General features: G+C 41.6%; 46 protein-coding genes (1 of these 46 running past the window's edge). 37 read left to right on the top strand and 9 right to left on the bottom strand.

The window, feature by feature from the left end; all coding sequences use genetic code 11:
* Together gnpA and G631_RS0114000 are read right to left on the bottom strand one after the other, a co-directional pair.
* Positions 1–2,041: the 5' portion of a 1,3-beta-galactosyl-N-acetylhexosamine phosphorylase gene (gene gnpA / locus G631_RS0114005; protein ID WP_026489988.1), read on the bottom strand. It extends 122 nt beyond the left edge of the window; only the first 2,041 of its 2,163 coding nucleotides appear in the window; its start codon is at positions 2,039–2,041; its stop codon lies beyond the left edge, outside the window.
* Between the two features lie 27 nt (positions 2,042–2,068).
* Entirely contained in the window at positions 2,069–3,118 is a 1,050-nt protein-coding gene (locus G631_RS0114000) for a glycoside hydrolase family 88/105 protein (protein ID WP_026489987.1), read from the bottom strand.
* A 177-nt stretch (positions 3,119–3,295) separates the two neighbouring features.
* On the opposite strand from G631_RS0114000, the gene G631_RS0113995 reads away from it, so the two are divergent.
* From G631_RS0113995 to dnaB, 20 genes are all read left to right on the top strand, one after another.
* Positions 3,296–4,258, top strand: coding sequence for an AraC family transcriptional regulator (locus G631_RS0113995; RefSeq protein ID WP_026489986.1), 963 nt, complete (start codon positions 3,296–3,298; stop codon positions 4,256–4,258).
* Positions 4,259–4,517: 259 nt separating this feature from the next.
* Positions 4,518–5,465, top strand: coding sequence for an ABC transporter permease (locus G631_RS0113990; protein WP_026489985.1), 948 nt, complete (start codon positions 4,518–4,520; stop codon positions 5,463–5,465).
* Between the two features lie 15 nt (positions 5,466–5,480).
* A complete protein-coding gene (locus G631_RS0113985) occupies positions 5,481–6,410 on the top strand; it encodes a carbohydrate ABC transporter permease (protein ID WP_081671368.1) in 930 nt (309 codons plus the stop codon).
* A 103-nt stretch (positions 6,411–6,513) separates the two neighbouring features.
* Positions 6,514–8,256, top strand: coding sequence for an extracellular solute-binding protein (locus tag G631_RS0113980; RefSeq protein ID WP_026489983.1), 1,743 nt, complete (start codon positions 6,514–6,516; stop codon positions 8,254–8,256).
* Between the two features lie 189 nt (positions 8,257–8,445).
* A complete protein-coding gene (locus G631_RS0113975) occupies positions 8,446–9,204 on the top strand; it encodes an NAD-dependent protein deacylase (protein WP_035789864.1) in 759 nt (252 codons plus the stop codon).
* Between the two features lie 48 nt (positions 9,205–9,252).
* Positions 9,253–9,426, top strand: coding sequence for a DUF951 domain-containing protein (locus tag G631_RS20760; RefSeq protein WP_081441732.1), 174 nt, complete (start codon positions 9,253–9,255; stop codon positions 9,424–9,426).
* Between the two features lie 159 nt (positions 9,427–9,585).
* Positions 9,586–9,873, top strand: a complete 288-nt coding sequence (rpsF, locus tag G631_RS0113965) for a 30S ribosomal protein S6 (protein ID WP_026489981.1) — start codon at positions 9,586–9,588, stop codon at positions 9,871–9,873.
* An 18-nt stretch (positions 9,874–9,891) separates the two neighbouring features.
* The gene (locus G631_RS0113960; protein WP_026489980.1) at positions 9,892–10,347 is read left to right on the top strand and encodes a single-stranded DNA-binding protein; all 456 of its coding nucleotides are present in this window, start codon (positions 9,892–9,894) and stop codon (positions 10,345–10,347) included.
* Positions 10,348–10,365: 18 nt separating this feature from the next.
* Positions 10,366–10,629, top strand: a complete 264-nt coding sequence (gene rpsR / locus G631_RS0113955; RefSeq protein WP_026489979.1) for a 30S ribosomal protein S18 — start codon at positions 10,366–10,368, stop codon at positions 10,627–10,629.
* A gap of 155 nt (positions 10,630–10,784) precedes the next feature.
* Positions 10,785–11,417, top strand: coding sequence for an acetyltransferase (locus tag G631_RS0113950; RefSeq protein WP_026489978.1), 633 nt, complete (start codon positions 10,785–10,787; stop codon positions 11,415–11,417).
* A gap of 89 nt (positions 11,418–11,506) precedes the next feature.
* Positions 11,507–11,866 carry a heavy-metal-associated domain-containing protein gene (locus G631_RS0113945; RefSeq protein ID WP_026489977.1) on the top strand — a complete coding sequence of 120 codons (360 nt, stop codon included), beginning with the start codon at positions 11,507–11,509 and terminating at the stop codon, positions 11,864–11,866.
* 125 nt (positions 11,867–11,991) lie between these two features.
* Positions 11,992–12,225: a Fur family transcriptional regulator gene (locus tag G631_RS0113940; RefSeq protein WP_026489976.1), complete on the top strand. Its 234-nt coding sequence runs from the start codon at positions 11,992–11,994 to the stop codon at positions 12,223–12,225.
* 134 nt (positions 12,226–12,359) lie between these two features.
* Positions 12,360–12,842 carry a zinc ribbon domain-containing protein gene (locus G631_RS20390; RefSeq protein WP_051197279.1) on the top strand — a complete coding sequence of 161 codons (483 nt, stop codon included), beginning with the start codon at positions 12,360–12,362 and terminating at the stop codon, positions 12,840–12,842.
* Positions 12,842–13,255 (top strand): hypothetical protein, encoded by a 414-nt coding sequence (locus tag G631_RS0113930; protein WP_026489975.1) that lies wholly within the window; start codon positions 12,842–12,844, stop codon positions 13,253–13,255. The genes G631_RS20390 and G631_RS0113930 overlap by 1 nt, the downstream gene beginning before the upstream one ends.
* A gap of 58 nt (positions 13,256–13,313) precedes the next feature.
* On the top strand, positions 13,314–13,799 hold the full coding sequence (locus G631_RS0113925) for a hypothetical protein (RefSeq protein ID WP_026489974.1): 486 nt from the start codon (positions 13,314–13,316) through the stop codon (positions 13,797–13,799).
* A gap of 215 nt (positions 13,800–14,014) precedes the next feature.
* On the top strand, positions 14,015–15,091 hold the full coding sequence (locus tag G631_RS0113920; RefSeq protein ID WP_196803880.1) for a YibE/F family protein: 1,077 nt from the start codon (positions 14,015–14,017) through the stop codon (positions 15,089–15,091).
* A gap of 28 nt (positions 15,092–15,119) precedes the next feature.
* Entirely contained in the window at positions 15,120–20,342 is a 5,223-nt protein-coding gene (locus G631_RS20385) for a CehA/McbA family metallohydrolase (protein ID WP_051197275.1), read from the top strand.
* Positions 20,343–20,471: 129 nt separating this feature from the next.
* Positions 20,472–22,523, top strand: a complete 2,052-nt coding sequence (locus G631_RS0113910) for a DHH family phosphoesterase (protein WP_035789863.1) — start codon at positions 20,472–20,474, stop codon at positions 22,521–22,523.
* Positions 22,524–22,526: 3 nt separating this feature from the next.
* Entirely contained in the window at positions 22,527–22,973 is a 447-nt protein-coding gene (rplI, locus tag G631_RS0113905; protein WP_026489971.1) for a 50S ribosomal protein L9, read from the top strand.
* A gap of 1 nt (position 22,974) precedes the next feature.
* Positions 22,975–24,318: a replicative DNA helicase gene (gene dnaB / locus G631_RS0113900; protein ID WP_026489970.1), complete on the top strand. Its 1,344-nt coding sequence runs from the start codon at positions 22,975–22,977 to the stop codon at positions 24,316–24,318.
* Positions 24,319–24,504: 186 nt separating this feature from the next.
* On the opposite strand, the gene G631_RS0113895 is transcribed toward dnaB, so the two are convergent.
* Positions 24,505–24,675, bottom strand: a complete 171-nt coding sequence (locus tag G631_RS0113895) for a DUF362 domain-containing protein (RefSeq protein WP_026489969.1) — start codon at positions 24,673–24,675, stop codon at positions 24,505–24,507.
* A 422-nt stretch (positions 24,676–25,097) separates the two neighbouring features.
* Between G631_RS0113895 and nifJ the strand changes: the two genes are divergently transcribed.
* Positions 25,098–28,628 carry a pyruvate:ferredoxin (flavodoxin) oxidoreductase gene (nifJ, locus tag G631_RS0113890; protein WP_026489968.1) on the top strand — a complete coding sequence of 1,177 codons (3,531 nt, stop codon included), beginning with the start codon at positions 25,098–25,100 and terminating at the stop codon, positions 28,626–28,628.
* A 127-nt stretch (positions 28,629–28,755) separates the two neighbouring features.
* On the opposite strand, the gene G631_RS0113885 is transcribed toward nifJ, so the two are convergent.
* Positions 28,756–29,553, bottom strand: coding sequence for an adaptor protein MecA (locus G631_RS0113885; protein WP_026489967.1), 798 nt, complete (start codon positions 29,551–29,553; stop codon positions 28,756–28,758).
* 754 nt (positions 29,554–30,307) lie between these two features.
* On the opposite strand from G631_RS0113885, the gene G631_RS0113880 reads away from it, so the two are divergent.
* The 6 genes from G631_RS0113880 (at position 30,308) to G631_RS0113855 (ending at position 36,198) form a co-directional block, all read left to right on the top strand.
* Positions 30,308–32,023 carry a glycosyl hydrolase family 18 protein gene (locus tag G631_RS0113880; protein ID WP_026489966.1) on the top strand — a complete coding sequence of 572 codons (1,716 nt, stop codon included), beginning with the start codon at positions 30,308–30,310 and terminating at the stop codon, positions 32,021–32,023.
* A gap of 3 nt (positions 32,024–32,026) precedes the next feature.
* Positions 32,027–33,085 (top strand): L-threonylcarbamoyladenylate synthase, encoded by a 1,059-nt coding sequence (locus G631_RS0113875; protein WP_026489965.1) that lies wholly within the window; start codon positions 32,027–32,029, stop codon positions 33,083–33,085.
* A gap of 43 nt (positions 33,086–33,128) precedes the next feature.
* Positions 33,129–33,566, top strand: coding sequence for a ribose 5-phosphate isomerase B (gene rpiB / locus G631_RS0113870; protein ID WP_026489964.1), 438 nt, complete (start codon positions 33,129–33,131; stop codon positions 33,564–33,566).
* A 62-nt stretch (positions 33,567–33,628) separates the two neighbouring features.
* Positions 33,629–34,258, top strand: a complete 630-nt coding sequence (gene upp, locus G631_RS0113865; protein WP_026489963.1) for a uracil phosphoribosyltransferase — start codon at positions 33,629–33,631, stop codon at positions 34,256–34,258.
* A gap of 250 nt (positions 34,259–34,508) precedes the next feature.
* Positions 34,509–34,991, top strand: coding sequence for a deoxycytidylate deaminase (locus G631_RS0113860; RefSeq protein ID WP_026489962.1), 483 nt, complete (start codon positions 34,509–34,511; stop codon positions 34,989–34,991).
* Positions 34,992–34,998: 7 nt separating this feature from the next.
* Positions 34,999–36,198, top strand: a complete 1,200-nt coding sequence (locus G631_RS0113855; protein WP_051197273.1) for a cell wall hydrolase — start codon at positions 34,999–35,001, stop codon at positions 36,196–36,198.
* 1 nt (position 36,199) lies between these two features.
* On the opposite strand, the gene G631_RS0113850 is transcribed toward G631_RS0113855, so the two are convergent.
* Complete coding sequence (locus G631_RS0113850) at positions 36,200–36,688, bottom strand: DUF402 domain-containing protein (RefSeq protein ID WP_026489960.1); 489 nt, start codon at positions 36,686–36,688, stop codon at positions 36,200–36,202.
* 81 nt (positions 36,689–36,769) lie between these two features.
* Between G631_RS0113850 and G631_RS0113845 the strand changes: the two genes are divergently transcribed.
* From G631_RS0113845 to G631_RS0113825, 5 genes are all read left to right on the top strand, one after another.
* The gene (locus G631_RS0113845) at positions 36,770–39,334 is read left to right on the top strand and encodes a hypothetical protein (RefSeq protein ID WP_035789862.1); all 2,565 of its coding nucleotides are present in this window, start codon (positions 36,770–36,772) and stop codon (positions 39,332–39,334) included.
* Positions 39,335–42,469 (top strand): glycoside hydrolase family 2 TIM barrel-domain containing protein, encoded by a 3,135-nt coding sequence (locus G631_RS0113840; protein WP_026489958.1) that lies wholly within the window; start codon positions 39,335–39,337, stop codon positions 42,467–42,469.
* Between the two features lie 32 nt (positions 42,470–42,501).
* A complete protein-coding gene (locus G631_RS0113835) occupies positions 42,502–43,140 on the top strand; it encodes a lactate utilization protein (RefSeq protein WP_026489957.1) in 639 nt (212 codons plus the stop codon).
* A gap of 63 nt (positions 43,141–43,203) precedes the next feature.
* Complete coding sequence (locus G631_RS0113830; RefSeq protein WP_026489956.1) at positions 43,204–44,145, top strand: CPBP family intramembrane glutamic endopeptidase; 942 nt, start codon at positions 43,204–43,206, stop codon at positions 44,143–44,145.
* A gap of 2 nt (positions 44,146–44,147) precedes the next feature.
* A complete protein-coding gene (locus G631_RS0113825; protein ID WP_026489955.1) occupies positions 44,148–44,798 on the top strand; it encodes an HAD family hydrolase in 651 nt (216 codons plus the stop codon).
* A 115-nt stretch (positions 44,799–44,913) separates the two neighbouring features.
* On the opposite strand, the gene G631_RS0113820 is transcribed toward G631_RS0113825, so the two are convergent.
* The 4 genes from G631_RS0113820 to murC all read right to left on the bottom strand — a co-directional run bounded on the left by G631_RS0113820 (position 44,914) and on the right by murC (position 50,113).
* A complete protein-coding gene (locus G631_RS0113820; RefSeq protein ID WP_026489954.1) occupies positions 44,914–46,131 on the bottom strand; it encodes a ribose-phosphate pyrophosphokinase in 1,218 nt (405 codons plus the stop codon).
* Complete coding sequence (locus G631_RS0113815; protein WP_026489953.1) at positions 46,131–47,114, bottom strand: ATP-binding protein; 984 nt, start codon at positions 47,112–47,114, stop codon at positions 46,131–46,133. The genes G631_RS0113820 and G631_RS0113815 overlap by 1 nt, the downstream gene beginning before the upstream one ends.
* A 135-nt stretch (positions 47,115–47,249) precedes the next feature.
* A complete protein-coding gene (locus tag G631_RS0113810) occupies positions 47,250–48,356 on the bottom strand; it encodes a DnaD domain protein (protein ID WP_051197271.1) in 1,107 nt (368 codons plus the stop codon).
* Positions 48,357–48,718: 362 nt separating this feature from the next.
* Positions 48,719–50,113 carry a UDP-N-acetylmuramate--L-alanine ligase gene (gene murC, locus G631_RS0113805; protein WP_026489951.1) on the bottom strand — a complete coding sequence of 465 codons (1,395 nt, stop codon included), beginning with the start codon at positions 50,111–50,113 and terminating at the stop codon, positions 48,719–48,721.
* 209 nt (positions 50,114–50,322) lie between these two features.
* Here murC and G631_RS0113800 point away from each other — a divergent pair, with 209 nt between their 5' ends.
* The 5 genes from G631_RS0113800 (at position 50,323) to mfd (ending at position 57,608) form a co-directional block, all read left to right on the top strand.
* Complete coding sequence (locus G631_RS0113800) at positions 50,323–51,591, top strand: glucose-1-phosphate adenylyltransferase (RefSeq protein WP_026489950.1); 1,269 nt, start codon at positions 50,323–50,325, stop codon at positions 51,589–51,591.
* Between the two features lies 1 nt (position 51,592).
* Positions 51,593–52,711, top strand: a complete 1,119-nt coding sequence (gene glgD, locus G631_RS0113795) for a glucose-1-phosphate adenylyltransferase subunit GlgD (RefSeq protein WP_026489949.1) — start codon at positions 51,593–51,595, stop codon at positions 52,709–52,711.
* Between the two features lie 226 nt (positions 52,712–52,937).
* Positions 52,938–53,228 carry a septation regulator SpoVG gene (spoVG, locus tag G631_RS0113790; protein WP_026489948.1) on the top strand — a complete coding sequence of 97 codons (291 nt, stop codon included), beginning with the start codon at positions 52,938–52,940 and terminating at the stop codon, positions 53,226–53,228.
* A 213-nt stretch (positions 53,229–53,441) separates the two neighbouring features.
* Entirely contained in the window at positions 53,442–54,017 is a 576-nt protein-coding gene (pth, locus tag G631_RS0113785; protein ID WP_026489947.1) for an aminoacyl-tRNA hydrolase, read from the top strand.
* Positions 54,018–54,023: 6 nt separating this feature from the next.
* On the top strand, positions 54,024–57,608 hold the full coding sequence (gene mfd, locus G631_RS0113780) for a transcription-repair coupling factor (protein ID WP_026489946.1): 3,585 nt from the start codon (positions 54,024–54,026) through the stop codon (positions 57,606–57,608).
* Positions 57,609–57,671: the final 63 nt, after the last annotated feature.

Below are 57,671 nucleotides of genomic sequence, written 5' to 3'. Positions count from 1 at the left end.
AACTAGCAAAATAAGCGCATTCAGTATTAGCATTATCTGTTATATAAAGCTCATCTAATGGTAGACCTGCTGCATAGAGAATAATATTGAGCAAAAGTCTATTATTTATAGGTGTTGTTTCAAAAGTTGATAAATATATTCCCTTACCTTTTCCGAAGTCATTTATTGTAAATACAGGTTCGCCGTCCTGCTCAAGTATCACATGAGCCTTTCCATCAGTTAAATGAACAGAGCATCTCTTTGGAATATAAGCGCCTTCTGGTACAAGACCGTTAACAGATGTCAGATCATAAGTCCATTTACCGTGACATACCTTTGCAGGGATGTTTTTATCCACACCGAGAACAGAAGCAAGTCTAAATGTAGTGTCGTAGCCATCAATTGCTGAAGGCTCGTTAACACCAATAAATACACCGCCTTCAAATACCCATTTTGTGATAATTTCCTCAAGTACTGGATTATTCCAGTTATCACCACCACTCCAGGCAGTGCCCTGAGCTCCTGCGTTGATAATGACTTTATACTTTGAAAGGTCAATATTTTCCACATCATCAAAGCTGATAAAGTCAACGTCAACTGGAAGTCCTGACAAGGCCTCATTAATGTGGATAAGGTCGTTCATATATGTCTCATGGAAATGTCCACTTAAAGTCCAGCTTCTAAGGCTTCCCCAGCTATGCAAAACAGCGACTTTTACGCCTATAGTGGAAGGAGTACCTTCTGTGTGCAGGTCTCTTATTGTTCTGAATTCGTCAGATATTTTTGCAATGTATTCTACAAAGTCAGGGTAGTTTTCCACAAGATGGAGATATCCACCAAGGCCAATTCTGTCTATCTTTGTTCTAAGGAGTGCACGTCTAGTGTGATTCCAATATTCTTTAGCATCTCTTGTAGGATTTCCGCCTTCAGCAAAGGTAGGAAGTCCGCCAAGGCCAACTGGGAACAGATAAGGATGCAATCTAATCTCGTGAGTCTCAATATCAGCACCGCCACATAATCTAACTTCATATCCAGAAAATACGCATTTGATAAGTCCATCGAAGTCGAAGTCCTTGAAGCGTTTGCTATATGGTTCTACACCAACCCAGCTATCATCGTAAAATACGTAAGCTTTTTTGCCATAGCTATGAACAATATCAACTAGCTTGCGGCCAAAAGATACTACGAAGGAATTTACAAAATTCATATAGTCGCGCTGTGTCTTTACAGGAGGCATATGAGTTACATGAAGAGCACCTTTGTTGATGAAATCCTCGGCTGTAAGTTTGTAGCCATATTTTTCTGCAAAATCATCCAGCATTTTTGGACTTACAGTAAAGTCGTATGAGCCCCAGTCAGTAAAGAGGTTTCTGTTTCTGTTGCTACTTCCCCAGATCCAGACAAAGTTGTAGAACATGGAAGTGAATCTGACAACAGTAGTAGCAGGATGAGACTCACACCAGTTTGTGAGCCAATTGATCATATATTCCTGGGTTTCTTTATGGACAGGATCAATCTGCATGAGATGTTCCTTGGTCCAGTTGTTTGTTGTGTGGTTGTACATGGAAATTTCTTCCCAGATACGGTAGGCCAGGAAACTTACAGTATATCTGTGCCATGGAATGACATTGTTAACGATTACATTTCCAGCTTCTTTTTCATATGTCCAGAAATTACTGCTGATCTCTCGACCTGTGGTACGATCGAAAACCTGCCAGTATTTCATAGAATCAGGACTATCGTTTACTTTAAACTGCTGATCAAAAAAGTCATCTAAAAGATGAAATGTCAAAAATCCGTCATCAGCTACTTTGGGATGAGTCATCAAAAAAGTCTGCTGAAGCTTGTCTGGGTTTTTCTTTGCCCATTCATTGTGGTCTCTGATTATGCAGATTGTAGAGTAAATACCGTAACCTGAATTAAGAATCTCATCAGAAAGTACAGTTCCATCGCTGTCTCTTATGACATCGGCACCCCATTTTTCTGCAAGATCAAGTGTTAATTTTTCATATCCTGATTCACCGGGTAAAGTGAATCCGCCTTTCGTAGATATTGATTCCATAAAAACCCCCAAGTAGTTAGTTAAGTATCAGAGTGCACCATCACTCCTGATTTTGTCGTAGTTAAGTATGCCTGCGAGATATGCAAGTGCTAGTCCCTGGCCCCATCCCTGGATCCAATCTCTAGAAATGCCTCTATAGCCATCTCTGTCCTTCATAACAGCGGTACCGCCAGAAACATTAAGAACACGGCCATCAGCTGATACATTAGCAAGAATGCCCTGTGTAGCCTTGTTGATGTACTTAATATGAAGTGGATTGCCCTTATTTATCATTGCGGCAGCAATTCCACATGAGGCAGATATCTCTTCATAAGAGTCCTCATCATCTAAAATTGTGCGGAAAAGACCATTCTCAGTCTGGAGAAGCTTGATAGACGCAAGTTGCTCATTGAGAGAGCCAACGATATCCAAAAACTTAGGATATAGGTAGCATTCTGGAAGGACTCTTCCTACTTCTGACATAGTATATGCTGCCCATGCGTTAGCACGACCCCAGAAAAAGCCTGACATGTGGTCTTTTGTAATGTTGTTGTAACCATGGTAAAAGAGACCTGTTGCAGGATCCTGAAGATACTTTATATGCCAGTAGTACTGATTAAGAGCATCATCGATAAGCTTCTCATCTTTGAGAAGTACACCGGCTCTGAGAAGGAAGAATGCTGCCATGAAAAGAGTATCAGCCCAACACTGCTCAGGGAAATCATTGTTTACAGATACAGTGTGCTGTAGTACGTTGTCTCCAAATCTTAGAGCTTCATTTTCGAGATAATCAATTTTGCTCTTTGCTATATCAAGATATTTTTCATCTTTGGTATATTCATAAAGAGTGAGCATTGCATGGCCCATGGCACATGTATTAACAGTCCATGAAGGAAGCCCAAGCTCAATATATTCGTCGATTCGATCTTTTAAGAGTTCAATATATTCTTTGTTGCCAGTTGCAAGGTAAGCCTCACAAACACCATAATAAGCAACGCCACCTGGCCAGTCCCAGGTCAGATCCATACGCATTGTACGTTTAACTATAGAATCAATAGTTTTTTCAATTTCTTTTTTGTCATAAATAAGGTTTGCCATACCCAGTTCGCTCCTTATAACACGCTAATGTATCATTTTGAGGAAATTATATTAGTGGATGGTCGAAATGTCTATTCAAGTTAAATAAAATCCTTTGCAATTTCAACTATTTGACTTAATATTTTTCATTGGGTACAATAAACGCATTCACGTTTTCTTATTCAAGGGGTTAAATCTATGGCAAAACCAAAAAAGACTGTAATAGAATATAGAAATTATGAGCTTCCCATGAATTTTCCTGTATTATTGCTTACTGGAGACAGATGGCATATTTCTGATGTGAAATCCGGGAAGCTTCATTTTCACAACTGTCTGGAAATTGGAATATGCCATTCTGATAGTGGAATAATAGAATTCGACAATACTCCTTATCCTTTCAAGGCTGGGGATGTGACATTTATTTCCAGAAATGTTCCTCATACTACATATAGTAATAAGGGAGAAGCGAGTCTTTGGACATACATATTCATACAGCCCGATGAGCTCTTGAAGGGGATGTATTCTGATTCTTCTCCTTATGCGGAAATCTTTACCGATATGATGCAGAATTTCCAAATGATTCTCAACAAAGAGGATTACCCTGATGTTTACTACATTATCAGAACAGTAATGGAGGAACTTCAGCATAAGGGCATGAATTATCAGCTATCTGTAAAGGGACTCATGCTATCTCTTTTTATGAAGGTCATGAGAATCTATTCTGATAATAAAGGGAAAAAGCTTGAAACCAAGGATACACACGAAAATGCTATTGTCATTTCACCGGCACTGGACTTCATAAAAGAGAATTACATGATGAATTTTCCTATGGAAGAGCTGGCAGATATGTGTCACCTTAGTCAGACCCACTTTAGAAGAGTGTTCCATGAGATCATGAATACGAGCCCTTTGAACTATCTCAACACTACAAGGATACTTCAGTCCTGCATACTGCTTAGAACTACAGAAGAGTCCATTCTTTCTATATCTGAACAGGTTGGATTTAGATCGGTATCAAGTTATAACAGACATTTTTCAGAAATAATGGGAACTCAGCCCAGCGAGTGGAGACATAAGATGGCGAGAGTTGATAATGCATCAATACTGGAGTATACAGGCTGGATGCAAGCTCAGAACCTGTCTGATAATAAGGAAAAATAAAAGAATGCAATACTTAAGTCCTACCTCAAAGTTATGCGGTGGGACTTTTTGATTGCCATTATGTAGACGTTTTAGCGAAAACGTTTGAGTATAAAACATGCACAAAAATTGTCATTTACTTTTAGCCAAAAGGGACATATGGCACTAAAACTAATCGTTTAAATGGTTGTTTATGCAAAGTTTTTTTGACTAAGTGATTAGATATACCAGTTAAATTATTTTAGGATTTATTTATACAAGGGGAAAGGGCAATAATGGTATGAAAAAGCAAAGTAAAAAAGGGGGAGTGGTAACTACCACATCTTGGAAAAGTGCCTTGAAGCGAGACTGGCAGCTTTATCTACTTCTCTTAATTCCACTGGTTCTAGTAATTGTATTTAGTTATGGTGCATATCCTGGCCTTAGAATGGCATTTATGGACTACAAACCGGCCAAGGGCTATGCAGGCAGTAAATGGGTTGGCTGGGCTACATTCCAGAAAGTATTTAAGGATGCAGACTTTGGCAGAGCACTCAGAAACTCAATTGTATTTAACATTGCAGATCTTCTCGTGGGCTTCCCTATGCCAATTATTCTGGCTCTTATTCTTAATGAGCTCAGATACAAGAGATTTAAGAAAGTGTCTCAGACAATTCTTTATCTGCCTCACTTCTTATCTTGGGCTATCATCGGTAGCGTAGCGCTGACAATGTTTAAGCCTTCAAGCGGACTTGTTAACGTAGCTATGATGCAGGCTGGATTTATTGAACAGGGTATTCCATTCCTTAATGAGAAATGGCACTGGGCAATAACTTATCTGCTAATCGGAGTTTGGCAGGGAATGGGTTGGGGCACGATCCTTTACCTTGCAGCTATTACCGGTATTAGCGGAGAACTATATGAAGCAGCAATGATCGACGGCGCAAACCGTTGGCAGAGAATGATCCATATTACACTTCCAGGTATCAGAAGCACGATCGTAACACTTCTTATCATGAACCTTGGACGTGTCATGGGAAGTAACCTTGAAAGACTTACAGCTCTTGGTAATACCCAGGTAAAAGAGTTCCAGTATCAGCTTGCTGTTTACATCTATCAAAAAGGTATCAGTAACAACAAATTTAGTATGGCTACTGCGGTTGGTTTGTTCCAGTCAGCAATTGGCGTTATACTAGTACTTTTGTCTGATAGGATTGCCAAAAAGCTTGGCGAAGATGGCTTGCTATAATGAGGAGGAACTACGATGGGAAAAAGTAAGACAGCCGTTGGCGAGGAAAACTTCTCAGCAGGAGGAGCCCACGCTGTAATAGGCTTTAAGATAAGCGATGCGATAATGATGCTTATCATCATATTATTATGCGCTACATGCGTGTTACCATTTGTGCACGTTGCAGCAAAATCAATTTCTGGTAATACAGCAGTAATGTCTCAGTCAGTATATTTCTGGCCAAAAGATATTACATTTGACGCTTTCACAAGAGTTTTTAAGGATGATTCAATGACTAAGTCAATGATCTTTTCAGTCTGGATCACTTTACTCTTTACACTGCTTGGTATGATCGTTTGTACCTGTGCGGCATATCCTCTTTCAAAAAAGAGATTAAAAGGCCGTCCAGTACTTACATTCCTGCTTATGGTTCCAATGTACTTTTCAGCAGGTATCATTCCTCAGTACATACTTTATTATCAGCTTCATATCCTGGATACATTTTGGGTATTGATCCTGCCACTTATCTATTCACCATATAACATGCTGATAATGAAGAACTTTTTTACAAGTACTATTCCTGATAGCTTAGAGGAGTCAGCATTCCTTGATGGAGCAACAAATTTCCAGATCCTTTGGAAAATAGTTCTTCCTCTGTCCAAGCCGATATTGGCTACACTGTCTTTGTTCTATGCAGTAGGACGTTGGAATTCATATGCTGATAACATGTACTATACAAGATCTGCAGATCTTAAGATGATCCAGTACAAGCTTTACCAGCTTGTTGCATCTGCTACAGAAGCACAGAATGCTTCACTGGCAGATACTGGTGGTGTATCACAGTCAACACCTGAGGTATTACAGGCAGCTTGTATCATGTTTGTAACTATACCAATCATCATCATCTATCCATTCCTTCAGAAGTACTTCGTTCAGGGTACTATGATCGGAGCAGTAAAGGGTTGAGCAGAGCACCTGGCGAGGTATTATCGAAGGTAGTTTCAATTTTAAGCCACAAAGAGTGGCATAAAATACAATTTTCTTTATGGAAAAAAGGAGGGTATGAATTATGAAGAAGAATTTTCTTCAGAAGGTTCTTGCTACAGCACTTACAGGCGCTATGGTAGCTGGAACAATCGTTGGATGCGGTGACAACACAGCAGCTGACACAACAACCACTGACACAGAAACACAGCAGACAGAGACAGCACAGGCAGAGACAACAACAGAAGCTCCAGCTGCAGAGAATGCAGATGTAGTTGCTGGTATTGATGGATGGACACCATTTGAGAACGAAGTTACACTTCGTGTAGCTGTATACGACAGAGGAGATGCAGGTAACGGATGCTCTGATGTTGAGAACAACTACTGGACAAAATGGGTTCAGGAGAATTTTGGTGATAAGTACAATATAAAGGTTGAGTATGTTGGAATCACACGTTCAGATGTTATGACTGACTACTCTATGCTTGCTTCTACAAACACACTTCCTACACTTTGCATGGAGTACGACTATGATAAGCTTGCTACATGGGCAGCTGATGGATATCTTCAGCCTATCGATATCGAGCAGTTCAAGACAATCGCTCCTACATACTGGGGAAACATGGAAGCTAACGGCCTTACAGGTTACACAAAGTTTGGCGATGAGGACTACATGGTTCTTGGTATGAGACCATATGGTAACACAAACTACACATTCGTTACATGGTATCGTAAGGACTGGCTCTCAGAGGCAGGCTATGACAAATATCCTTCAACAAACACAGAGCTTCTTGAGGCTTATGCAAAGATGAAGGAAAACGGACATGAGTATCTCCTTAGCGGATCTAAGGTTGCAGGCGCTGGTGCTGACCAGAACTACAGCTTCAGAGATTATCCACAGGATGAGACAACATGGTGCACAACAGGTGATTATCAGATTCCAGCTCTTTCAACAGAGGCTCAGAAGAGACTCCTTAAGTGGAACAACGAGCTTTACAACGATGGTTACATCAACCCAGAGTACTACCTCAGAGCATCATCTGATGTAGAGGCTGACTTCATCAATGGCAAGGCATTCTCATGGAGCGGATATGTTTCATCTAACATGCAGGTACTTCAGTCATTCTATGAGGCTAACCCAGATGCAGAGCTCGGTGTAGTTGTTTGCGATGGTAAGTTCAACCAGGATTCAACTTGGGGCTCAAGCAATGCTTTCCGTCCTAACAACATCTTTGGCGCTATGATCGCGTTTGCTAACAACGCAACAGAAGATGAAGTTAAGGCTGGTGAGATGTATCTTGAGTGGATGGCTCAGGATGAGAACCTCTTCACAATGCAGTGGGGTATCGAAGGCGTAAACTTCAACTATGATGAGAACGGCAACCCTGTAGCAGTTGGTGATCAGACTGGTCTTGAAGAGCAGCAGGGTCACAACAACAACGTTGACTACTGGATGGTTGTTACAGCTTCTAAGTCATTTGGCGATATCGAGAAGGACATCGCAGCAATCAATCCTCAGGGACTTCCTCAGGACTTCTATGATGATCTTCTTGCTAACTACAAGGGACAGCTTGCACTTTACGAGGCTGGTTATGCAAACGTTGACTGTCTGTTCGGTGGCGCTCTTGAGTCAGTAACAGAGAATGGCACAGCTCTTAAGGAAGAGGTATATCCTGAGTATCGTGACCAGCTTGTTATGTGCGCACCAGAAGAGTTTGATGCTCTTTATGATGAACTTTCTCAGAAATATCTTGATGCTGGATATCAGGATGTAATTGATGAGAGACAGGCTATGTTTGATGATGGAAAGACAACAAAGCTTCAGTAATCATTAAAAATAATTCCTAGAATGAATGTAAAGGGGCCAGAATTTAAAGATTCTGGCTCCTTTTTTATCATAAATCCACTTTTATATACAGTAATAAATGGACCAAGTATGATAAAATAATAATGCTGAAAAGCAGAAAAAGACGATGAGTTAAGAATATAAGTCTTAATAGCAAGAAAGGGGGAAAAGATGGGGGAACAGATAGAGAAGTTTAAAGAAATGATTGATGCCTGCGACAATATTGTCTTTTTTGGTGGAGCGGGAGTATCCACAGAGAGCGGGATTCCAGACTTTAGAAGTAAAGATGGCCTTTACAACCAGCATGATGTCAGATTCGATAAATATCAGCCGGAATATCTTTTGAGCCATAGCTGTCTTGTGTATGAGCCCAAGGTGTATTATGAATTTCACAGGCAAAAGATGGACACAAGAAACATAGAGCCTAATGATGCTCATAAATATCTGGCAGCACTTGAGAAAACTGGCAAATTACAGGCTGTAGTTACACAGAACATTGATGGCCTGCACCAAAAGGCTGGAAGCAAAGTTGTCTATGAGATTCATGGTAGCGCACTTAGGAACTACTGTATGAATTGTGGAAAAGAATATCCTGAGGACTATATCTTTGAATCACAAGAGCCAATTCCAAAGTGCAGCTGTGGCGGGACAATTCGACCTGACATAACTCTATATGAAGAGGGACTTCCAGATGATCAGGTTTCTGGAGCTATAGAGGCGATTGCCAAGGCACAGATGCTTATAATTGGAGGAACATCACTTTCGGTTTATCCGGCAGCTTCTTTTATTAATTATTTCAGAGGCAAGTATCTTGTTGTCATCAATGAAAGTGACCTTGATATCAGAGGCGCTCAGAATACACTTATAATAAAAGAAAAAATTGGAAAAGTTTTCAGGGAACTGGCTGTTCTACAGGGAATTACCCTATAACCTGGCAGGGCCAGAAAACATGATATAAAAACAAAAAGTAGAAGATACATGGATATACAGGTAGGAAATATCATTAAACTAAAGAAACAACATCCTTGCGGTAATTACGAATGGGAAGTGCTCAGAGTAGGTGCGGATTTCAGGCTGAAATGCATGGGGTGTGGCCACCAGATCATGGTTCCAAGGAAAAATGTGGAAAAGAATATCAGAGGGATCAGGTGACTATAAATAGTCTGGAAAATGCTTTACACCACAATATAGGGGATATGTCAAAAAACACTTGCATTCTTGGCAATATTGTGATAACATACCATTCTGTGATAAATTCCTTGCTACGCTAATGTAAAGTGTAGCCAGAGACCAAAAGGAGGTAACAATAGCATGAACAAATACGAATTAGCCGTTGTTGTTAGTGCAAAGATCGAAGACGATGCCAGAACAGCAGTCATCGAGAAGGTTAAGAAGACTATCGAGAAGCATGGTGGTCAGATTACTAACGTAGATGATTGGGGTAAGAAGAAGCTCGCTTATGAGATCGAGAAAATGACAGAAGGCTTCTATTACTTCATCCAGTTCGATGCTGAGGGTACAACACCTGCAGAGATCGAGTCACGTATGCGTATTATGGATGGCGTCATCAGATATTTATGCGTTAAGAACGAGGCTTAAATAGAAGAGGACGAAAATATGAACAAAGTTATACTTATGGGACGTCTTACAAAAGACCCCGACGTTAGATACTCACAGGGAGAGACAGCTAGCTGCGTAGCAAGATATACACTCGCAGTTGACAGAAGATTTGCCAGAAGAGACAGCCAGGATGCTCAGACAGCTGATTTCATTCAGATTGTTGCATTTGGCAAGAGTGGTGAGTTTGCTGAGAAGTACTTTAGAAAAGGCACCAAAGTTATCGTAACGGGACGTATCCAGACTGGTAGTTATACCAACAAGGATGGCGTTAAAGTATACACAACTGATGTAGTTGCGGAGGATCAGGAATTTGCTGAATCCAAGAATGCATCTGCTGGCAACAGTGGAAACTTCAGCGGATCAGCACCTAGTAATGAACCTGCACCTTCAGCAGCTGGGGATGGCTTCATGAACATTCCTGACGGAATTGACGAGGAGCTTCCTTTTAACTAATTTAGGAGGTAAATTACAATGGCTTTTACTAAGTCTGATAAGTCCGATGCTCCTATGAGGAGAAAGGGCGGAATGCACAGAAGAAAGAAAGTTTGCGTTTTCTGTGGCAAGGATAATGTAATTGATTACAAGGATACAGCTAAGCTCAAGAAGTTCGTTTCTGAGAGCGGCAAGATTCTTCCTAGAAGAATCACAGGTAACTGTGCTAAGCACCAGAGAGAGCTTACATCAGCTATCAAGAGAGCAAGACATCTTGCACTTATGCCTTACGTAGCTGAGTAATCTACATAAGATAAATATTTAAGGCACTACTTAGAAGAGATTCTAGGTAGTGTCTTTTTTTGCACAAGACCGGCAAGCGAATGGATGCGGCTGGCGTGATTATGATATAATTATTTGACCTTTTAATTATAAACAAATAGTGTGAGGGACAATTAATGAAAGATTTATATATTATTGGTGCAGGTGGATTTGGCAAAGAAGTTGCATGGCTTGTAGAGAGAATCAATAAGGTAAATCCAACATGGAATATAGTTGGATATGTTGATGACAATGAATCATTATGGAACAAGAATATATATGACTATCCAGTATTGGGTGGAATAAGTTACTTAGAGAACTGCAAGGATTCTTACGTTGTTTGCGCCATTGGAAATGCAGATACTAAACATGCAATAATACAAAAGTTGAGAAATTATGCTTTGCAATATGCAACTTTGATTGATCCGTCAGTTATAATGTCCAGAAGCGTAAAGATTGGGGAAGGCACTATAATCTGCGCCGGGACAATAATTTCTGTCGATGTGACCATAGGAAATCATGTGAGTATAGATTGGGATTGCACAATAGGGCATGATGATGTGATTTCTGACTTTGTAACAGCATATCCAAGCGTTAATATATCAGGTTGCTGCAATATTGGAGAGCGCGTGGAATTAGGTACAGGCATGAGGATAATTCAGGGGCTGAGCATCAAGGATGCAGTCATAGTTGGAGCAGGCGCGTGCGTTGTTAAAAATATAGAAGAATCCGGAGTGTACGTTGGCGTCCCGGCGAAAAAAATAAAATAAGTAATCTAGACACTTGAAAAAATAGTTAGCAGATGCTAACATTGTGTTCGAGGCATAATGATAACTATTTTCACGAGGCTTTTTACATTATGATAAATGTTTTTATAATTATTTTTTTAGTGATCATTTTGTTTTTTGCACTAAGGGGCTCTATAAAGCATCTTTTAGGTCAGGGTAGTTGCTGTGGCGGTGGAAATTCTACAGTTAAGGAAGCTGATAAAAAGCTGAATGGTCCAATAATTAAAATCAAGATTTTTAAGATTGATGGTATGCACTGTGAGAACTGTACAAACAGGGTTAAACGTGCCATCAACAGGATTGATGGAGTATCTGCTAAACTGAGCCTTAGGAAGAAACAGGCAGTAGTCCAGTATGAAAAAGAAGTAGCAGACGAAGTTCTAACTTCAGAAATAGAAGGGCTTGGATATAAGGTAATTGAAATCAAATGATATCTGCATAATTGCATAAAATTGCAACAGATTAACGACCCGCTTCTGGCGGGTTTTCTCTGAGAAATGTGTTAGCAATTACTAACAAAATAACGAGAACTAGTCAATTTCAGAAGGGAAACGCGATGAGTAACGAACAGATTATTGATGCACTTAGGAAAGAGGGAATGAGAATAACAAAGCAAAGAAAGATAGTTGCTGACATTATTGCAGAAAATGATGGTGCCTCGTGCAAAGATATATGTTGTATGGTAAGAAAAAGCGATGAATCAATAGGAACAGCTACTGTTTATAGAATGATAAAGGTACTGGAAGATATCGGTGTAGTCGAGCGGATTGATATGATAAAACTCCATTAAATAATTTTCTAAAAAAATTTTTATATGAATGCATCATTTTACGAATAACGGTTGTATAAATATTAGGAACGATGTAAAATGAAGTAGCTTTTTTGTAGAAAAAAGCGCGAAAAAAGTTTTATTAGGAGGAAACTATGGGGTTTTTAGATGATTTCGGTAAGAAGATTTCTTCAGCCAGCCAGGAAGCTATTGCAAAGGGAAAGGACCTTGCAGATATAGCTAAACTTAATTCAAACATTGCGGATGAGAAGAACAAGATCAATGCAGCTTATAAAGAGATCGGTAAGAAGTACTTTGAGTCTCATGCAGAAGATTTCGAGGAAGGATATGGAGAGCTTGTTGGAAATATCAAGGCTTCTCTTGAGAAGATTGCTACATTCGAGCAGCAGATCGTAGAGATCAAGGGCGTAACAAAGTGCCCTAGCTGTGGAGCAGAGGTTCCTAAGGGAGCAGCATTCTGCACAGCATGTGGAACAGCAATCCCTCAGCCAGAAGTTCAGGCTGCACCAGTTCAGGAAGAGGCTACAAAGACTTGCCCTACATGCGGCACAGTTCTTAAGGCTGGTGACATGTTCTGCATCAACTGCGGTACTAAGCTTGAGGAGGTACAGCAGTAATGGAAAAGACTCGTCTTGGCGTATCAGTAGCTGTATTTGGCGCATTTATTTATGCAGCAGCAATATTCGGAGGATATACAGCATCAACTATTCTTGTAGGTTATGTACTTCTTATGGAGTCTAACGAATGGCTCAAGAAGACAGCTGTGAAGGCACTTGCTACACTTGCTCTCTTTAGCTTCTTATCACTTCTTGTAGGCCTTATTCCAGATGCGTTTGGTGTTATTTCTTCACTTCTCCGTACATTTGGATTGACAGTAAGCTTCAGCTTTATTACAGACATCTTTAATGTATTATCAAGAGTTGTAAGCCTTCTTGAAGATCTTGTATTTGCAGGTCTTATCTTCAAGTCACTTAACCAGGGAACAATCAAGATTCCTGTTGTTGATGGCATTGTTGAGAAGTACATGTAATTATTTTAAATCTTATAAACCAGTCACTTTGTGGCTGGTTTTTTTTCTGGAGAATAATATGAGCGATATTATTGAGAGTATGGAAAAAGAGGCAATGGGCCTTGTTAAGATCGTAAATAAAGAGTATCTCTCTGGCAAAAAAATAGCATACTTTGTAGTGCTGGTTGGAATGGGACCTTATAAAGTTGAACACGCCGGAAATGGCCACAACAGTAATGTTGTAGTCAGGGCTATTCATAAATGCTATAGAGAAGACAGCAGTCAGCAGTATGATAAGGGCTTTCAGGACGGACTTATATATATGGCAGGTGTAGCCAACAAAGTAGAAGCAATGAGTATTGTGCTGGATATATTTTTCTATGAGCTCAAACTGGAAAAAGAAGGGAATGCAGCCTTTTCTATTGAAAGGGGAAGGATTCTTAACCACATCAATGAAAAAATCCGTGAAAAGAATGAGGAATTTAGTCAAAGCAAAGGCTATGAAGACTGGATCACACGATATAAAAAGTACGCAAAAGAAAAATATGGCATACTTTTGGGCTGAAATATGCACTGAATAATTTGTGTATTTTTTGTGTATTTTTTGTGTGGTAAATATGTTCGTTATCTGTTAGAATTGAATACGCACCCCAAAAATTGGGGTAATTATCTTTTTGGAGTTGGTTCTTAAAAATGGGGAATGTTCGGGGGAACAAATCTACTAATTCTAAATGGGATAGTACGAGGATTGCTGCCATCATTATCTTGGTGGCAATTTTTGTGTTATCTTATTTTCTTATCCATTTCGGATTGGTTCAAAAAGACGAGAATAAATCAACGTCACATTTTGTAAGAGCCAAGGTAGTGTCGCTGATAATAAATAATACGCAGGCTGATGAGACTACAGAAGGTCTACTTCGCGGCTCGCAGGAAGTTATTGTCGAAGTTACATCTGGTCAGTTCAAGGGCAAACAATATCAGACCTCCAATTATATGAGTATGCTCTTTAACATAAACTGTAAGGAAGGAACAAGAGTAATTGTAAGGCTTGATCCAAGGAGCGAGGATGAGGGCTATAGCGCTTTCATCTACAGTTATGACAGGACCTGGATCCTGTTGGGACTATTTATTATTTTTGCTTTATCTCTCGTAGTTATAGGAAGAGGGAAGGGGGCAATGTCTCTATTATCGCTGGTATTTATACTGATATCGGTGGTGGGAATTCTGTTCCCACTTATTGAGTATGGCTTTCCGGCTATACTTGTGACTATTCTTATTGTCTTTTACACAACAGTATTCACATTTGTTTTAATTGATGGAATCAACAAAAAAACAATCAGTGCGGCACTTGGAACTCTCTCTGGGGTTGTAATTGCCAGTGTTTTTGCGGCAATCGCCGGTGCATTATCACATATTTCAGGTTTTCAGACAAACGAGGCAGAGGAATTATTATTGATCGGTACAGACCATGGGATGAAACTCAAAGGTCTTTTTACAGCGGGTATTCTTATCGCATCTCTTGGAGCAGTTATGGACGTTGCAATGAGCATTGCTTCTGCCATACATGAGCTTCATGAGGTTAACGAGAAGATGACTGCCATAGAACTATTCCATTCTGGTATGAACATAGGAAGGGATGCTATGGGGACTATGGCAAATACCCTGATCCTGGCATTTGCAGGATCATCCTTTACACTTCTTTTACTAATCTATTATTACAACATCTCATTTACGCAACTTATGAATACCGATATGGTTGCAAGGGAAGTGATACAAGGGCTGTCAGGTAGCATAGGAATAGTACTTACTGTACCGATTGTGGCAATCCTCTCTGCCAGAATAGAAACACTAAAATGAGAGATGAAAAAAAGAAAGGTGGGAGCGTATGAAAAACAGAAAGCGTATACTGGCCATGATCCTTGCGGGATTCTTGTCAGTAACAACAGCGTTTCAGACTACAAGCGCAGTGGCGTTTGCTACAGATGTAACTGAAATGTCTGTTGAAGCAGCTAGCACGGAAACTTCCGAGGTTGAATTGCCTGCAGAAGCCGCTAGCTTGGACAGCAGTACTGGAAAGACTAACGAGACTGTTTCTGATGTAGTAGTTGATGAAAAATCAGAAACTGAAAAGACAGATGAAAAGCCAGTAGATGAAGCTTCAAAGGATGCAGAAGCAACTGCAACTGAAGCTGAGGTAAAGGCAGAAGTTACTATTACTACTATCAAGGAAGTAAAAGAGAAAGCTTCTGGCGAATTTACAGTACAGGGCGTTGTTAACTATGTAAATGGTAAGAATGCTTACGTACAGGACGATACAGGTGCTATTTGCCTTTATGGAATCAGCGGACTTAAGGTAGGAAGCCTTGTTACAGCTAAGGGAACTTTCCAGGATTATAATGGACTTCTCGAGCTGTCAGGTGCAACACTCATAGAAAAAGATGAGACAAACACCAAGGATTATGGTTTTACAACCTTTGATGGTGATGAGGTTGCAACACTTGTAGCAAACCATGATGACTACGAGTGCCAGAGAGTAATCCTTAAGAATGTGACTGTTTCATCCAAGGCAGACATTGAAAAGGGTAAGGTTACTCTTTCTTCTGGAACATCTACAGTCCTTGTGTATGACAAGAACAATATTAAAAATGCTTTCGGAGATATTGCCGAGGGAACCAAGGTTAACGTAACTGCAGCTGTTAGCGATTATAAGGGACTTCAGGTTGTTCTCTACTCTGATGATACACACAAGATGGTAGAGGTTGTAACTCCTGAAGAGCCAGTAGAACCTGATCCTACAGAAGTAGAAGTTGATGATTCAGTTACAATGGAAATCGCTTCATTTGCAGGAACTGACCTGTCAGCACATGATGGGGACCTTGTTGTTTATGCTGACGGATCAGCAGCTAATGACTGCGCCAACAAAGAGCATGAGATTACTGCTTATCAGAGTGGCAAGCAGGTAACTCCTGTTTACACATATTCCAGCGGTGGAAATACATCAAGTATCATTGGCTCAAAGGGAATGATGCCTGGCGACTATTATCAGATTACTGTTTCTGGTACTGGTTATGGTCTTTACACACTCTCTTTTGACATGAAAGGCTCAAACACAGGAGCCAAGAACTGGACTGTTTCCTACAGTACAGATAATGAGAATTACAGGACAATTGGAGATAAGTTCTCATTAGAAGGAACAAACTGGAAGGATGGTATTACTTTCTCTGTTCCTGCTGACGTTAAACATGTTGACAAGCTCTACTTCAGAGTAGGACCTGCTGATGACACTTCTATCAATGGAAAAAAGATTGCTAGTGGCGGAGTTAACAGATTTACAACAATCAAGGTTACAGGAAGCCCTGTAAAGTCTCCTGATATCACATCAGCTGTAGATATCACTCCAGAAGCAGGCGAAGTTCCAACAACTCAGGAGCTTACAATGTCTTCTGAGACAACAGGAGCTACAATCTACTATTCAATAAATGGAGGCGAGTTTGCAGTATATGATGATGCAAATAAGCCTGTACTTACACCAGAAAGCTTCGTTGCAGCATCTGAAACAGATGTAGTAAAGAAGGCAGTTGTAGTTGCCTATGCAACAGCAGAAGGCCGTAAGGATAGCGTTAAGAAGGAATTTATTTATACACCAGCCAAGGTTGCCACTGTAAAGGCAAGTCCAAATGGCGGAGCTATCAGAAAGTCAAGCCCTGTAACACTTAAGACTGCTACAGAAGGTGCCAAGATCGAGTACTCACTTGATAAGGGCGAGACTTGGGTAGAATACACAGATCCATTCAAGCTTGCAGAGCTTCCAGCCACAGTTATGGCTAAGGCTACATGCGAAGGCTATGAGGAAAGTGTAGTAGCTACATTTGAATTTACAGAAAGACTTAACGAAGAATACAATATTTACTTTGGACAGCTTCACTCACACACCAACTATTCAGATGGTGCTGGTACATGTAATGAGGCGTTCAATCACGCTGCTAATGAAGTTGAAAACCTTGACTTCCTTGCAGTAACAGATCACTCTAACTCTTTTGACAACGATACAAAGGCAACAATTACAGATGGATCAGCTTCATCTGAGTGGGTAGAAGGTCACGAGCTCGCAGACAAGTACACATCAAGCGATTTTGTAGGTATCTACGGATATGAGATGACATGGTCAGGCGGAGCTCCTGGACACATGAACACCTTTAACACAGGCGGATTCATGAGCCGTAACATGGCAGGTTATGAGAGCAAGTCACGTGTAGCTCTTCAGAACTACTACGCACAGCTTGTTAACACACCTGAGTCAATCAGCATGTTCAACCACCCAGGAACAACCTTCGGTGATTTCTATGACTTTGCTTATTATTCAAAGGCAAATGACCAGCAGATCACACTTATCGAGGTTGGTAACGGTGAAGGTGCAATCGGAAGTTCAGGATACTTCCCTTCATATGAGTATTACACAAGAGCCCTTGATAAGGGATGGCATGTGGCTCCTGCGAACAACCAGGACAACCACAAGGGCAGATGGGGAGATGCAAACACAGGTAGAACTGTAATCCTTGCAGATTCCCTTACTCGTGAAAATATTTATGATGCTATCCGCAACATGCGTGTATACGCAACTGAGGATAATGACCTTAAGATCTACTACACATTAAACGGCATGGAGATGGGTACTGTACTTGATGAGACACCTTCAGAGGTTAACATCAAGGTTAAGACAAATGACCCAACAGACTCCGGCATGATGACTGTAGAAGTTATCACAAACGGTGGCCTTGCTGTTGCAACCAAGAAGGTAGAAGCAGCATCTGGAGAGGCAGACTTCACTCTTTATCCAGACAAGAACTACTACTATATCAGAGTTACACAGGCAGATGGAAACATCGCAGTTACAGCTCCAGTTTGGATTTCAAGTGTTGAGGCTGTAGGAGTTGGTTCTCTTACAACAGACACATCACTTCCAGTAGCTGGAGAAGCACTTAACATAAACGCTACATTCTTCAACAACGAGACAACTGACTTTGACGTAAGATCAATTGTTTACACAGCTAACGGAGAAATCATCCATGTAACAGATGTTTCTGGTGACAATGCTGTGATCAAGTCCCAGGGCGAGCTTAACGATTCCTTCTCATATACATGTGATAAGGCCGGCAAGCAGAACATAGAAGTGGCACTTCTTGGTTACATGAATGGATTTGAAAAGAGATATACATCTGCACTTGAACTTGTGTATGTATCACCAGATATGGTAACACACGTTGTTGTAGATGGTTCTCACCTCAATGACTACGTAGCTGGCTACTATGCTGGAAACGTTGGAAACTTCGCAGATATCGCTGCAAACGATTATGTAAAGGTTGACATTGTTACATCAGAGATCACAAGAGAAACACTTGCTAATGCATCTGTATTAGTAGTTTCTGCTCCTAACAGAAATACGAAGTACGGTGAAGTTAAGCACTTTGAGGATTCTTTCCTTGAACTGGTAAAAGAGTATGTGGCAAACGGAGGAAACCTTATCGTTTGTGGTCTTGCTGATTACCAGGATACAGCTGCTTGTCAGACATCAGTAGAAATCAATAAGCTCCTTACAGCTATTGGTGCTACAACAAGAATTAACTCCGATGAAATCGTTGATAATGACAAGAATGGTGGTCAGGAGTACAGACTTTACTTTACTAACCACAACAGAGACTGTTACCTTACAAAGGGTGTAACAGATACTCAGACCTATAGCGCATACAGTGCATGCTCAGTTCGTCTTGATGAGTCAGCAGTTGCAGCAGGCAAGGCTGAGGCAATCGTATATGGTCATGAAACAACATATACAAAAGACTGCAAACAGTTTGATGATCAGTATGTTGCAGTTCCTAAGGGAAGCGTAGTTGCTGCAGCAAGAGAAGAACTTGCAAGCGGATCAGAAGTTATCATTACAGGTACCGTATTCCTTTCAAACTTTGAAGTTAAGTCAGAGCTTGATTATGGCGGACAGGAGTACTACTCTAACCGCAATATTCTTCTTAACTTCCTTTCAAATAACAAGAAGGAAGTAGAAGTAAGCACAATCGCTGAGATGAGAAAGGGAGAACCTGGAGACATCTTTACAGTTGAAGGATATGTAACAGCAGGAACAGCAGTCGAAGGTAACAAGTTCTTTGACACAATCTACATTCAGGATGAGACAGCTGGTACAACAGTATTCCCTATCGCTGAAACAGGCATTGAACTTGGAACAAAGATAAGAGTGACTGGATTTGTAGATGGATATCAGGGAGACAAGGAAATCCAGATCTACAACTACAAAGTTCTCGATGCTGAAAAGAAAGTGATTGAACCCAAGAAGGTAACAACTAAGGAAGCTGCTGATTACGAAGCACTTGGCGGATCACTTTTAAAGGTTGAAGGTAAGGTTACAAAGGTTGTAACTAACTCAACAGGAGTTGATTACTTCTACGTAGCAGATGAGACTGGTGTAGAGACACGAGTATTTATCGATGGTTATATCCTTGCTTCTGACGGAAATGACACAATTGCAGAGGATGCTGTTGTTGGAAATACAGTAAGCGCAGTTGGTCTTTCATACTACAATCCAGATGGCCCATGTCTTCGTGTTCGTGACAGAGCTGAAATCGTGCTTGTTGCTACAGGAGAACCTGAAAAGCCAGAGGCTACTCTTGTTACAAAGTGGGGTGCAACTTACTATGTAACAGAAGACGGCACAAAGCTTACAGGCTTCCAGACTATCGATGGAAAAGAGTACTATTTCAACGCTAAAGGTGTAATGCAGAAGACAACTTGGATCACAGTAGACGGAAACAAGTATTATGCAAAGGCTGACGGAACACTTGCAAAGAGCGAGTTTGTAGATAAGTGGACTAATAGATATGCCTTTGATGAGAATGGAGTTCTTTACACAGGTTTCTTCACATTAGATGGCAAAGACTATTATGCTAAGGCAAACGGCATCATGGTAAGGCAGGACTGGATCACAGTAGGCGAAAACAAGTACTACGCAAAGGGTGATTATACACTTGCCAAGAACGAGACAATCACAAAGTGGACAAAGAAATACACATTTGATGAGAACGGCGTTCTTATTAAGTAATAACTACAATTAAATAGTATTTAACTAAAAATGAACTCCGTGATAGAGACTTATTTCTATCACGGAGTTTTGTGCTATACTATAGTAAGTGATAATTTGTCCATAAATTTGGGGAAGAGGACTTAGATAATGCCTAACAAGAATAGAGTCAAGCTAAAGGGGAAATTAAAGACATATCTACGTATATTCTCATATCTGGGAATACTACTTGTTCTTATAAATGCAGCCGTATTTACAGTTGATATAACTGCAGGCCTTATTCTTCTGGCCTTTACCGGTCTGTATTTCATAGCGGTTTTGTATCTTAATTTCTATAACAAACCCATTATTATGAATGAACTGGTAAGCTTTGCTACGGAGTATGGCCAGATTCAAAAGAAGCTCCTTCGAGAGCTGGATCTTGCCCATGCAATCCTGGATGATACAGGAAAAGTTGTATGGACTAACCAGGCCTTTGAGAGGATCACCCACATAGACAGGAGCTTTAGAAAATCCATCACATCTGTATTTCCGGCTATAACTCCTGATAAGTTCCCGGAAGGTTATGAAGAAGCTTCCTATGAACTTGAATATGAAAACGGCAATTATACTATGAAGCTTAAGAGAATATCTCTTCATGAAATGGCCGTTAATAGTGACATAATAGATGCCAAGGACTACGAAGGCAGTCTAATTGCGGTGTATCTTTTTGATGTAACTGCATTAAAGCTTGCAATTGACGAAGTTGATAACCAGTCACTGGCAGCAGGACTCATATACCTGGACAACTATGAAGAGGCTCTTGATAGTGTAGAAGAAGTCAGAAGATCTCTTTTGACAGCTCTTATAGATCGTAAGATCAATAAGTATATTGCTTCCTGCAATGGTATTGCCAAGAAAATCGAGAAGGACAAGTACTTTGTGGTAATGCCCAAGAAGTCCTGTGAAATGCTCAAGGAGCAGAGATTTGACCTCCTTGAAGATGTTAAGACTGTAAACATTGGTAATGAAATGGCAGTCACACTCAGTATTGGTATTGGACTTGATGGTCTGTCCTATGCTCAGAACTATGAATTTGCCAGAAACGCCATAGATCTTGCCCTGGGCCGAGGCGGCGACCAGGCTGTAGTCAAGAGTGCAGACAATATTTCTTACTACGGCGGCAAGAGCCAGCAGATTGAAAAGAGTACACGAGTTAAGGCCAGAGTTAAGGCCCATGCCCTTAGAGAAATTATCTCAGGTAAAGATACAGTTATCGTTATGGGACATAGGATTGGTGATGTAGATAGCTTTGGCTCCTCTGTAGGTATTTATAGAATAGCCAAGACACTCGATAAAAAATGCCATATCGTTCTCAATGATGTGACTACATCCATGCAGCCTTTAGTTGATCTGTTCAAGAGTAATCCTGAATATGAAGAAGACATGATAATCAACAATCAGCAGGCCATAGATATGGCCAGCAGTAATGCGGTTTTGGTAGTGGTAGACGTAAATAAGCCTAGTATTACAGAGTGCCCTGAACTTCTTCGTTTCTGTAAGACTATAGTCGTTCTTGATCACCACAGAGCAGGAACAGAGATAATTGAAAATGCTACACTTTCTTATGTAGAGCCATACGCTTCATCTGCATGCGAGATGGTTTCTGAGATTCTTCAGTACATTGGAGAAAACGTCAAGATAAGAAATGAAGAGGCAGACAGTTTATATTCAGGAATGATAGTTGATACCAACAACTTCATGAATAAGACCGGTGTACGTACCTTTGAGGCAGCAGCTTTCCTTAGAAGGAACGGCGCCGATGTGACAAGAGTACGTAAGCTCTTTAGAGAAGATGCTACAGAATACAAGGCCAAGGCTGATGTTGTCAGTCAGGCCCAGGTTTACCGTGACAGATATGCAATATCTGTTCTTAGAAATGATGAAATCCAGAGCCCTACTATAATAGGCGCTCAGGCAGCCAATGAACTGCTAAATATTAAGGGCGTCAGAGCCAGCTTTATCTGTACTGAGTACCAGAATCAGGTATATGTCAGCGCCAGATCAATTGATGAAGTCAACGTTCAGGTCATCATGGAGAAACTTGGCGGAGGCGGACACATGAGTTCTGCCGGATGCCAGCTGGAGGGCGTAAGTGCCGAGCAGGCAATAGAAATAGTCAAGCAGACACTGGATAAAATGATAGAAGAAGGAGAACTTTAAATAATGCAGGTAATTTTGTTAGAAGATGTTAAGACACTTGGTAAAAAAGGTGAAGTTGTAAAGGTAAGCGACGGCTATGCCAAGAACTTCGTTATCCCTAAAAAGCTTGGAGTAGAGGCTACTCAGAAGAACTTAAATGAGCTCAAGAATCAGCAGAAGAGAGATTCAATCGTAGCTCAGCAGCAGCTTGATGAGGCTAAAGCCTACGGAGAGAAGATCAGCAAGGAAACAATACAGCTTACAATGAAAGCAGGAGAGGGCGGAAGAGTATTTGGTTCTGTATCCACCAAGGAAATTGTTACAGCTGCCAAGCAGCAGTTTGGCTTTGATATCGACAAGAAAAAACTTCAGATGCCTGAGCCTATCAAGTCATTCGGAACCTATGAGATTCCAGTTAAATTGCACCCACAGGTTACATCCACAATTAAAGTTTGTGTAAAGGAACAGTAAAATGGCAGAAGAAGCACTGTTAAAAAGAGTTGCTCCGCACAGTCTTGAGGCTGAGCAGTCTGTAGTGGGCGCTATGCTGATGGACAAGGATGCCATAGAAATCGCGGCAGAAATAGTAACGCCAGAGGACTTCTATGACAGGCAGCTCGGAACTCTTTTTGAAACAATGGTTGAACTTAATAAAGAAGGCAGTGCGGTGGATATTGTAACCCTGCAGAACAGGCTCAGGGAAAAGAATGTACCGCCACAGGTCAGCAGTGTTGAATTCATTGGTGATCTTGTCAATGCGGTTCCTACATCTGCAAATATCAAGTATTACGCTCAGATCGTTGCAGACAAATCCACTTTGAGAAAGCTTATCCACGTTAGTGAAGAAACAATAAATGACTGCTACTCTGGAGCTGATGACATGGAAGGAGTCTTGAATGACGCTGAGAAAAAAGTCTTCCAGATTACCCAGAAGCGTAACACCGGCGATTTCGTTTCTATAGACCAGGTGGTTATGAATGCTCTGAACAGAATTGAGGTTGCCAGTAAGATGAAAGGCAATGTCACAGGACATTCTACAGGCTTTACTGATCTTGACTATAATACAGCCGGATTCCAGCCATCTGACCTTATCCTGATAGCAGCCAGACCTGCTATGGGTAAGACAGCATTTGTTCTGAACATAGCTGAGCATATGGCTTTCCATGATAATAAGTGTGTTGCCATGTTCTCACTGGAAATGTCCAAGGAGCAGTTTGTAAACCGTCTCCTTTCCATGGAATCCCACGTTGATTCACAGCATATCAGAACAGGTAACATGTCTGATATGGACTGGGAAAAGCTTATTGAATCAGCAGATGTCATTGGTAAATCCAAGCTTATAATAGACGATACACCTAGTATTTCAATACAGGAACTCAGGTCAAAATGCCGCAAGTATAAGATGGAATTTGACCTTCAGGTTATCATGATCGACTACCTCCAGCTTATGTCTGGAGGAACTGGAAGAGCATCAGAATCAAGACAGCAGGAGATTTCAGAAATTTCAAGATCCTTAAAGGCTCTGGCCAGAGAATTAAATGTTCCGGTTATTGCTCTTTCACAGTTGTCCCGTGCTGTTGAGCAGAGACCTGATCACAGACCTATGCTATCTGACCTTCGTGAGTCAGGAGCCATCGAGCAGGATGCAGATATGGTAATGTTCCTGTACAGAGATGATTATTACAATAAAGATACAGAGAAAAAGGGTGTGGCAGAAGTTATCATTGCCAAGCAAAGACACGGCCCAATTGGAACTGTAGAGCTATTGTGGCTTCCACAGTATACGAAGTTTGCAAACCTTGAGAAGGGGCATTGATGTTGAGCCAAGCGGCGCACTCGGAAATGCGAGGCATTTCTGGTTTATGTGGTTGAGCCAAGCGAAGCACTCGGAAATGCGAGGCATTTCCTCGTTCATTTGGCTTCGCCAAATGCCAAAAATAAAAAAAGTGCAGTTATTCGAGTAAACTCGAAACTGCACTTTTATTATTTTTGTCGCTTGGTCTCAACCCTGTGATATAGCAGATACAGGACACTGAGCTGCGCATGAACCGCAATCGATACATGTGTTAGGATCGATCTCGTACTGTGTATCTCCCTGAGAAATAGCTGAAACAGGGCACTGAGCAGCGCAAGAACCGCAGCTGATGCAACCATCACTAATAACGTATGCCATAATAAAATCTCCTTCCATCAAATAGAATGCCTAAAATTGTAACAAATATAAGCTGGTGTAGCCGGCACCAACCTTTGATACATGATAATGATAATATAACAAAACCCAATGTGCAATACTCTTAACGAAAACTTTTATCAGATGAAATGATTAAATAAATATAAATTAACTGACAATAGGGATGAAACCGGTAAATGTAAACGCTTACACAAATTGGCACCAAACCCTTGCAAACATTGACATCAGTATGGTTTTGATGATACTATTGAATACGGCAGAATACGAGTGAAATATCCGTCACATCTTGTTTTCTTGGGAGGGAAATAGTGTGAACGGAATTTTTGCGCGGTTTCTTAGGTTTTCTATACAACTTAATATAAAAGCCAAAAAAATCCAAAAATTTAAAGGTAGGAGGAATTGAAATGGCAAGAAACATGAAAACCATGGACGGTAACGAAGCAGCCGCATATGCATCATATGCGTTTACTGAAGTTGCTGCTATGTACCCAATCACACCTTCATCTGTTATGCCTGAGCATGTAGATGAATGGGCAACAGCCGGAAAGAAGAACATTTTCGGCCGTACAGTACAGATTACAGAGATGCAGTCTGAGGCTGGTGCAGCTGGCGCTGTACACGGATCACTTGTAGTAGGTGCTCTTACATCTACATACACAGCTTCACAGGGACTTCTTCTTATGATCCCTGATATCTACAAAGTTGCAGGTGAGAGACTTCCTGGAGTATTTAACGTTTCCGCTCGTTGCGTAGCTTCACACGCTCTTAACATTTTCGGTGATCATTCAGATGTTTATGCTTGCCGTCAGACAGGTGCTGCAATGCTTTGCGATTCTAGCGTACAGGAAGTTATGGACTTAACACCTGTTGCATACTGCGCAGCAATCGAAGGAAGAATTCCTTTCATTAACTTCTTTGATGGATTCCGTACATCACACGAAATTCAGAAGATCGAGGTTTGGGACTACAAGGATCTCGACGAGATGGTTAACCATGAAGCAATCGATGCTTTTAAGGCTAGCGCTCTTAATCCTAACCACCCATGCCAGATGGGCTCAGCTCAGAACCCTGATATCTTCTTCCAGACAAGAGAAGCTTGTAACACAGGTTACAACGAGCTTCCTGAAATTGTTCAGAAGTACATGGACAAGGTTAATGCTAAGATTGGTACAGACTACAAGCTCTTCAACTACTATGGCGATCCTAACGCAGAGGTAGTTATCGTAGCTATGGGTTCTGTAAACGATACAATTGAAGAGACTATCGATTACCTTGAGAAGCAGGGCAAGAAGGTTGGTGTTGTAAAGGTTCGTCTTTACAGACCATTCTCAGCTAAGGCTCTCGTAGATGCAATTCCTGCATCTGTTAAGAGAATCGAAGTTCTTGATAGAACAAAAGAGCCTGGTTCATATCGTGAGCCACTTGCTCTTGATGTTATCGCAGCTCTTAAGGGAACTAAGTTTGAGTCAGTTCCTGTATTCTGCGGACGTTATGGTCTTGGTTCTAAGGATACAACACCTGCACAGATCGTTGCTGTATTCGAGAACGACAAGAAGGAAGAGTTCACAATCGGTATCGAGGATGATGTAACAAATCTTTCACTTGATGCTGGTGCTCCACTTGTTACAACTCCAGAGGGAACAACAAACTGTAAGTTCTGGGGTCTTGGTGCTGACGGTACTGTTGGTGCTAACAAGAACTCTATCAAGATCATTGGTGATAACACAGACATGTATGCTCAGGCATACTTTGATTATGACTCTAAGAAGTCTGGTGGTGTTACAATGTCTCACCTTAGATTTGGTAAGAAGCCTATTAAGTCAACTTACCTCATCAAGAAGGCTGACTTCGTAGCTTGCCACAATCCTTCATATATCCGCAAGTTCAACATGGTTCAGGAACTTGTTGATGGAGGTTCATTCCTTCTTAACTGCCCATGGACAGTTGATCAGCTCGAGGCTGAGATTCCTGGTCAGGTTAAGAAGTTCATGTATGATCACAAGATCAACTTCTATATCATGAACGGTTCTAAGATCGGTGTTGAAGTTGGAATGGGACCTACAAGAATTAACACAATTCTTCAGTCTGCATTCTTCAACATCACAAAGATCATTCCTGAAGAAGATGCTATTAAGTTCATGAAGGATGCTGCTCAGAAGACATATGGCCGTAAGGGCGAAGATGTTGTTAAGAAGAACTGGGCTGCTATCGATGCCGGTGCAGATCCTAAGAACCTCATCAAGGTTGAGATTCCAGAGAGCTGGAAGGATGCCAAGGACGAAGGTCTTGACTTCAAGACAGCTACAGGATCAAGAAAAGACGTTGTTGATTTCGTTAACAACATCCAGACAAAGGTTAACGCTCAGGAAGGTAATACTCTTAAGGTATCAGATGTACTTCCTTATGTTGCTGGTGATACACCTTCAGGATCAGCAGCATTCGAGAAGAGAGGTATTGCTGTAAACGTTCCAGCTTGGGATGCTACAACATGTATCGGATGTGGATTCTGTTCACTTGTATGTCCTCACGCAGCTATCCGTACAATCGCTATGACAGATGACGAGATCGCTAAGGCTCCAGAAGGACTTCAGACAAAGCCACTTGCAGGAATGGACGGATACAAGTATTCAGTTGTTATTTCTGCTCTTGACTGTACAGGTTGCGGATCTTGCGCAAATGTATGTCCTGGTAACAACAAGGGCGAGACACTTAAGATGGGTGCTATCGCAGCTAACAAGGACGAGCAGAAGTACTTCGATTATGCAGTTACACTTCCTATCAAGGAAGATGTTGTTGCTAAGTTTGGCGAAGCTTCAATCAAGGGCTCACAGTTCAAGCAGCCACTCCTTGAGTTCTCAGGCGCTTGCGCAGGTTGTGGTGAGACACCTTATGTTAAACTTGTTACTCAGCTCTTTGGTGACAGAATGTATGTTGCAAACGCTACAGGATGTACATCAATCTGGGGTAACTCTTCACCTTCAACACCTTACACAGTAAATGCTCAGGGCCGTGGTCCAGCATGGGATAACTCACTGTTCGAGGATAACGCTGAGTTTGGTATGGGTATGGTACTTGCTCAGAACGCACTCCGTGATGCTATCAAGGAGAAGGTAGAAGAAATCGTAGCTGCAGGCGGTTCTGCTAAGGACGCTGCTCAGAAGTGGCTTGATACATTCAATGTTGGTTCTGAGAACACAGCTGCTACAGATGCTCTTGTTAAGGCACTTGAAGGCGACAACTCAGACGCTGCCAAGTATGTTCTTAAAAATAAAGACTTCGCTGCTAAGAAGTCACAGTGGATCTTCGGTGGTGACGGATGGGCATTCGATATCGGATTCGGTGGTCTTGATCACGTACTTGCTTCCGGCAAGGATGTTAACGTTCTCGTTGTAAACACTGAGGTTTACTCAAATACAGGTGGACAGTCATCTAAGGCTACTCCTACAGGTGCTGTTGCACAGTTCGCTGCAGGCGGTAAAGAGATCAAGCAGAAAGACCTTGCTTCTATCGCAATGAGCTATGGCTATGTATATGTTGCACAGATCGCTATGGGTGCAAATATGCAGCAGACAATCAATGCAATCAAAGAGGCTGAGGCTTATCCAGGACCTTCACTTATCATCGCTTATGCTCCATGTATCAACCAGGGACTTAAGGCTGGTATGAACAAGGTTATGGACGAAGAGAAGAAGGCTGTTGCTACAGGATACTGGGATATGTTCAGATTCAATCCTCAGGCAGAGAACAAGTTCACACTTGATTCTAAGCCAGCTACAGAAGACTTCCAGAGCTTCCTTGATGGTGAGGTTAGATACCTTTCACTTAAGCTCAAGAATCCTGAGAGAGCAGCTAAGCTTAATGCTGCAGCAGCAGAGCATGCTAAGGAGCACAGAGCTTACCTTGAGAAACTTGTTTCTCTCTATGGCAAGAACTAATTCTAACTGATTGTTAGAACGAATAAAGAAATTTAGGGCGGTCCGCTTTGGACCGCCCTTTTTCTATGAGGTGAAATAAGAGCAATAAAAAACAGGAGACAAATTGTCTCCTGCCTGTAGATGCATATTAAATTCTGGAAAGTGCCTGTACTGCATTGTCCTTGACCAGAGTAGTGTAGTGCTCAGCAAGATACTGCTCTTCAGCAGTAGAACCAACCTCAGTCTTGCCATACTCTGTAAGAAGAGAGCAGATATTTGCAAATACATTATCTTCCAGATTACCCTGGTGAAGTATCAGATAAAACTTACCATTTACTTCATTCTTGTACAGGGTATTGATACCATCGAATTTCCTGCTTACGATAGCAGCGAATCTAGTAACCTCGTGAAGTGAATCAAATGAGAAGATTCTGGAACCCTTTCTTCCCGGAGTTTCCTTCTTCTTGGGGTTAGTAGTTTTTTCCTTAAGCTTCTTTGAATCTGAGAAAGGACTGCTCATTGCTGACTCAAGAGAGTCATTTAAATTGCTGCGCTGGAGTCTCTTGAAAAGCCCCATTACATCCTCGTCCTCTTCGTCCTCCTCGTATTCCTCATCCTCATCGTAGTCGTATTCATCCTCTTCATCTTCCTCATGAACTGAAGGAGCAAAGTTGGAAAAACGAGTGTCCAGCTCTTCCGGATCGTCTACCTTGGTGATGACAAGAACAATACATTCAGAGTTGATGGGGATTGCCTCGATCATAAGAGGAGTATCCTCAGCATCAAAGCCATATTGTAAATTCGCTTGCTGCATCATGTCCTGGAAAAGCTCTTTAGCCTTATCAGTTCCATATGCAAGCTCTGTAATCTTAAGGTCGCGCTTCGCAAGGTCATCTTTGGTAAGTGTGCATCTAATTTGATGATCATTGACTTTTTCAATTTTCATGATGCTTACCTCCTGACTTTGGAATACATAGATACTAATTTAAACGGTATTCTATGTCAATACATGTATCGTCATATTTTATAAAAAAATTAAATTTGATACAAGCTACCAGAGGTTTATGCGTATGATGGTTAATAAAGAAACGAATATTTGATATACATAAAATCTTAAGAAATTTCGATGGTAAATCTTAAGAATTTCCTGATATTATATTTTTTGTGAGGCGCCTGCCCCAGATTATAGTCCGGGAAGGAGGCGAGCTTTCAGAAACAAAATCGGTTTTTTCTTTAATTCATTGTTCCACATGATTGTGGAATGTCTTACTAAGATTTTTCGGTTTAAGTTTCTTAAATTAATTTCACAACAAATAACGCATAGACAATTTGTAGTATTTTCCTAATACTATTATACCATATTTGGTGCGACGACACGCATCAAAAGACATGGACTTGGATTGTGGCGCCTCATAATATTAATATACGTCAAAAGAAAAAGTGTCATCAAAGCACATTTTGGAGAATTTATCACATGTATAGAACCTTTTGGTTCCAAAGATGACACAATTTCAAGTTATAAAAGTGGGTAAAAACTATCAACTTCAAGTAATTGCATCAATACAGTTTTTCAAGAATATATTTGAGAGGACCCCGCCTTGACATATACAGCTTGTATCCGTGTTTTTCACCAGTACTTTGATAATGACGTAAACTTAATAGTCTGTTATAATAAAGGGCGATTGTAAAGGAGCTAGAACATGAAAAAGAAAGTGATTCCGGCGATTATTATAATCGCCCTTATTTTTATTATAGGAGGAATTTATGCTGGGCAGATTCTCTATCAGCATTATTCCTATAGCACTGAACGTGCAGATTTAGACAGCTATTTTGATATAAAAAATGATACAGACGTTGCTATTATTCTGGGCAATGAGAGGATAGAAGAAAGGGCCTATCTTATAGATGGCCATTATTACATGGATTTTGCTTCTGTTCAGAAATATTTAAATGACAGATTCTACTATGGAATTGCAGATAATACATTATTCTATACTACAGCCACTAAGGTCATCATGTCAGAGGTGGGAACTTCAATCTGGACAGATTCCAATGGGGAATCCGCAGATGAGGGATATGTAATATCCAGAACAACTCAGAATAATGGAGAAGAAATCCTCATTGTGGCACTTGATTACATTAGGAAGTACACAAATTTCTTTTACGAAGGATTTACAGAGCCTAACCACATGCAGCTTACAACAAGCTGGGATGATGAGACAGTAGCTACAATTAATAAGAATACAGAGCTTAGATTAAGAGGCGGTGTTAAGAGCGAAATTCTGGAAGATTTATCCAAGGGAGATGAGGTAGTTGTCCTGGAGGAACTGGAGAACTGGAGTAAGGTCAAGACAGCTGACTCTTACATAGGATATGTAGAGAATAAGAGACTTTCAGATATAGCATCTAAGAGTCCTATTCCGGTTACTGACTATGTTCCTGAGGAGTACACCAGTATCAGGAGAAATCACAAGATCAACCTTGGCTTCCACAATATAGGAGGAGCTGCTGGTAATGATACCTTTTCATCCTATGTTGCAGGAACTAAGAGCCTTAACGCTATTTCTCCAACCTGGTACAAGCTTAATTCCAGCAATGGAGATATTGCATCAATTGGCTCAACCGCTTATACTAGAGCTGCCCATGAGAAAGGAATAGAAGTATGGGCTCTTGTGGATAACTTTACAGGTTCAGGAGAATTTTCCACATCGGAGTTTTTATCGCACTATTCCAGCAGAAAAAATGCGATTGACCAGCTTATGAGCCTGGCTGCCCAGCATGAGGTTGACGGCATTAATCTTGACTTTGAAACTATCAGTTCAGAAGATGGTCAGTCATATGTTGAGTTTGTAAGAGAACTATCTATCGCCTGCAGACAAAATGGCCTGGTTTATTCAATAGACAACTATGTTCCCATGAATTTCAATGATCACTACAAAATTGGAGAGCAGGGCATAGTTGCAGATTACGTCATTATTATGGGATATGACGAACACTATGCCGGATCTGCTGAGGCAGGAAGTGTAGCATCTCTTAGCTATGTGGAAAACGGACTTTTGAACACTGTGGCCAAGGTTGATCCATCCAAGGTTATCAATGCAGTTCCGTTCTATACTAGAATTTGGCATACTTCAAATGGAACTCTTTCTAGTGAGGCGGTGTCAATGAAGGTAGCAAACGACTATGTCGCCAATCACAGCATTAGTCTGACCTGGGATGCAGAAGCTGGCCAGAACTATGGCGAATATACAGGAGCAGATGGAACCATTAACCAGATATGGGTTGAGGATGCCGCTTCAATCGGTCAGAAAATCGATGCTATGAAAGCTCAGAACATAGCTGGTATTGCAGAGTGGTCTCTTGGAATGGAAACATCAGATGTTTGGGATGTAATTTCAGCGTATATCGAGGGATAAGAAGTGGAAACAGAAGTAGTAGTAATAGAAGAAAAAAAAATAGATGAAAAGGCCAGAGACAATCTTAAAAGAGCTGGCAAGATCATAAGGGATGGCGGACTTGTAGCTTTCCCGACAGAAACAGTTTACGGCCTTGGAGGCGATGCATTAAATCCAATGTCTTCCAAGAAAATATATGCAGCTAAGGGAAGACCATCCGACAACCCGCTTATTGTACACGTTGCAAATATGGATGATCTTGCTGCTATTGTACAAGAAGTGCCGGATGCAGCAAGGAAGCTTGCTGACGCGTTTTGGCCAGGCCCTCTGACAATGATCATGAATAAAAACAAAAAGGTGCCTTATGAAACAACAGGCGGCCTTGATACAGTGGCAATCAGAATGCCCAATAACGAAATAGCCCTTGAACTTATCAGACAGTCAGGAGGCTATATAGCAGCTCCTTCCGCCAATACATCAGGAAGACCCAGTCCTACAGTTGCAAGATACTGTGTTGAGGATCTTTCAGGCAAGATAGAAATGATAATAGATGGCGGACAAGTGGGAATTGGCCTTGAATCAACTATTGTTGATCTTACAAGTCAGGTTCCCATGATCCTTCGTCCTGGATACATCACAGCTAAGATGCTTGAGGATGTACTAGGAGAGATCAGTATTGACAAGACCATTATTGACAGCTCATCAACAGAGCGTCCCAAGGCTCCTGGCATGAAATACAGGCATTATGCTCCTAAGGGAGATCTTATGATCGTCCAGGGAAGTCAATCGCAGGTGGTAGACTATATAAATGGCAAGACTAAAGATGCAGAGGCTTCTGGCAAGCGAGTTGGCGTAATTGCTACAGATGAAACGAAATCTCTTTATCAGGCACATATAGTAAAAAGCGTTGGGAACAGAGAAGATGAGAGCACAATAGCTCATGAACTCTTTAAGGTTTTAAGAGAGTTTGATGATGAGAATGTGGATGTTATGTTCTCAGAAAGCTTTGATGATAGTGGTATTGGCCAGGCAATCATGAATAGGTTATTAAAAGCAGCAGGGCATCACATCATAGTATTGTGATTGCCTTTTTTGCGGTATAATTATAAAGTGTGAGGTGAATAAAATGATAGCATTAGCAAGTGATCACGGCGGATTCGAACTTAAGGAATCAGTCAAGAAGCATTTACAGGAAAGAGGCCTTGAGTTTAAGGACTTTGGAACCTATGACCTTAATTCCTGCGATTATCCAGATTTTGGAGCACAGGCAGCAAGAGCAGTAGCTGATGGCCAGTGTGAAAAAGGCATCGTGATCTGCACAACAGGAATCGGCATTTCAATCGTAGCCAATAAGATAAAGGGCATAAGATGTGCTCTTTGCTCAGAAGCATCAACAGCAAGACTTACAAGAGAGCACAATGATGCTAACGTTCTTGCTATGGGCGGCGGATTTGTAGGACCTGTTCTTGCCAATGAGATTGTTGATACATTCCTTGATACACCATTTTCAGGGCTTGAGAAGCATAGCCGTAGAATTTCCAAGATTTCAGAACTTGAGAAATAATCTCAGAACAAACATTAGCACATAAATAAAAATTCAAATATAGAGCGTTTTAGGAGGACAGTATGGCAAAAGTAGTTATTATGGAACATCCACTTATTCAGCACAAGATTGGATACATCAGAAGGATTGATACAGGTACAAAGGATTTCAGAGACACTATCAGCGAGATAGCAACACTTATCTGTTATGAAGCTACAAGAGATCTTCAGCTTCAGGATGTAGAGATTGAGACCCCTATCTGCAAGACTACTGTTAAAGAGCTCAAAGGTAGAAAACTTTGTGTAGTACCTATTTTAAGAGCAGGTCTTGGAATGGTAGACGGAATGCTTGCACTTATCCCTGCAGCTAAGGTTGGTCACATCGGCCTTTACAGAGACCCAGAAACACTTAAGCCTGTTGAGTATTACTGCAAGATGCCAGCAGACGTTGCTGATAGAGAAATTTTCGTTGTTGATCCTATGCTTGCTACAGGCGGATCATCTATCGCTGCTATCCAGATGCTCAAGGACAGAGGTTGCAAGCACATCCACTTCCTGTGCATTATCGCAGCACCAGAGGGACTTAAGGCTATGCAGGAGGCACATCCTGACGTAGATATCTATGTAGGATCACTTGACGAGCAGCTCAACGACCACGGCTACATCGTACCAGGTCTTGGAGACGCTGGTGATAGAATCTTCGGAACAAAGTGAGTGATATAGGGACGAAAAGTGACATTTATGACTGCATGCAGGCATATAAATGTCACCTTGAGGACCGAACATACATGAGGAAAAAAGATGTACGAATGAAATGAGTACATCGATTTCCGAATGTATGTAGGATTGTGAGAGTACGAAGTACGGAGCAATCCGTATATCACGGAGTACAAAAAGACATACGAATGGAATGAGTATGTCGATTTCCGTATATCACGGAGTATATAATCACAACGGAGGACTTATGAAAAGAGAAGACTATATATCCTGGGATGAATATTTTATGGGAGTTGCCAAGCTTGCTGCCATGAGATCCAAGGACCCCAACACTCAGGTTGGAAGCTGCATCGTGAGTGAAGACAACAACATACTCTCTATGGGATATAATGGCTTTCCTAAGGGCTGTTCTGATGAAGAGTTTCCTTGGGAAAGGGATGGCGAGGACGAACTTTCCACCAAGTATCCTTTTGTGACACATAGTGAGCTCAATGCGATTCTCAATTACAGAGGTGGAAGCCTTGTAGGTGCCAAGATATATGTATCTCTTTTCCCTTGTAATGAGTGTGCCAAGGCCATAATCCAGGCCGGAATCCGCACTGTTGTGTATGATAGCGACAAATATGGCACCTCAGCCAGCACCAGAGCATCCAAGAAAATGTTCGATGCTGCAGGAGTCAGATATTATCAGTACCAGCCTAGTGGCAGAAATATTAAGATAACAATTTGATCAGACTATGAAAAATGTGGGGGAACTAGGAATAAACTCAATATTTAGGAAGACATCAAGGCGTTTTACAGCGCTTTTGTGTGCCTTTGTTATATGCTTTTTATCTGTTCCGGTTGTTACAGTAAATGCTACGGAATCCACCAGGAAACAGCTGGAGGAGGCCAAGGAGAAAAAGAAACAATCCGAAAGTGACTTAAATGACACCAAGGACAACATAGCTGAAATGAATGAGGAGAAATCCTCGCTTCAGGGTCAATTAAATACTCTGAACACTCAGCTGACAGAAGTAAGTAATAACTTAGAGAACCTGGAAGAACAGATTGATGACAAAGAGACAGAAATAGAGAACACTCTTGCAGAACTGGAAGTTGCCAGGAAAACTGAGGAAAGTCAGTATGCTTCCATGAAAAAGAGAGTGCAGTTCATCTATGAAAAGCAGAATTTTGTCCTTATCGAGATGCTCTTTGGATCGGGAAGTTTTGCAGATTTCCTCAATCAGAATAATTATATTGAGCAGCTCTCAGCCTATGACAGAAAGATGTTTCTTAAATACATCGAGACCAGAAAGAGCATAGAGGCCAAGGAAGCAACTCTGGAAGAGGAAAAGAAACAACTTGATGAATATAAGGTTCAGGCACAGGCTGAACAGAGCAGAGTTTCAGGCCTTGTTAATCAGACATCAGGCAGTATCAAGCAGTATGCCAATGATATTTCTGATGCAGAAGCCAAGGCACAGGCCTTGGAAGACCAGATAAAGGCTCAGGATGCAGATATCAAGAATCTTGAAGCCAAGCTGGCAGAAGAAATGCGTCTGTCCAAGCTTGCAGCATCATCCTCCTGGAGAAACATTTCTGAGGTTACATTTGCCGAGGGTGATAGATATCTTTTGGCGAATCTTATTTATTGTGAGGCGGGTTCTGAGCCCTATGAGGGAAAGGTCGCTGTTGGTGCAGTAGTTATCAACAGAGTCTTAAGTTCAGTATATCCGGATACAGTTGTGGGAGTAATATACCAGAACAAGCAGTTTTCACCCGTGGGAAGTGGAAGACTTGCTCTTGCACTTGCAGACGGCAAGGCAACAGCATCCTGCTATCAGGCTGCTGATGAAGCAATGAGCGGATATTCAAATGTAGGAAACTGCGTATACTTTAGAACCCCGGTTCCGGGACTTACTGGAATCAATATAGGTGGACATGTATTTTATTAAATCAAAGGCCCTTGGCGATAAGCTCTTCTATGGGCTCTGCCAGTTGTAATATGCCGTGTTCGTACAGATCATTAAGGAGCTTGTTCAGTGAGAGCAGGCTCTTTTTAAGAAGAGTCTCATCTATAAGTCCTTTTTCAAAGGCTTCGGAGAGCTCATCCAGGTCCACTACGCGTTGACGGCCATCGGGATATATTTTTACATCAGCAAGAAGATCAATTACGAGCAGGGAATTTTTCTCAGGATCATATTCTGAGGTGATGATATCGCAGTACCAGCACAAAAGAGAGCCATCGGCTTTTAGGAATTTGCTGACCTTAACGCCGCGATCAAGATAATAGCAGGAATAACCGCTAGACAGATCACATCTGTCATGAAGAGTTTTCCACTTGGTTATGATTATTTTATCGTTACATTCCAGGATTTCATCGTCCTTTAGCTGGACACATTCATCTGGAATGAATCGTCTGCGGTACAAGATTGGATGCTCCATATTAACTCCTTTGTGAGAAAACAGTAAACAACCTAAATTGTATTATCAAAATCTTACTATCATTCAAATTGAAAGTCAATTATGCAGGGAAAATCAGTTAAACTAACCATTATTAAAATAATATACGCTATATTGGTCTTTGTTATCGCTATTTTTGTCATTAGCAGGCTTTCAGGCGATGATAATGCTGATATGACAGCACAGATGTCTGAGGCAACTCTGCCTACAGTGTCTTTCCTTAGCAATTATAAGGAGATAAATCCGCTTCATGGCTATACAGATGAAATGGACATCAGCCATTTGAGGGGAACGATCCTCCCTATCGGAAGCAATAGAGACGTAACTTTTAAGATACGAACCTATGGAAGAAATATCACAAATCTTCGTTTTGAGGTCAGAAATATAGATGGCGTGGGACTTGTAGAGAATACAAATCTTCAGGACTACAAGGAAAGCGCTGATGCAATTACAGGCTCCTTCCAGCTAAAGGACCTGATAACTTCAGGAAAAGAGTACATGCTGGTAATGCTCATGGACACAGAGAGCGGAACTGCCAGATACTATAGCAGAATCGTGTGGACAGGCGATGAGAACAGGTATCACATGGACGACGAGATAGATTTTGTAAGAAACTTCTCAAATGCTACTTTTGACAAAGAAACAGCTTCAGAGTACTCAAAATACCTTGAATCCAATTCTGAGGGTGATAACACCTCTTTTAACAAAGTAAATATTCACAGCAGCTTTAACCAGGTAACCTGGGGAGATCTCGACATTACTGAGCACACAGAACCAGATATATACGTCACAGATATCCATGGCCAGACAGGCAGTTTTTATCTGCAGTATAGGGTTAATATCAAGGAAGGTGCTGTTAACAAGAGCTATAATGTGTGCGAAGCCTACAGGGTAAGATACACTTCAGACAGAATTTATCTTCTCAATTTTGAGAGGACTATGAATTATATTTTTGACACCAATGCTTTTTCAATAACCAAGAATGTTATTGGACTTAGCATTTCAGACCCGGAATTGCAGCTTGTTGAGAGTAGCAGTGGTAGTGCTTTTGCCTTTGTCAGCGAGAACAGGCTTTATATGCTAAACAACTCAGAAAACAAGCTGGCATATCTCTTTGGTTTTTATGATGACAAAAACGATGATATCAGAACCAGATGGGATCGCAATACCATAAAAATCCTTAGAGTTGATGAAGCAGGAAATGTTAAATTTGCCGTTGCCGGTTATATGAACCGGGGAGCACATGAAGGCCAGGTTGGAATTGCTGTTTACGACTATAATGCCAGCATTAATGCCGTTGAAGAGCAGGCTTTTATAAAGAGTACAAGTGACCCGCAGATTCTCATGGAATATGTGGAAACAATAGTGTATGCCAATACCAGTGATGTCTTTTATGTAATGCTGGATCAGAACATTTATGCCATAGACTTAAATGACAGAACCTGGACTATGGTTGTGGATGGAATTGGCGCAGGTGAGTACAAAATTTCCGAGTCCATGAGTACAATTGCATGGCAGAGCGATGATCTAAAGAGCCTTAAGATGATGAATCTTGGAACCAAGACTATTTCTGAGGTTGCTGCAGATGATGGAGACTTTATACGTGTTCTTGGATTTATGGGAGAGGACATGGTATTTGGTCTTGCTCATGAGACAGATGTTCTGATGGATCAGATGGGTAATCCTGTTTATGCTATGTACAACATAAAGATTCAGGATGGGGATGGAAATATCCTGGAAAACTATCACCCAGATGGAATCTATGTTACAGATGTTTCTATAAGCGACAATCAGATCAGAATGACCAGGGTTGTCAAGGATGAGGAATCTGGCAAGTATGTCAGCACCTACGACGACCAGATTATGAGCACACTCAAGGCTGAAAGCGGCAGCAACGTGGTTTCTGTAGTTTCTGTTGATATATATGAAAAGATAGTTCAGATAGCAGCAAAGAGCGAGATAAAGACCAAGCAGATACGTGTCTTGACTCCGGCTCAGACATTATTTGAGGGAGACAGAAACGTAGCAATAGAGTCAGAGAGGGACCAGAGCGAGAAGCCATTTTACTATGTATATGGCCTCATGGGACTAAATGGAGTATACAGTGACCCTGCAGATGCTGTAAATGTTGCTTATGCGGCGCCTGCAGTAGTAGTTGGAGATGATAACAGATATGTATGGTACAAGGGAAATCTGTTGAGATCCAACCAGATCATGTCTATAACAAGAACAGCCGAGAGCTATGAGAATATGACCTCAGAGGATCCTGTAGCTGTCTGCCTGGATCTTATCCTTACTTTTGAGGGAGTGAACAGAAATGTTAAGACCCTTTTACAGGCAGGAGAAGGCGCTGGACAGATACTTGATTCGTCTCTTCCGGATGCAAGGATACTGGACCTTGATGGATGTCCTATGTCAGCTATGCTCTATTATGTTAATCAGGATATTCCGGTCATGGCTATGATGAACGATGGAAGCGCTGTTCTTATCATAGGATTTAATGATCTTAACACTGTTCTTATGAATCCTGAGACAGGAACAGTTTATAAATACGGAATGAATGACTCAGAAAAGCTTTTTGAGGAAAATGGTAACCATTTCATTACCTATATTACGGAGGAAGACTAAATGAAGGAATTTGAGTACAAAAAGATTGCTGATCCTGAATTTTTTAAGGATAATGTACTTCCAGCGCATGGCGATTTTGTGAGCTTTGCCACTGAGGATGAACTTTCAGAGGGAGACACCTCACTTAGAATATCTTTAAATGGATTATGGAAATTCCACTATGCCAAGAATTACAGAGCAGTTGTTCCTGGATTTGAAAAAGAGGAATATGACTGCGATTTTTGGGATGACATCCGTGTTCCAGCACATATGCAGATGGAAGGCTATGATATCCCGGCATATATCAACGTTCAGTATCCATGGGATGGTCACGAGAAAATAGAGCTTGGCCAGGTTCCGGAGGAGTTTAATCCAGTAGGAAGTTATGTTAAGTATTTTAATCTTCCTGCCAACTGGTATGGACAGAATGTTCATGTAGTATTTGATGGAGTTGAGAGCGGCTATGCCCTCTGGCTTAATGGCCAGTATGTGGGATATAGCGAGGATACCTTTACTCCTTCTGAGTTTGACCTTACACCTTACCTCAAGGAAGGCCTTAACAAACTGGCTGTACAGGTGTTTAAGTGGACTTCATCAAGCTGGATGGAGGACCAGGATTTCTTTAGATTCTCAGGAATATATAGAAATGTATTCCTGCAGCTTGTTCCAGCTGTGCATCTTGAAGATGTCAAGATCAGAACTCTTTTAAATGACGACTTTTCTGAAGCTGAGCTTGAATTGACATTTAAGACTCAGGGAACTGGAAATGTTGAGTATATTCTGTACCGCAATAATCATCAGGTAGTAAAGGGCAGTGCAGTAATTGGAGATGAGGCCAACTCTGACGGCCCGGTTGTATCACTTAATGTGGTAAAAGAGAAAGTGTATAACCCGGTACTCTGGAGTGCTGAGGATCCGCAGCTTTACCAGCTTATAATCAAAATGGTGGATAAAGAGGGCAATGTTCAGGAAGTAGTGAGCCAGAATGTTGGATTTAGACGCTTTGAGATGAAGGATGGCCTTATGCTCATTAATGGCAAGAGAATTGTCTTTAAGGGAGTTAACCGTCACGAATTCTCCTGCGATACAGGAAGAGTGGTATCTTACGAGGAAACTCGTGCTGATATTATCAACATGAAGAGAAACAATATAAATGCCATCAGAACCAGCCATTATCAGAACTCTGCAGCTATTTATGAGCTCTGTGACATCTATGGCCTTTACATGATCGCAGAAAACAATATGGAGACTCATGGCAGCTGGTCACATCTTGGAGATGAGCCTGCTATTCCATATGCAATCCCAGGCAGCAGGGAGAATTGCATGGAAGTGATGCTGGACAGGGTTAATTCTACCTATCAGCTTGATAAGAATCACCCATCAGTCCTGATATGGTCTATTGGTAATGAGTCTCATGGTGGTAAAGTGCCCTACGAAATGTCACAGCTATTTAGAAAGCTTGATCCGGACAGACTTGTGCACTATGAGGGAATCTGCCACGACAGGACCTACAACGATACAAGCGACATGGAGAGCCAGATGTACCCTCCTGTAACAGCTATTGAGAAGTTCCTTTCTGAGCACCCTGAGAAACCATTTATCTGCTGCGAATATACTCACGCAATGTCAAATTCCTGTGGAGCAATGTTCAAGTACACAGATCTTGCAGACAGGGAGCCACGCTATCAGGGCGGATTTATCTGGGATTATGTAGATCAGTCCATTAGGAAAAAGAACCGCTTCGGCGAAGATTTCCAGGCCTATGGCGGAGACCATGGCGAGAGACCTACAGACTACAACTTTAGCGGAAACGGTATTGTAGATGGTCAGAGAAAGTCCTATGCCAAGATGCAGGATGTTAAGTTCAACTACCAGAACATCAGAGTTTTGGTGGATATGGATAAGGTTAAGATAATAAACAATTCTCTTTTCACAGCTACAAGCGAGTATGACTGCTTTGTTATATTAGAAAGAGATGGAGTAAAAATTTTGGAAAAACGCATGGCTACGGATGTTGCTCCTCTTTCAGAAAAAGAGTATGAGCTTCCGGAAGCTATAAGAGCCAAAATGTCAGTTATGGGAACAGCTCCATTTGATGAAAATGGCCCATTCCCACTTGATGAGTATTGTGTAACAGTCTCATTCAGACTTCGCGATGATACAATTTGGGCTGAGAGAGGACATGAAGTGGCTTTCGGTCAGGGCGTCTTCAAGACTGCAGCTTCTACCTGCGTAGCATGCGGAGAACTCAAAGTCATAAAGGGCGACTACAACATCGGAGTTAAGGGTAACCACTTCTCTGTACTCTTTAGCCGTGATAAAGGAAATATTACGTCTTACCGCTATGGAGGAAGAGAACTTATAGAATCAATTCCAAAGCCAAACTTCTGGAGAGCACCTGTAGACAATGACCGAGGCAACAATATGCCTGCCAGATATGCTCAGTGGAAGATTGCAAGCCTTTACTCCAGCACATTCCCAATCTTTGAGGATAGTACAGGCTATGTAAATGGCAGCTGGGATGACAGAAAGATATATCCTATTATTCAGGAGGATGATTGCAGTGTTTCAATTACCTTCAAGCACTACCTTCCTACAACACCTGCATCTAGCGTACTTCTGACCTACAATGTTACAGGTGATGGCAGAGTATGGATAAAAGAGGAATACGAGCCTGTAGAAGGTCTTACTCCAATGCCTGAATTTGGAATGATGTTCAAGTTCAACGCAGACTTTGACAGAGTAATATTCTATGGTAATGGCCCTGAGGAAAACTATGTTGATAGAAATAAGGGCGCTAAGCTTGGAATTTATGAGTACAAAGTAGAGGACGCTATGGAGAGCTACATCCGCCCTCAGGAAACAGGCAATAGAACCGGTGTCCGCTGGGCTAAGCTTGTAGACTACAAGGGAAGAGGCTTATTGTTCGAAGCACCTGATACCATGAACTTTAGTGCACTTCCATATACACCAGATGAACTTGAGGCAGCAGAACATCCATTTGAACTTCCTCGCTTCTGCAAGAGCGTTGTTCGCTGCAGCGCAATGCAGATGGGTATTGCAGGAGATGATACCTGGGGATCCAAGACTCATCCGGAATTCCTGCTTCCAAAGGATGAAAAACTCACATTTGTTATGAGCTTTAAGGGAATCTGATAATTTAAAAAATGATGTAGGAGAGGCAGACTATGAATGAGGCAATGGTAAAGAGAAATGAGTTACTGGCACAAAAGGTTATAAAGGGGCTTGAATCCAGAAATATGACTGGATATTATGCTGCAACCAAAGAGGAGGCGCTCAAGAAGGCACTTGAGATCATCCCAGAGGGCAGCAGCGTAACAATGGGTGGCGCCATGAGCGCTCACGAAATCGGTCTTGTGGAAGCCATTAAAAATGGCAGTTACACTTTTATTGATAGGGAGACTGCTAAAACTCCTGAGGAGAAGAGAGAAGCCATGCTAAAAGGCTATGATGCGGACTTCTTTTTATCTAGTGCTAATGCAATGACAGACGACGGCGTTATTGTGAACATTGATGGAAATTCAAACAGAGTATCCATGATAGCTCAAGGACCAAAGCATGTTCTTTTTATTGTTGGAATGAATAAAATTTGCGATGACATAGATGGTGCTATGAAAAGGGCCAGAAACGTAGCAGCACCAATAAATGCTCAGAGATTTGGCCTTAGCACACCTTGCTCCAAGACAGGAGCCTGCATGAACTGCAAGTCTCCAGATACAATATGCTGTCAGTTCCTGATTACTAGATTTTCCAGACACAAGGATAGAATACATGTAATCCTTGTTAACGATAATCTTGGATTCTAAATGCCTTTCTGAGGACTTCTTGGACTAATATATTCTATGTATTTCTTTTATGAGGAGAAGAAAATGGAAAAGAGAAAAAGCTACATAACTTTTACAAGAGACTTAGAGGGGTACAAGTGGTTTAAGCCAATTCTGGTACTATTGCTTGCATTCTTTTTCCAGACCTGCGCGAGCGTGATATTAGCAATGCTTTACTTTCTGATCAAGGTTAATAATGGGCTGAGTCTTATGGATGCTTTGGGGATAATCTCAGGCGGATACGATACTATGGATGTTTATTCACCTGAAGGTGCGCTATATATGCTAGGCAGCCTTGCGGCGTTTGTTCCAGCTATCTGGCTGGCATCCTTAATTGTAAAAGATAGAAAGTTTTCCACATATGGAAGCGTATGCCCAGGATTTGATATAAAGTTATTTGGAAAGATGCTTCTGGTTGGAATAGTACCTGTAGCACTTCCATGCGCCTTTTCTACCATCTATGGTACTGATTATACTGGAGAGATAAAATTTACTGTGTTAGGATTTATAGTCTGCACAGCATTGACGCTATTTCAGTGTATAGCAGAAGAGTACGTGTTTAGAGGACTCATAATGCAGACTGTAGGAGGATGGACCAGAAACGCCATAATTGCAATAATCATACAGGCTGTTATCTTTGCGTCTGGCCACCCATATAGTATATACGGAGTAATTGAAGTATTCATAGCAGGGATTCTTTTGGGTACAGTGGCGCACATCACAGATGGTCTTGAGGCTTCAAGCGCAGCACACTTTTTGAACAATATTACAATCTTTTGGCTTAATGGTTTTGGATTTCAGACTATTTCAACTGAAGTTGAGTTTATGTCGATCATTGAATCTACATTTATAGATGGCCTCTTCCTGATTGTGGTGATAATCCTTATAAAGAAGGGAATTCTTCCAAAGAGGCAGGCACAGGAACAGATTCAGCCTGTAGAAGGGCCTGTTTTTAATGAAGCAAATAATTATGGGAACGAGGAATAAAATTGGGGAAAGTAATAGATGCCTGTATATTTGACCTTGATGGAACACTGACAGATACTGAAAAATTCTATCAAAAGGCCTGGCCTTTGGCACTTGAGCACTTTGGCTACAAGTGCGAACCGTGGATGCCACTTGAACTGCGCTCTCTAGGACGCCCCTTTGCTCCGCTTCAGTTTAAAAAGTGGTTTGGAGATGACTTCGACTATAACGAAGTAAGAGAGTACAGGAAATCCATAGTTGTGGATATGATAAAAGAGCAGGGGATTCCTCTTAAGCCTGGTGCGAAGGAAATCCTTGTATGGCTCCGGGAAAATGGCATTTTGACAGCTCTTGCTACAGCCAATGACTTTGAGAGAACAAAAGGGTATCTCACGCGCCTTGGACTCTTTGATCATTTTGATAAGATAATCTGTGCAGATATGGTAAAAGAGGGAAAGCCTTCTCCTGACATATATTCCTATGCCTGTCAGCAGCTTGGCCTTGAACCACAGCGTTGCCTTGCAGTTGAGGATTCGCCAAATGGCGTAACCAGTGCACATCTTGCGGGATGTAAGGTTGTCATGGTTCCTGATCTTACTCAGCCAGACGAGGAACTTAGTAAGAAACTATACGCATGTGTCCCTTCGCTGGTGGATATTAAGACCTTATGCTAAAGCTATCAGCTATACAGAATATGATTAGATTAACTAAAAGATAAAAAGAAAAAGTGCATTGCAGTAGATGTTAAACACTTCTGCAATGCACTTTATTATACTATTTAAAATGTAATCAGTTGATTTTCTTCTCAGCTTCAAGAGATGCACGAAGCTCACCGCTCTTGTAACGCTCAATAATGTTATTGATACGCTCTACAGGATTTAAGAGATCGCTGATAGAAGCATCGTGGTTAAGTGTATCGATAAGGTAAGCGATATACTTACTCATATCGCAGCTAATGTACCATTCGCGGGACAGAAGCTCTGGTGTCTGATAAATAAGGTTTGTTGTAAGAACCTTGTCAATGAGGCCTTCCTCATAAGCCTTATCAAATTCCTCAAGTCCACTTGTAAACAGACCAAAGGTTGAGAAAGCATAGATTCTGGCAGCCTTGCGCTCTTTAAGAGCTCTGGCAACATCAAGAAGAGATTCTCCTGATGAGATCATGTCATCAACGATGATAACTGACTTGCCCTCAACACTTGTTCCAAGGAACTCATGTGAAACGATAGGATTACGTCCATCGACAACCTGTGTATAATCACGTCTCTTGTAGAACATACCTACATCGAGACCAAGTACGCTGGCAAGATAGATAGCTCTTCCCATTCCGCCTTCATCTGGAGAGATGACCATCATGTGGTCTGAATCAATCTGAAGATCCCAGACGTTGCGGAGAAGTGCCTTAATAAACTGATATGTAGTGCGGACAGTTTCAAATCCATTAAGAGGAATAGCATTCTGAACACGTGGATCGTGAGCATCGAAGGTAATGATATTATCAACACCCATGTTGACCAGTTCCTGAAGAGCAATAGCGCAGTCAAGAGATTCTCTTGAGCTTCTCTTGTGCTGTCTTGATTCATAGAGGAAAGGCATGATAACTGTGATACGTCTTGCCTTACCACCGACAGCTGCGATTATTCTTTTTAGATCCTGGTAGTGATCATCAGGAGACATGTGATTCTCCTGACCAAAAAGAGAATAAGTCTGTGAATAGTTACATACATCAACGAGGAGATAGAGATCATCACCACGAACAGAGGTCTTGATAACACCCTTGGCCTCACCAGTTCCAAATCTTGGAACCTCAGCATCCAGAATATAGGATGGTCTCTCATAGCCTGTAAATGCAAGGCTACCTTTGTGTTCGTTTTCTCTCTCAGCTCTCCACTTTACGAGATAGTAATCAACCTTTTCTGCCAGTGTCCTTACTCCCTTAAGGGGAATAATTCCAAGTGACCCAACAGGAATTGTCTCCAGATTACGTTTCTCTTCTCTCTTTGGCATTACTGCAAATCCTCACTTTCTTTTCTTGCAATCTTTTTTAATTTACGAATATCCTGACCGGATAACTTCAGAAGTTTGTAGTTGCTGATTATTCTAGATGAAATACGGTCAGAGTAAATAGCCTGTAAGTCTTCAAGAGAAAGGTTTGTAGTTATGATAGTTGATTTCTTCCTGAGATCCCTTTCGTTCAGACAGGAGAAGAACTCGGATAACACAAAACTAGTTGGACGTTCCGTACCAAGGTCATCGATAATAAGAAGTTCACAGTTATAAAGATCTTCGTAAATACTGTGGAGTTCTTGCTTCGCCTTGTAATCGAAGGCATATTCACCTAGCATGGTAAACAGCCCCAGGGAACTGAAATATATGACTGAGTGACCTTTCTTGAGTAGTTCATTGGCAATACATATCGAAAGGAACGTTTTGCCAGTACCCACTGTACCATAAAAAAATAAATTTTGGTAGTCAGAGTTGAAATTCTTAACAAAATCTTCACTGTTACGAACAGCACCCTGAAATTTTCTAAGATCTTCTCCAGAATAATATTTGTCTGAAAGAAGCTTAAAGTTTGCAGATTTGGTAAGGGTTTTAAGATTTGACTTGTTGTAAAGAGATTCGACAATTTTCTGCTTGAAGCAGTGGCACTTTTCGTTGCCAATATATCCAGTATCCTTGCAATCAGGGCAAGTATACCCCATATCAAGATAATCTGAAGAAAATCCGGCTTCAGTTAAAAGAGTGAGCTTTTGTCTTGAAAGCTCCGCCAGCTGATTTTTGAGAACTGAGCGGTCAAGCTTTTCACCTGCCAGAAGTCTTTTGCCAAAGGCTACACTGGCGGTTGCTACCTGGTCCTCTAGTTCCTTGTATCCAGGAACGCTTTCATATACATAACGCTGTCTGTCCTCAAGCTCCTGCCTGTGGAGAGAGCGTAGTTCTTCGTATCCATGCATTATTTCGTCATACTGAGCGTTTGTTAATGCCATGATATTCTCCCTTGCATAATTTTGCCCTGTACGTGCTTCGGGGAAGGCGTTTATAGACGCCGCCGCCAAACCAAAGTACAGGGCTGGGTTTTTGGATGCCTTTACCTGATTCCCCAATCAGATAAAAGAAGTGTATTAGTTGTCCAGAAGCTGCTTCTCAAGCTCAGTAAAATCATAAGTATTCTGCTGGAACTGATTGAAGCGGTTCTGGGAACCGTTAGGACGAATATATGATTCGTCTAAGCGGGCTTTGATATCGATGGATGCTACGGAAGCCTTTGCCTTCTTTTTGCGAAGGTCAGCGGTGTGCTCTGCATCTAACCTGGCAATATCCTCCCTTGTCACTACCTTACTCTTATGCCAGGAGCGAAGAATGCCGTCGCAATACTTAAGGCGATTCTTCTGTGTAGCCATGACAGTGCGTTCGCAGGCTTCCATGATAATATCCATCGTAAATCCTAGCTCCCCACGCCACGAACTGATAACGGACCCTTCCGTTACAGTAGGTGCATTTTCCATACCCAGGGCCTTCATAACTGAAATGATATCCCCATCATGCTTGTAGCTTTCCGCACGAGCCTGTCTAGGCGTTTTGATGCCTTCCTGATTCCAGCTAATGGCAACCTTTTCCATGTATCTGAAATCAGATTTATGATTATCGACGCAGTACTGCATCAGATAGTCCAATAACTCATCACTAAATTTCAGCTCATCATGAATGTAGTATATAGTAGACATCTCTGATGGATTAAGAGGTCTGCCGTAGTACTGTTCAGCAACGTACATGATACCGCTTCCGGAATTCTCCTTGAAACTCTTGAGCTGAGCAGCAGTGTAATTTGGCTTACCTGGTGCCACTTCAGAGTTGTCAGACACACTAGGTCTTACAGAAGGAAGCGCTCTGATCACGCTGTCTTCCCTTCTTCTGCCAAGACTCTTGTGTGATGTTATCTCTTCCATATGTATGCTGGTAAGATTCTGGTCTTGATCATATACGAGACTGATGAGACCCTTCTTCTCCCAGTATTTAAGGGCGCGAATAACGTCCTTCTCTGTATGATTGAATTTATCAGCAAGATCTGGAACACTTGTTGGTAAATTCGATGCCATCATACGCAGTAAAAACAAGTAAATCTTGAGCTGCGCATCGTTTGCATCCTGCATGTATTCATCAATGAAAATGTTGGAAACATAAGTAGAATCCTCCCCCATATTTTGACTGATAGTTACCTTCCCCATCATATTTCTGATCACCTCTTACAATATTGATATGTTCTGAGGTATAAATTACGTTGATCCTCCGCCAAACGTAAAACAAGCTTTTTTCACCTGAACTCCCTTGAACAATTGAAATTATAGCATGGCATTTTTTTAAATGATATTGGAAAAAGTGATGAAGAAATTGAGCACCTGTGGGCAGTCTGAGAGATTAGACTTAATTGTGGACAATGTGGATAACGTGGATTATTTATTACGACAGAAATAAAAAACAGCCATCCCATCAGCCCTTCCTCCAAAAATATGGAAGTGGAAAATGGGTGGCTGTTATCCACCGAAATCGATTGAATATTTTGACCTGTCCACGGTGGAAATGTGGATAAGTGTTATTTGCCTAGGAGTTCGTCGCCTATTTTCACAACATCACCGGCACCCATGGTTATCAACAAATCTCCTTTTGTGCAATTTTGCAAAAGGTATTTTTCTATTTCACTAAAATTTTCAACAGTTGGAAAATAATTACACTCGTGACCTAATGCGACAATCTTGTCTCTTAAGGTTCTGGAGCTGATTCCCAGGTTATCTTTCTCTCTGGCAGCGTAAATATCAGCAAGTACAACATGATCAGCAAGGGAAAGAGCCTGTGCAAACTCATCTAAAAGGGCCTTGGTCCTTGTATATGTGTGTGGCTGGAATACGCACCATATCTTATTATGTGGATAGTTCTGTGCTGCTGTAAGAGTTGCCTTTATCTCAGTTGGATGATGGGCGTAGTCATCGATTATAGTAACTCCACCTATCTCACCCTTATACTCAAAGCGCCTGCTGGTACCACCAAACATTGAAAGTGCTGATACAATGTGCTCTTTGTCTATGCCAAGGATATTAGCTACTGCTATAGAAGCAAGAGCATTGTACACATTGTGGATACCAGGTACAGCCAGAGTGACATTCAAAGTATCTCCCCCAGGCATATGCGCTACAAATGAAGGATTGCCCTGAGCATCATAGGTAATGTCAGTTGGATAGTAGTCAAAACTATCTAATGAGCCGTAGGTGATTATATTGCAGCTAAGACCATCTGTGATTTCAGAAACATTGTCGATATCGCCGTTGATAACAAGGCTACCATCGGCTGGAAGGAGCTGTGCAAACTTCCTAAAGGAATGACGGATGTCGTCAAGATCCTTGAAGAAATCGAGATGATCTGCATCTATATTAGAAATAACACTGATCTTAGGGAAGAAGCTAAGGAAACTGTTAGTATACTCACAGGCCTCAGTAACAAAATACTCAGACTTGCCAACTCTTATATTGCCGCCTATATCCTTGAAGATACCGCCGATTGAAAGTGTTGGGTCTGTGTCTGCCTCAAGCAGGATCTTGGATAGCATGGATGTTGTTGTTGTCTTGCCATGAGTTCCAGCAATAGCTACAGGAAGGTCGTATTCCTTCATGATCTGACCAAGGAGTTCAGCTCTTGTGAGCATTGGGATGCCTGCCTCTTTTACAGCTACAAACTCTGGATTGTCAGGGTGAACAGCTGCTGTGTAAACGACCACATCGATTGGCTCTGCAGCTGCGATATTCTCGGCCTTCTGTCCGTAGAAAATCTTGACTCCGCGAGACTCTAAAGCTCTTGTCATTTCAGATTCCTTATTATCTGAACCTGAGATCTTAAAATTCTCTTCTATCAAAATCTGGGCAAGTCCGCTCATTGATATTCCGCCTATGCCCATGAAATATACGTGTACAGGTTTTTTAAAATCTATCTGATACATGAAAATCCTCGATTCTAAGTATGATTCTACTTATAATTAATATCTCTTTTACCGGATTATATTCTAGCACTTATTTAGTCATTGTCAAAAAAGATAAAATAAACTAAATATAAATTTAAAAAAACACAAAATCACATCATTAATGCGCCTTATTTATGCTATACTTTTATATAGGGAAAAAAAGCGATTTAGCAGCAATGAGGTGGAACATGATAAAAAAAGAAATGATCGCAATGCTTTTGGCAGGGGGCCAAGGCAGCAGGCTAGGCGTGCTGACAGCCAAGATGGCTAAGCCAGCCGTATCGTTCGGGGGTAAGTACAGAATAATCGATTTCCCTCTGAGCAATTGTATTAATTCTGGAGTGGATACTGTCGGAGTTCTTACGCAGTACAGACCACTTCGTCTAAACTCTCATATTGGCATAGGTATTCCGTGGGACCTTGACCGTAACTTCGGTGGTGTAACTGTTTTACCACCTTACGAAAAGAGCTCCAATAGTGAATGGTATACCGGTACCGCCAATGCAATTTACCAGAACTTAGAATATATGGAGAATTATAATCCTGATTATGTACTGATCCTGTCTGGTGATCATATTTATAAGATGGATTATGAGACAATGCTCGACTTCCATAAGTCAAGCGGCGCAGATGCTACAATCGCCGTTATGCCGGTTCCAATGGAAGAGGCCAGCAGATTCGGTATCATGATCACTGATCAGAACAAGAGGATCATCGATTTCGAAGAGAAGCCAGAGCACCCACGCAGCAATCTTGCTTCTATGGGTATCTATATCTTCTCCTGGAAGGCGCTCAAGGAAGCCCTTATAAAGAATAAAGATCAGGCGGGCCTTGATTTTGGTAAGCATATCATTCCTTACTGCAAGGAACAGGGACAGGCTCTTTATGCTTATGAATTTGATGGCTATTGGAAGGACGTTGGAACACTGACATCCTACTGGGAAGCCAACATGGAACTTATCGATATTGTTCCAGAGTTTAACCTCTATGAGGAATACTGGAAGATATATACAGCAAGTGACGTTCAGCCACCTCAGTATCTCGGCCCGGATAGCGCAATTGAGCGCAGTATCGTAGGCGAGGGATGCGAGATTTACGGCAAGGTCTATAACTCAGTTATCGGACCTGGCGTCAAGATCGGCAAGGATACAGTTGTCAGCCACTCTATCATCATGAATGAGACAGAGATTGGTGAGGGCTGTAACATAGAAAAGGCAATCATCGCTGAGAAGGCCAAGATTGGTAATAGAGTAACTCTTGGAGCCTTTGAGGAAAAAGAGAATGAGACCAAGCCCGGTATTTATTGTGAAGGTCTCTGCACTATCGGTGAGAAATCAGTTATTCCAGACGATGTACAGGTCGGCAAGAATACAATGATTTCCGGTAACACTACCAAGGAAGACTACCCAGGTGGAATCCTTGATAGCGGCAGAACATTAGATAAGGCAGGTGATTGACATGAGGGCGATAGGCATAATTTTAGCAGGCGGTAGCAGTAGTAGAATGCAGGAACTTTCCAAGCGCAGAGCGGTATGTGCTATGCCCGTGGCTGGTTTTTACAGGAGTATCGATTTTGCTCTTAGTAACATGACCAACTCTCACATTCAGACAGTTGCCGTATTCACACAGTACAACGCAGGAAGCCTTAATACACACCTTAGTTCTTCCAAGTGGTGGGACTTCGGACGTAAGCAGGGCGGCTTGTACGTATTTACTCCAGCAGTTAAGGCATCAGGAAATCTCTGGTACAGAGGAACAGCAGATGCCATTGCACAGAATCTTGAATTCTTAAGAAGCTGTCACGAACCATACGTGATCATCACTTCAGGAGACTGTGTATACAAGATGGATTACGCCAAGCTTCTTGAATACCATATTCAGAAGCAGGCAGATATCACAGTGGTATGTAAGGACATGCCAGCCAGCATTGATACAGAGAGATTCGGAACTATCCGCATGAATGAGGAGAGCAGGATCGAGGAATTCGAAGAGAAGCCAGTTGTATCAAGGTCCAATACAATTTCATGTGGTATCTACGTTATCAGAAGACGTCAGCTCATCGAACTGATCGAAAGAGCTGAGGCAGAAGAGAGATATGATTTCGTTAGAGATATTCTTGTAAGATACAAGGATATGAAACGAATCTATGGCTACAAGATCAAAGAGTACTGGAACAACATCGCATCAGTAGAAGATTACTACAGAACCAACATGGACTTCTTAAAGCCTGAGGTACGTAATTACTTCTTCCGTGATTATCCAGGAATCTACACCAAGGTAGTAGATCTTCCGCCAGCTAAATATAACGTGGGGGTAAACGTTAAGAACAGTCTTATTTCCAGTGGATGCATCATCAACGGAACCGTAGAGGATTCCCTGGTGTTCAAGGGGGCGTTCATAGGAAATAACTGTTACATCAAAAATTCTATAATACTTAATGATGTGTACATCGGGGACAATTCACACATTGAGAACTGCATTGTTGAGAGCCATGGAACAATCCAGGCGAACTCTTATTACAAGGAAGAAAATGGAATTAAGGTCGTAGTAGAAAATAATGAACGCTACGTGCTTTGATATAGGGACGAAAAGTCTGACGAATGCATGCTTGCATGCGAATTCGTAAGACCTTGAGGACCTAACAAACATGAGTAAAAAAGACATGCGAACGTAGTGAGCATGGCGATTTACGAATGGTTGTAGGATTGCGAAAGTACGCAGTACGGAGCAATCCGTATATCATATATAGAACACATTAACAACTGACAACTTCAGTTTCAGCAACCAAGAGGGGGTTACAACTATGAAGATTACAGATGTTAGAGTAAGAAAAGTCACCAAGCAGGGCAAAATGCGCGCAGTAGTTTCAGTTACTTTTGACAACGAATTCGTTGTTCATGACATCAAGGTGATTGAAGGCGAGAGAGGCTTGTTTATCGCAATGCCTTCCAAGAAGTCAACTGATGGAGAGTACAGAGACATAGCACATCCTATCAATTCTGATATGAGAAAAGTCCTTCAGGACACCATATTAGAAGCCTATGATAAGGCTGCAGACGAGGTTGCCGAGGGGGATTCGGCAGTCGTAGAATAATGCAAAATTAAATTTAATAAAATAATAATCAAGGGGGCTTAGATTTCTAGGCTCCCTTATGTTATTATAGTGCTTAATAAATACGCAGGGGCATGTTAAACGGTTCCTGCGCATATGTGCGTGCGCAAAAATATTACTCTTGCGGGGAATGGTAACATGTTACAGCTATTAAGAAAATTGTTTGTAAAAGAGAAAGAAGAGGAAACAGGAAAGATGTACGTTATTGCGGGACTAGGTAACCCGGAAAAGAAATACTTTGGAACAAGACATAATGTGGGCTTTGCGGTAGTAGATGCCCTTGCAGATAAATATGGAATCGAGTTTACAGAGACTAAGTTCAAGGCAGCCTATGGAAAAGGCAGGATAGGAGCTGACAGGGTTATCCTTGTTAAGCCCCTTACCTATATGAATCTTAGCGGAGAGGCCATAAGACCTATTTGCGACTACTTCAAGATAGATTCCAAGGAAGAACTCATTGTTATATCAGATGATGTTGAGCTTGATGCAGGAAACATCAGAGTGCGTCCTAAGGGAAGCGCAGGCGGTCACAACGGCCTTAAGAACATCATAGCCCAGCTTGGACACAGCGAATTTAACCGCGTTCGCGTTGGCGTTGGCAAAAAGCCCAAGGAATGGGACATGGTAGATTGGGTTCTTGGCCACTTTGAAGGCGAAGATGCTGTTAACATCAAGGAAGGAATAGACAGAGCAATTCTTGCAGTTGAGGAGATAATGACTGCAGGTGTGGATTCTGCCATGAACAAGTACAACACCAAAAAGAAGGACTGATGGCATATGAGAGCGATACAAACTCCCTTACATGAATTAAGTCAATTTGAAGAAATAAATAAATATCTTGAAAAGCCCTTTGCCTGCGCAGAGGTTACAGGATGCGTGGACTCTCAGAAGCTTCATTTTATTGACAGCCTGGGAGCAGAGTTTAAGTACAGAATAATAGTTACCTACTCAGACCTTAGGGCAAAAGAGATATATGAGGACTATAAGTTTTATGACAGAAATGTCACAGTATATCCTGCAAAAGACCTTATCTTTTACCAGGCGGATGTTCATAGTAACGAGATAGTAAGGCAGCGTATCCGCACCATGAGGCGTCTTTTGGAGGGAAGGCCAGTTACTGTTGTCACAACCTTTGCAGCTCTTATGGCCCCCCAGATAAAACCTGAGATCATAAGGGATAATATTCTTGCAATTGACAAGCACAAGCCAATTGATGAGATTGAGATTGCTAAAAGACTCACCACCATGGGATATATCAGGAACTACCAGGTTGAAGGCCCAGGTGAATTCTCAGTTCGTGGTGATATTGTGGATGTCTTTGACCTTACTGAGGAAAATCCTATCCGTATCGAGCTCTGGGGAGATGAAATCCAGTCTATCAGAAGCTTTGACATATTATCTCAGAGATCCCTTGAGAAACTGGAGTCTGTTGAAATATATCCTGCATCTGAGATCATTCTGGACGACAAGCTCCTGGAAGAAGGAATGGACAGAATCCAGGAGGATACAGATAAAAGAGTTGCGTCACTTCGCGCCGAGTTTAAGACCAAGGAGGCGCATCAGCTAAAGACTCAGACAGAGGAACTAAGGGAGCAGCTCTTTGAACTAAAATCCCTTGTAAACCTCGAGAGTTACATCAAATATTTTTACCCGGATACAGTAACCATGCAGGAGATGTTTCCTAAGGGAAAGAGCTGCATCTTTATTGACGAACCACAGAGAGTTCAGGAGCATGCCTGGGCTGTGGAAACCGAGTTTAAAGAGAGCATGACACACAGGGCTGAGAAGGGATATATCCTTCCTGGGCAGATGGATCTTTTGTACTCTATTGATAACTGTATCGCCAGAATGGAAAATGGCAGACGAGTTCTGATATCTGGCCTTCAGATGCCAAAGTCACAGAATCTCTTTGCTCCGGAAAAGAGCTGGGACATCAGGGCAAGGAGTATTGCGCCCTATAATAACAGCTTTGAATCTCTTGTGTCTGACCTTAAAAAATATGTCAAGGAAGGCTACAGAGTCCTGATCTTGTCAGGATCCCGCACCAGGGCTAAGCGAATTGTAGATGACCTTAGGGATAATCTTGTTACAGCCTTCTATAGTGAAGATCCGGGAAGAGTGTTAAAGCCAGGCGAGATTATGACCTATTACGGCAGGATTTTAAAGGGCTTTGAGTATCCTGAGATTAAGTTTGCCGTAATTGCGGAGAGCGACATCTTTACAGAGCATGTCAAAAAACGCAAAAAGAAGAAAAAGAGTGAATTCCAGGGAGAGAAGATATCGAGCTTTTCAGATCTTAAGATTGGAGACTACGTTGTCCATGAAGATCATGGCCTTGGAATTTATCGCGGAATAGAGAAGATTGAAACTGACCATGTAGTCAGAGATTACATAAAGATTGAGTACGGGGATGGAGGAAATCTCTACGTTCTGGCAACAGGACTTGGAGTAATCCAAAAGTATGCTTCTGGTGGAGATGATTCAGAGGTTACGCATAAGCCCAAGCTCAATAAGCTTGGCAGTGTTGAGTGGAGTCATACCAAGAATAAGGTCAAGGCAGCAGTTGAAGAGGTTGCGCAGGATCTTGTTGAACTCTATGCAAAGCGCCAGCAGGCTAAGGGACACCAGTTCAGCTCTGATACTGTGTGGCAGCAGGAGTTTGAGGATGCCTTTCCTTATCAGGAAACAGAGGATCAGCTTAATGCTATAGAGGATACCAAGCGCGACATGGAGTCTTCTATTATCATGGACAGACTTGTCTGCGGCGATGTAGGGTTTGGTAAAACAGAAATTGCGATCCGCGCGGCCTTTAAGGCTGTTCAGGATGGCAAGCAGGTTGCAGTTCTGGTGCCTACAACAATTCTTGCTCAGCAGCACTACAATACCTTCTCACAGAGAATGCGTGATTTCCCTGTAAGAGTTGATCTTATGTCCAGATTCAGGACACCTGCTGAGATGAAGAAAACTGTGACAGACCTCAAGAAAGGTCTTGTGGATATTGTTATAGGAACCCACAGGCTTCTGTCCAAGGATGTTCAGTATAAAGACTTAGGACTTCTTATCGTAGATGAGGAGCAGCGCTTTGGCGTAACCCACAAGGAAAAACTTAAGACACTCAAGGAAAACATAGATGTTTTGACACTTTCTGCAACACCTATTCCAAGAACTCTCCACATGTCGCTTGTTGGCATCAGAGAGATGAGTGTTCTTGAGGAAGCTCCCAATGACAGAATGCCTATCCAGACCTATGTCATGGAGTACAACGATGAGCTTGTCCGTGAAGCTATTGTAAGAGAGCTGGCAAGAAACGGTCAGGTTTACTATGTATATAACAGAGTCAATACTATAGCTGACGTGGCAGCTCAGATACAGAAGCTTGTTCCAGAGGCTAATGTGGCCTTTGCTCACGGTCAGATGAAGGAATCTGAGCTTGAGAGGATCATGTATGACTTCATTGACGGAACTATAGATGTTCTGGTTTCAACTACAATTATTGAAACAGGCCTTGATATTCCTAACGTCAACACAATGATCATCCATGACTCAGATAAGATGGGACTTTCACAGCTCTATCAGCTAAGAGGCCGTGTAGGACGATCCAATAGGACAGCCTATGCCTTCCTTATGTACAAGAAGGACAAGATGCTCAAGGAAGTTGCAGAAAAGCGTCTTTCTGCGATCCGAGAGTTTACTGATCTTGGAAGCGGCTTTAAGATTGCTATGAGAGATCTTGAGATCAGAGGAGCAGGAAGCCTTCTGGGCCGCAAGCAGTCAGGACATATGCAGGCTGTAGGCTATGACCTGTATTGCAAGATGCTGGGAGAGGCCGTAAGACACAAGAAGAATGACGGAGCAGAGGCTGATGGAGACTACATCTTAGATGACATCAACACCAGCATAGACCTTGATGTCAGCGCCTTCATTCCTGATAACTATATATTAAACGAAGAGCAGAAGCTTGAAATATACAAGAGAATTGCAAGCCTTGAGAATCAGGGCGAGTGCGATGATATGAAGGATGAGCTGATAGACAGGTTCGGCGAAGTCCCTGAGACCGCTATAAACCTGCTGCGCATATCTCTTTTGCGTACAAGAGCTCATGCCCTCTACATTCCTGAGATCAAGGGCGGTAATGGCAAGATTGAGATCAAGGTAAATCCTAACGCCAAGATTGATTCCGGCAAGATTCCTGGCTTTGTTGCCAGCTACAAGGGCAAAATGACCTTCCACGCAGCCGGAATCCCTGTCTTTGTCTATACTTATGACAAGGACAAGAACCCAGCCAAGGCTGAGCAAAAGCTCCTTGAGGACACTGAGGCAATCATCGAGAAGATGCAGAGCTTGCTTGCTGGGAAGAAGTGATGCAAGAAAAAGAAAACAAGAATATTTGCATCACAGAGGCCAGTAAAAATCATGCAAAAGAAA

Source organism: Butyrivibrio sp. XBB1001, from assembly GCF_000424505.1.
Taxonomy (GTDB): Bacteria; Bacillota; Clostridia; order Lachnospirales; family Lachnospiraceae; genus Butyrivibrio.
The sequence above is the reverse complement of the archived record's forward strand: the minus strand, read 5'-3'. Positions and strand labels throughout refer to the sequence as shown.

Bases quoted from the DNA above. Each gene is read 5' to 3' on its own strand.
- G631_RS20760 (WP_081441732.1), top strand. From the start codon at position 9,253: ATGGATATACAGGTAGGAAATATCATTAAACTAAAGAAACAACATCCT.
- G631_RS0113815 (WP_026489953.1), bottom strand. From the start codon at position 47,114: ATGGCATTAACAAACGCTCAGTATGACGAAATAATGCATGGATACGAA.
- G631_RS0113985 (WP_081671368.1), top strand. From the start codon at position 5,481: ATGGGAAAAAGTAAGACAGCCGTTGGCGAGGAAAACTTCTCAGCAGGA.
- dnaB (WP_026489970.1), top strand. From the start codon at position 22,975: ATGGCAGAAGAAGCACTGTTAAAAAGAGTTGCTCCGCACAGTCTTGAG.
- G631_RS0113940 (WP_026489976.1), top strand. From the start codon at position 11,992: ATGAGTAACGAACAGATTATTGATGCACTTAGGAAAGAGGGAATGAGA.
- nifJ (WP_026489968.1), top strand. From the start codon at position 25,098: ATGGCAAGAAACATGAAAACCATGGACGGTAACGAAGCAGCCGCATAT.
- G631_RS0113800 (WP_026489950.1), top strand. From the start codon at position 50,323: ATGATAAAAAAAGAAATGATCGCAATGCTTTTGGCAGGGGGCCAAGGC.
- upp (WP_026489963.1), top strand. From the start codon at position 33,629: ATGGCAAAAGTAGTTATTATGGAACATCCACTTATTCAGCACAAGATT.
- G631_RS0113830 (WP_026489956.1), top strand. From the start codon at position 43,204: ATGGAAAAGAGAAAAAGCTACATAACTTTTACAAGAGACTTAGAGGGG.
- G631_RS0113930 (WP_026489975.1), top strand. From the start codon at position 12,842: ATGGAAAAGACTCGTCTTGGCGTATCAGTAGCTGTATTTGGCGCATTT.
- G631_RS0113850 (WP_026489960.1), bottom strand. From the start codon at position 36,688: ATGGAGCATCCAATCTTGTACCGCAGACGATTCATTCCAGATGAATGT.
- G631_RS0113880 (WP_026489966.1), top strand. From the start codon at position 30,308: ATGAAAAAGAAAGTGATTCCGGCGATTATTATAATCGCCCTTATTTTT.
- G631_RS0113820 (WP_026489954.1), bottom strand. From the start codon at position 46,131: ATGCCAAAGAGAGAAGAGAAACGTAATCTGGAGACAATTCCTGTTGGG.
- G631_RS0113835 (WP_026489957.1), top strand. From the start codon at position 42,502: ATGAATGAGGCAATGGTAAAGAGAAATGAGTTACTGGCACAAAAGGTT.
- G631_RS20385 (WP_051197275.1), top strand. From the start codon at position 15,120: ATGAAAAACAGAAAGCGTATACTGGCCATGATCCTTGCGGGATTCTTG.
- G631_RS0113860 (WP_026489962.1), top strand. From the start codon at position 34,509: ATGAAAAGAGAAGACTATATATCCTGGGATGAATATTTTATGGGAGTT.
- G631_RS0113845 (WP_035789862.1), top strand. From the start codon at position 36,770: ATGCAGGGAAAATCAGTTAAACTAACCATTATTAAAATAATATACGCT.
- G631_RS0113975 (WP_035789864.1), top strand. From the start codon at position 8,446: ATGGGGGAACAGATAGAGAAGTTTAAAGAAATGATTGATGCCTGCGAC.
- G631_RS0113895 (WP_026489969.1), bottom strand. From the start codon at position 24,675: ATGGCATACGTTATTAGTGATGGTTGCATCAGCTGCGGTTCTTGCGCT.
- G631_RS0114000 (WP_026489987.1), bottom strand. From the start codon at position 3,118: ATGGCAAACCTTATTTATGACAAAAAAGAAATTGAAAAAACTATTGAT.
- rpiB (WP_026489964.1), top strand. From the start codon at position 33,129: ATGATAGCATTAGCAAGTGATCACGGCGGATTCGAACTTAAGGAATCA.
- G631_RS0113925 (WP_026489974.1), top strand. From the start codon at position 13,314: ATGAGCGATATTATTGAGAGTATGGAAAAAGAGGCAATGGGCCTTGTT.
- G631_RS0113855 (WP_051197273.1), top strand. From the start codon at position 34,999: ATGAAAAATGTGGGGGAACTAGGAATAAACTCAATATTTAGGAAGACA.
- G631_RS0113995 (WP_026489986.1), top strand. From the start codon at position 3,296: ATGGCAAAACCAAAAAAGACTGTAATAGAATATAGAAATTATGAGCTT.
- murC (WP_026489951.1), bottom strand. From the start codon at position 50,113: ATGTATCAGATAGATTTTAAAAAACCTGTACACGTATATTTCATGGGC.
- rplI (WP_026489971.1), top strand. From the start codon at position 22,527: ATGCAGGTAATTTTGTTAGAAGATGTTAAGACACTTGGTAAAAAAGGT.
- G631_RS0113950 (WP_026489978.1), top strand. From the start codon at position 10,785: ATGAAAGATTTATATATTATTGGTGCAGGTGGATTTGGCAAAGAAGTT.
- rpsF (WP_026489981.1), top strand. From the start codon at position 9,586: ATGAACAAATACGAATTAGCCGTTGTTGTTAGTGCAAAGATCGAAGAC.
- spoVG (WP_026489948.1), top strand. From the start codon at position 52,938: ATGAAGATTACAGATGTTAGAGTAAGAAAAGTCACCAAGCAGGGCAAA.
- rpsR (WP_026489979.1), top strand. From the start codon at position 10,366: ATGGCTTTTACTAAGTCTGATAAGTCCGATGCTCCTATGAGGAGAAAG.
- G631_RS0113810 (WP_051197271.1), bottom strand. From the start codon at position 48,356: ATGATGGGGAAGGTAACTATCAGTCAAAATATGGGGGAGGATTCTACT.
- pth (WP_026489947.1), top strand. From the start codon at position 53,442: ATGTACGTTATTGCGGGACTAGGTAACCCGGAAAAGAAATACTTTGGA.
- G631_RS0113990 (WP_026489985.1), top strand. From the start codon at position 4,518: ATGAAAAAGCAAAGTAAAAAAGGGGGAGTGGTAACTACCACATCTTGG.
- G631_RS0113885 (WP_026489967.1), bottom strand. From the start codon at position 29,553: ATGAAAATTGAAAAAGTCAATGATCATCAAATTAGATGCACACTTACC.
- G631_RS0113960 (WP_026489980.1), top strand. From the start codon at position 9,892: ATGAACAAAGTTATACTTATGGGACGTCTTACAAAAGACCCCGACGTT.
- G631_RS20390 (WP_051197279.1), top strand. From the start codon at position 12,360: ATGGGGTTTTTAGATGATTTCGGTAAGAAGATTTCTTCAGCCAGCCAG.
- G631_RS0113910 (WP_035789863.1), top strand. From the start codon at position 20,472: ATGCCTAACAAGAATAGAGTCAAGCTAAAGGGGAAATTAAAGACATAT.
- mfd (WP_026489946.1), top strand. From the start codon at position 54,024: ATGAGAGCGATACAAACTCCCTTACATGAATTAAGTCAATTTGAAGAA.
- G631_RS0113840 (WP_026489958.1), top strand. From the start codon at position 39,335: ATGAAGGAATTTGAGTACAAAAAGATTGCTGATCCTGAATTTTTTAAG.
- G631_RS0113945 (WP_026489977.1), top strand. From the start codon at position 11,507: ATGATAAATGTTTTTATAATTATTTTTTTAGTGATCATTTTGTTTTTT.
- glgD (WP_026489949.1), top strand. From the start codon at position 51,593: ATGAGGGCGATAGGCATAATTTTAGCAGGCGGTAGCAGTAGTAGAATG.
- G631_RS0113980 (WP_026489983.1), top strand. From the start codon at position 6,514: ATGAAGAAGAATTTTCTTCAGAAGGTTCTTGCTACAGCACTTACAGGC.